This is a genomic window from Streptomyces sp. CRN 30, from assembly GCF_034105845.1.
Map to the genome: position 1 here is coordinate 1 of NZ_JAVRHI010000489.1, position 50,994 is coordinate 50,994.

Sequence of the window (50,994 nt, forward strand, 5' to 3'; positions counted from 1 at the left end):
CACCCTCACCGCCGCGGCGGTGGCCCTGCCCACCCCGGGCGACTCCATGACCAACAGCGGGGCGCACGGCTTCTCCGAGATCCTGTACGCCTACACCTCCGCCGCCAACAACAACGGCTCGGCCTTCGCCGGACTCGACGCGGACACCCAGTGGTTCAACACCACGCTCGGCATCGCGATGCTGCTGGGCCGGTTCCTGCCGATGGTGTTCGTGCTGGCGCTCGCGGGCTCGCTCGCGCAGCAGAGACCCGTACCGGTCACCGCGGGCACCCTGCGCACCGAGAAGCCGCTGTTCACCGGCCTGCTGGTGGGCGCCGTCCTGATCATCACCGGCCTCACCTACTTCCCGGCCCTCGCGCTGGGGCCGCTCGCCGAGGGGCTGGCGGCATGACCACCACCGACACGCACACGTACGAGGACCCGATGTCCACAGCCACCCCGGCCCGTACGCCGCACAGCGACGCACCCGCCGGGCACGAGCCCGCCGAGGACCGTGTCGGCGCGGGCCTCTTCGACCCGAAGCAACTGCTCAGGTCACTGCCCGACGCCTTCCGCAAGCTCGACCCGCGGGTGATGGTGAAGTCGCCCGTCATGTTCGTGGTCCTGATCGGCTCCGTCCTGACCACGGCGTTCTCCTTCCAGGACCCCGGCGACCCGTTCGGCTGGACGATCAGCGCCTGGCTCTGGCTGACGGTACTCTTCGCCAACCTGGCGGAGGCGGTGGCCGAGGGCCGTGGCAAGGCGCAGGCCGACACGCTGCGCAGGGCCAGGACCGACACCGTCGCCCGCCGGCTGGTGGGCGAGCGCGAGGAACGGGTCCCCGGTACCGGCTTGCGCATCGGTGACCTGGTGGTCTGCGAGGCCGGCGACATCGTCCCCGGTGACGGTGACGTCGTCGAGGGCGTGGCCTCCGTCGACGAGTCGGCGATCACGGGCGAGTCGGCCCCGGTCATCCGGGAGTCCGGCGGCGACCGCAGTGCGGTCACCGGCGGCACCAAGGTCCTCTCCGACCGCATCGTCATCGAGATCACGACGAGGCCCGGGGAGACCTTCATCGACCGGATGATCGATCTCGTCGAGGGCGCGGCCCGGCAGAAGACGCCCAACGAGATCGCGCTGAACGTCCTGCTCGCCTCGCTGACCATCGTCTTCCTGCTCGCCTGCGCCACGCTGCCGGCGTTCGCCGACCACGCGGGCACCCACCTGACCATGGTCGTCCTGGTGGCGCTGCTGGTCTGCCTGATCCCCACCACCATCGGCGCGCTGCTCTCCGCGATCGGCATCGCCGGCATGGACCGCCTGGTGCAGCGCAACGTGCTGGCCATGTCGGGCCGCGCGGTCGAGGCCGCCGGGGACGTCTCGACGCTGCTGCTGGACAAGACCGGCACGATCACGCTCGGCAACCGGCAGGCGGCGGAGTTCGTGCCGGTACGCGGCACCACCGAGGCCGAGCTCGTCGCTGCCGCCCGGCTCTCCTCGCTGGCCGACGAGACGCCCGAGGGCCGCTCGGTCGTCGTCCTGGCCGAGGAGGGGTACGGGCTGCGCGAGCTCCCACCCGTCTCCGACCACCACCCTTCCGAGGAAGCGCTCCGCCCCTCTCGGCCGGACGAGCTCGTGGGCGCCGAGTGGGTCGGGTTCACCGCACAGACCCGTATGTCGGGTGTGGACGTCGGCGGACGCTCGGTGCGCAAGGGCGCGGCGGGTTCCGTCATCGCCTGGGTCGAGGAGCGGGGCGGCACGGTGGCGGAGGACGCGGCCGCGGCCGCCGACCGCATCTCGGTGGCGGGCGGCACTCCGCTGCTGGTGGCGGTCGACGACGAGCGCGGGGCCCGTGTCCTGGGCGTCGTCCACCTCAAGGACGTGGTCAAGGAGGGCATGCGGGAGCGGTTCGCGGAACTGCGCCGCATGGGCATCAGGACCGTCATGATCACGGGGGACAACCCGCTGACGGCCCGGGCGATCGCCGAGGAGGCGGGCGTCGACGACTTCCTCGCCGAGGCCACCCCCGAGGACAAGATGGCCCTCATCGAGCGGGAGCAGGCGGGCGGCGGACTGGTCGCGATGACCGGCGACGGCACCAACGACGCCCCGGCCCTGGCCCGGGCGGACGTGGGCGTCGCCATGAACACCGGCACCTCGGCCGCCAAGGAGGCCGGGAACATGGTGGACCTGGACTCCGACCCCACCAAGCTCATCGAGATCGTGGAGATCGGCAAACAGCTGCTCATCACGCGCGGCGCGCTGACCACGTTCTCCATCGCCAACGACGTCGCCAAGTACTTCGCGATCATTCCGGCGCTGTTCGCGACGGTGTACCCGGGCCTGGACAAGATCGACATCATGCGGCTGTCCTCACCGGACTCCGCGATCCTCTCCGCGGTGATCTTCAACGCGCTGATCATCATCGCGCTGGTGCCGCTCGCCCTGAAGGGGGTGCGGTACCGCCCGGTGAGCGCGGACCGGATGCTGCGACGCAACCTCACCGTCTACGGCCTGGGCGGCCTGATCGCCCCGTTCCTCGGCATCAAACTCATCGACCTGATCGTCTCGACCGTCCCCGGGATCGGCTGAAGGACATGAACACCTCCCTCACTCACACCTCCCTCACGAACACCGCCCGGCTGCTCGGCGCGGGCCTGCGCGCCCTCCTCGCCCTGACCCTGGTCACCGGCGTCCTCTACCCGCTGGTCGTCACCGGCATCGCGCAGGGCCTGTTCCCCGGCAAGGCGAACGGCTCCGAGACCGAGGCGGACGGCAAGGTCGTCGGCTCGACCCTGATCGGGCAGTCGTACACCCTGCCGCCGCGGGAGGGCCGGCAGACCCCGCAGCCGGACCTGAGGTGGTTCCAGGGCCGCCCGCAGAACGGCCTCGGCACCAACAGCGTCAACACTCGCTACGACCTCATCCTGTCCGGAGCCACCAACCGCTCCGCGGACAACGAAGAGCTCGTCCAGTGGGTGAAGGACGCCAAGGCCGCCGTCATCGAGGACAACTCCGTGACCGGCTACACGGTCGAGCCCTCCCGGGTACCCGCCGACGCGGTCACCTCCTCCGGCTCCGGCCTGGACCCGCACATCTCCCCGCGGTACGCGGACATACAGACCCACCGGGTCGCGGAGAGGAACGGCCTGTCCGTCGCCCAGGTCGACGAGCTCGTCGACGAGCACACCGAGAACCGCACGCTCGGTTTCATCGGCGAGCCCCGGGTCAACGTGCTCGAACTGAACATCGCGCTCAGGAAACTCGTGGCCGGGAGCTGACGGGTGTACTCCGGACGGAGTCCGGCCGGCCGGAGAAGTGCCGTGCCGGCGTCGTGCGGACGGGGCGTGACCTGCGGTGGGCGTCCAACGGCAGCGTCAGGAGACGGCAGCGTGCAGGACGTCGGCGAGCTCGCCGGGCGCGGACAGCATCGGCCAGTGCCCGGTGGACAGGTCGAATCGCCGCCACGGCGGCCGGTTGAGGTGCGCCAGCATCGGCACCCCGGCATCCGGCTGTCCGGGCGGGGACCGCCGGAGCGGCGCGGTCGAGCTGGGCGAGGTGGGTGTCGAGGACGCGGACGGCCCAGGCGGTGTCGTCGCCGGGTTCCTGGCGGACGAGGTGCAGGGCCAGGCCGCCGACCACGGCGTGCAGCCGCTCGGCCTCGACGGGGATGTCGTCGGTGCCCACGGGCAGGGTCCGCACCGCTCGTTCACGCAGGGCGCGGAGGGCCTGGTGGACGGCGCGGTGGGTGGGGCGCAGGGCCGGGTCGGTCATGGCGGCCGTGCCCAGGGTGAGGTGGACCTCCATCTCCAGGCGTCGCTGCTCGTCCAGGGGCAGGAGCTCCAGCAGCATCCTCCTGGTCCACCGGCCGTCGTCCTCGGGGATCGCGGCGATCCGGGCCGCCATGCGCTCCATGACCATCTCGAACGCCTTGCTCCGCACGCTGGCCTGCGTGGGCGGGGTGTACCGCAGTGAGCTGGGCGGCAGCCCGGTCTCGGCGGCGATCCTGCGGACCGACAGGGCCGGGAGGCCGTCGCGGACCAGGACCTGCCAGGCCCGGCGCCCGGGGCCGACCGCGGTGTTCGCCGTCGCCATGGTCGCGAGCATGGCCGGCCTGGCCTACGCCATGGGGTCGCTGCCCGTCGGCACCGCCTACGCGGTCTGGGCCGGCATCGGCGCCGTGCTGACGGTGATGATCGCCGCCGCGCGGGGGCAGGACAGGCTGACGCCCCTGCGCGCGGCGTTGCTGGCCGGCCTGATCGGCTGCGTCATCGGGCTGAAGGCGGTGAGCTGAAAGCCCTGGATCGTTCTCTTCGCCAGTGCCGCGCTGGAGGCCGTGTGGGCCACCGCGCTGGGCGCCGGCGACGGCCTCACCGAGGCCGTCCCGACCGCGGTGTTCCTCGTCGCGCTCGCCCTGAGCATGGTCACCCTCGCCCACGTCGTGAAGCACATCCCCATCAGCGTCGCCTACGCGATCTGGAGCGGCGCCGGCGCCGCGCTCACGGTCACCTGGGCCCTGGCCACCGGCAGCGAGACGGTCGGCGTGCTCAAGCTGCTGTTCCTGGCCGGCATCGTCGCCTGCACAGCGGGCCTGAAACTGCTCAAGCCGCCCGCTGCGGAGTCGGAGGCGTGAGCCCCTGACGCTGCGACCGGCCCGCCATGGCCACCCTCGAGCCCGCGTACTCGCGTTCACCTGACGCGTTCGCTGACGGTCGATGGTGAACGCCTGCGTCGAGGTGGTCGTTCCGGCGGATGTGCGGCGGCGCGGCATCCGTCGGAGTAGTCTGACGGACACGGTACGTGACCATCCCCAGGGAGGTCGCCATCGTTGTGGGGAGGCCGCCGATGGACAAGGGCATGGTGCTGCCTGAGCTGCTGGAGGGCTTGGGGTTGGATCCCGGGGCGGAGGAAGGCCGCCGGTGGGCGGTGCGGTGCGCGCACGCGCTGGGGCTGGAGGGGATAGCGGTACACATGCAGCCGGGGGAGGAGCTGGTGTGGTTCAGTGACGACACCAGTGCGCGGCTGGCGGATGCCCAGTTCACCCTGGGGCAGGGGCCCGGCCTGGACGAGGACGAGGCCGAGGTGCCCCTCCAGGTCGCCGATGTCCGCACGTCCGCGGACCACCGGTGGCAGCAGTTCGCTGCCGAGGCCGAGATCCTGGGCGTGCGGGCGGTGTTCGTATGGCCGCTGCGCTCCGGGGCGGCCCGGCTGGGAACGCTGACCGGCTACCGGAGCACACCGGGGACGCTGACCACGCAGCAGGCGCAGGACGGACTGGCCATGGCCGACGTCCTGGCCGGGCGGCTGCTGTCCTGGCACCCGGGCAGCACGGCGCCCGGCGACGGCCCGGGGACGGCGGGCGTGCTGGAGCTGCACCGGGCCGAGGTGCACCAGGCCACCGGCGTGCTCAGCTACCAACTCGGGGTGCCGATGGACGAGGCACTGGCGCACTTGCGCGCCCGGGCGTTCGCCGCCGGCCAGCCCCTGACCGACGTCGCCCGCGCGCTGTTGAGCCAGCTGCCGTCGACGTGACCATGCTGCCCCGGCCGGACCCCGACGGCGGCGCGCAGCGGCACAAGAACCATCGGGACGAGGAGAACAGGACATGCGCAGGGAAGAACAGATCGCCCGGACGTTCGTGGAGCTCGCCGACACCCTGGTCGACGACTTCGACGTCATCGACTTCCTGCACCAGTTGACCAGGCGCTGCTGTGAGATCTTCTCCGTCGCCGACGCCGCGGTCCTGCTCGCCTACCCCGGCGACCGCCTGCACAGCCCCGCCCCGTGCAACCCCGGCCCCGTACTGGCCGAGGTGCTGCACACGGCACTGAGCGAAGGCCCCGCCATGAACGCCTACCGCACCGGCAATACGGCCGTCTCCATCAGTCTGGCCGACCCCGGCCCCGACCCCGACACCGGCGCGGACCGGGACGGCTTCACCGCACGAGCGCACCGGGCCGGTTACACCCACGCCTGCGCCGTACCCCTGCGCCTGCGCGGACAGACCCTCGGCAGCCTGCTGTTGCTCACCACCACCGCCCACCCCCTGCCCGCCCACGACCTCACCATGGCCCGCGCGTTCGCCGACGCCGCCACCATCGGCCTCCTGCACGCCCGCACCCTGCAGCACACCGAGACCGTCAACGCACATCTCCATACCGCCCTGCACAGCCGCATCACCATCGAACAGGCCAAGGGACTGCTCGCCGCCCGCCGCCGCATCCCCCTCGACGCCGCCTTCAACGTCATGCGGCGCCACGCCCGCCACCACCGCCTCCTCCTCACCCACGTCGCCCACCACGTCATCACCACCGGCGACCTCCCCCCGGCCACCCCCAGCGGCCCGCGCTCCTCCGCCGAGCCCCGGCCTCGCACCCCGACGGAAGACACCCCCACCGACTGAACCCGCCCCGCCACCCACCGCGGCCGGTCACCGCGCCGGGCCGGCGGTGATGCTCCCCGATGGCACCGGAGCGGTCACCCGTCGTAGAGTCGCCGCCGTCCGCCACTCGAAGGAGACTTCCGCAATGTCCGTTCCCCAGTCCGTGGACCGCGCGCTGACCTTGCTGGACGCGGTGGCCGACGCTAAGGGACCGCTCAACGCGAAGGCGCTCGCCCGGCTCGCGGACTGTTCGCTGTCCACCGTGTACCACCTGCTGGGACCGCTGACCGCACGCGGCTACCTGACCCGCGGTCCCGAGGGGTACGTCCCGGGCCCCCGTGTTCCCGCCCTGCACCGGTCCTTCCGGCGGCACCTGGGTGCCGGGGGCGGCGCCGTCGCCGCGCTGCTTGCACAGGTACGGCAGGCCACCGGTGCCGAGGCGTACTTCACCGCGTACAGCGACGGCCGGATCGCCGTGGTCGACACCACGGTGTCCCTCACCGACTCCGACAGTCCCTGGACACCCGGACTGGAGACCCGCGCACACGCGACCGCGCACGGCAAGGTCCTGCTGGCGTCACTGTCCCGGGCCGCCCGCCGTCGCTACTTCGCCGCTCATGGCATGGCACGCCTCACCGAGCGCACCATCACCGACGAGGAGCGTTTTGAAGCGGAGGTGGCCGGCGTCCGGTCCCGGGGGATGGCGGTATCCATCGGCGAGACCGACCCGGCCCACACGTGCCTCGCCGTGCCACTGCCCGGCCGGCCGGACCACGCGCTGTCCGTCTCGCTCCCCGTCGCAGACTTCCGGCGTCACGGCGGTGAGGTCGGCTCTCTCCTCGCGCTCGCCGCGGCCTCGTTTCCGGCCGTGCCGGAATGACCCGGCGCGCCGCTGGCCCGACGGGTGCGCGCGTCCCAGGATGGACCCATGATTTTCATCGCCGTACGGTTCACCGTCCGTCCCGAGCACACCGACGAGTGGTTGTCCCTGGTGGGTCCGTTCACCGAAGCCACGCGTGCCGAGCCGGGCAACCTCTTCTTCGACTGGTCGCGCAGCGTCGACGACCCGCACTCCTACACGCTGCTGGAAGGCTTCGCCGACGACGCGGCGGGCGCGGCGCATGTGCAGTCCGAGCACTTCAAGGCCGGACTGGCCACCATGGCGGGCGCGATCGCCGGGACGCCCGAGATCATCCACGCCAGCCTCCCCGACCAGGACGGCTGGGGCGCGATGGCCGAACTCGCTCCTCGGGACTGACCGGGGCCGCCGGGTGCCCGAGGCGTTGTACGCCTGCAGGACCGGTCCGCCGGCGGTGGGCGAACGGTGGCCGTTCACACGGTGCCGGTGACGCGGAACACCGGCCAGCCGATCTCCGTGCGCCAGTGGGCCGCGACCGGGGTGTCGCGCGGGCCGCGTAGGTAGGTCTCGTGAACCGGCCCGGCCACGGCGAGGGCGTGGTCGGCCACCCACCTGCCGAGCTCGCCGTAGGTCACGTCGATCGTGTCGTGGACACCCGCATGCACGGCGACCGCGAGTTCCGCCCCCGGCAGTTCGGTGCCGCGGACCCGCCCCACGGCCGGTACGGGCGCGGCGACCGGGACGTACACGAGGACGCGCCCCCGCCCCTCGGTGAACAGCGCGTTGTCGTAGAGCCCGCCGACAGGTCCCACCGGTTCACGGACGGCCGCGTCGAGTTCGGCCATCGCGCCCGCGTACCAGACGAGCACGTCCGCGTGGGCGACGGTGGCTTCCACCGCGGCCACGCGCCGTGCGGGCACCTGCCGCAGCTCGACGGCGACGTCGGCCGGCTCGGGGCGCAACAGCCGGTGCAGGGAGGCGACGGCCGCCTGGGTGCGCGCCAGCTGGTCCTCCAGGCGTTGGAGGTGTTCGGTCACGTACGCCGCGCGCGCGGCCGGGTCCGGTGCGAGGAGGATCCGCCGGACGTCCGCGAGCGGCACGTCGAGCTCCCGCAGTTGGGAGATCACCTGCGCGGTGGGGATCTGGGCGGCGTCGTAGTACCGGTAGCTGCTCGACGGGTCCACGTGGGCCGGTTCCAGCAGCCCCGCCTCGTGGTAGCGGCGCAGGGTCCGGACGCTCAGGTGGGTCATCTGCGCGAATTCACCGATCGTCAGCACGCGTTCCACTATGCACCCTCCCGCGGGGGGAGGGTCGAGGAGTTTGACCCTCCTGGCGTGGAGGGCCGCACGCTCATGTGCATGGCCACCACGACATCGCCTTCTCCCGATCTCGCCCTCGACTCCGACCTCAAGGGGCGCCTCGCCCTCGTCACCGGCGCAGGCCGGGGCACCGGCGCCGCGATCGCGGCACGTCTTCGCGCGGCCGGGGCCACCGTGCTCGCCACGGCGCGCACAGCACCCGCGGACACCGCCCACGAACAGTTCTTCGTCGCTGCCGACCTGACGACGCCCGAGGGCGTCGACACCGTCGTCACCGCCGTACGCGAGCGGCTCGGCACCCTCGACATCCTCGTGCACACGCTCGGCGGATCCCAGTCGCCCGCCGGCGGGTTCGCCGCCCTGACCGAGGAGCACTGGCAGGGCGAACTGGCACTCAACCTGCTGGCCGCGGTCCGCCTGGACCGCGCGCTGCTGCCGGGCATGCGCCGGGCCGGCCACGGCGCCGTCATCCACGTCTCGTCCATCCAGCGCCGGCTGCCCCTCTTCGACGCCACACTCGGCTACGCCGCGGCCAAGGCGGCGCTGACCACCTACAGCAAGGGGCTCGCCCGTGAGCTGGCCCCGCACGGAGTGCGCGTCAACGTCGTCTCCCCGGGCGCGATCGAGACCGGAGCGGCTTCGGCCCTCGTCGCCCGTATCGCCGAGTCCCAGGCCCTGGACCACGCGGCAGCCTGGGAGCAGGTCCTGTCGGCCCTCGGCGGAATACCCCTCGGCCGACCCGCGCGCCCCGAGGAGGTGGCCGAGCTCGTCGCCTTCCTCGTCTCCGACCGGGCCGGCGCCATCACCGGTGCCGAGCACACGATCGACGGCGGCACCGTCCCCACCGTCTAGGACCGCACCGTCCAGGACCGCCCACACCGGCGGCGACATCCAAGGTGACAAGGCGACATCCAAGGTGACAAGGAGAGAGATGACTGCGACCCCGACCGGCTTCGACCGCCTGCCGGATACCGTCAGGGCCTACCTCGACGCACACGCCCGAGGCGCCGTACCGGCGGCGGCCGAGTGCTTCACCCCGGCCGCGGTGGTCGTGGACGACGGCAGTACCTGGCGCGGCCGCGCACACATCCGCGACTGGCTCAGCCGCTCCTCGACCACGTACACCTACACCACCACTCCCACCGCCGCCGTCCGGCGCGGTACGGACGACTGGGAGGTGACCCAGCGCATCGAAGGGAACTTCCCCGGCGGCGTCGCCGACCTCGCGTACGGCTTCACCCTCGACGACGCGCGCATCACCACACTCGTCATCAGCCCCGCGTAACCTTCCGGCATGACGTCAGCACTGCCCCGGTTCCCGCCGTATCCGATCCGTGGTGTCCGCGTGCTGCACCGGAAGCAGAACTGCGCGCCGCACTTCGCGCAGATAGAGGTCGACTTCGAGCCCGCAGCCGAGGGCTTCGCCTTCGAGGTGGCCCAAGGGCTGACGGTGGAGTACGAACCCGCCGAGGACCTGCCACGCTTCTTCGCGGCTGTCGCCGCGGGGATCGAGGAGTTGTTGAGCGCACCCGAGCACGAAGCCGTGATCGCCACTCGGGTGGTGCTGCGGCACGCCCGCGCCGATACGTTCGGTTCCCACGAGTCGGCGTTCAGGATCGCGGGCTACCTCGCCGCCCGTCAGGCTATGGAGCGTACGGGCTCAGCGCCTCCGAACGGTGCCTCCTGAGGTGGTGCGGGCTCTTCGGCGAGGCCGACGAGGCCGACGAGCGGTCACCGCACGTGGAACGGCGGCGGCGGAGGGCGGGACCCCGTAGGTTCCCGCCCTCCGCCGCCGTCAGGTGGTCCCGGTGTCAGCCGAGGGTCCACTTCTGGTACGGGGCGCCGGTGCAGGTGCTGATCTGCAACCGGGTGCCGCTCCCCGTGGCGCCGGCCCGGGCCTCGAGGCACTTGTCCGAGACCGGGTTCACCAGGTCGTCCGCCTGGCTGTGCACCCACTGCTGGGCCTGGTTGCCGTTGCAGGTGACGATCTGTACCGGGGTGCCGTCCGCGGTGCCCGCGCCGGCCACGTCCAGGCACTTGTCGAAGGCCCGCACCGTGCCGTCGTCGTGGAAGGTCCACCGCTGGGCCGCGACGCCGGAGCAGTTGTGCAGCTGGACCGGGGTGCCGTCGGAGCTGTCGGCGTTCGCGATGTCCACGCACATGCCGTTCTGGCCGCGGATGACGCCGCTGAAGCCGGAGCCGTCGTCACCGCCGCCGTTGCCGCCCTCGGAGTCCTCGGAGGCCGTGACCCGGACGTAGTCGACGACCATCTGCTGCGGGAAGGAGGTCGAGGCGTCCGGGCTGCCGGGCCAGCTCCCGCCGACGGCCAGGTTGAGGAGCATGAAGAACGGGTGGTCGAAGACCCACTCGTCGCCGTTCACATCCTCCGGGACGAGGGTCTGGTAGTCCTGGCCGTCCACGGACCAGGTGATGCTTCCCGGGGCCCAGTCGACGGCGAAGACGTGGAAGTCGTCCGCGAACGCCCTGCCGTCGGGCAGCCGGTGGGAGCCGGTGACGCCCTCGCCGCCGGAGTAACCAGGGCCGTGGATGGTGCCGTGCACGGTGTCGGGCTCGTGGCCGACGTTCTCCATGATGTCGATCTCGCCGCTGTGCGGCCAGCCGTCGCTGGCGAAGTCGTCGCCGAGCATCCAGAAGGCCGGCCACATGCCCTGGCCGCGCGGAATCCTGATACGGGCCTCGTAGCGGCCGTACGCCTGGGTGAAGGTCTGCGCGGTGTTCAGCCGCGCGGAGGTGTACTCACACGTGCCGTACCAGCACCGCAGGTTCGGGTCGGTGTTCTCACGGGCCGTGATGACGAGGTTGCCGTCGCCGTCGAGGGCGGCGTTCTCGGTGCTGTCCGTGTAGTACTGCAGTTCGTTGTTGCCGCCGCCCGCGCCGCCGGTCTCCAACGTCCACTTCGAGCGGTCCGGCCCGCTGCCCGCGGGGCCGTCGAACTCGTCGGACCAGTCCTGCGCCGCGGCGGCGTTCTCCTCCGCGGCGGTCGCCCGGGAGGTGGGCGGCCCGGTCGTGAGGAAGAGGACTGCCGCAGCGACGGCGGTGCAGACCATGAAGACGAGCCCGCCGAGTGAATATCGGCGCAGGCGGTGAGCGGCCATGAACGAGCACCTTCTCTGTGGGGGGATGCGTGTGCTGTGCCGCGATGTTACGCATGGGACGTGGCGCGACCAACGGACCGGTCCTGCGCACCACTTCGCTGACCTGCGCTTATGCGAGAGGTCTAAGGGAACTGGGTGATCGGTTAAGGCGTGCTTGAGGTGGTGTTAAGGTCGGCCGCCCAAGCCTGCGCCCGTGCGCGTGGACGTCATGGCATCTCGAGGGCACATGACGACCGCACCGATCCGCCGACCGGCTGGAAACCGAGCAGACCGATGACCTCGCTCCGCTGAACGCCACCGGGAGCCGGTCGGTTTCCCCGGGCCGGAACCGCCTCCGGTGCCGGGGGCGCCGTAGCCCACGCGAGCCGCCCGCCGCCTCCCTGTGCCGTGGGTGTCTGTGCCGTCCGGCGGGGCATCCCTGGGGCCAGACGCTGAGTGGGCCATTCCGGGCGTGAGGTCCTCCTCGGGGAGGGACCGGTTCGGGCGGTGCGCCGGGGCGGGCGGGCTCCTACGGTGACCGTGCGCGGGTTCCGCTGCGAGAACGTGGCAGGGAGGGAAGGGCATGAGGGACGCACGCAGTGCAGGGACCGGAAAGCGACGGGTGGTGCCACCGGCGGCGAGGCGCCGAGCGGCCCTGTGGAGCCTGGCGGGCGGCACGGTACTGACCGCGACCGCCACCGCCGTGTTGATCACCGGGACCGTACCCCTGGCGGCCACCGGTGCCGACGGCCGGCCACCGGCCGGCGGCGCGCCGACCTCGACGGTCTCGTCGCCCGCGCCCACTGCGGACGGCAGGACCGGGCCCGGCCCGTGGCGTGATCCCCTGACGTCCGCGGAGATCGAAGGGGCGCAGCGACTGGCGCTCGCGGCGGACGCCGGCCTGCGCACGGCCGGCGAGAACGTCCGCAGGGAGCGGGGCGGGCCGCAGTACCTCGGCACCGATCTGGCCGAGAGCCCACCGTCGGTCGGCGGCGCCTGGGAACGGAAGGTGGTGGTCCGCTTCTACGACTACGGGGACGACGTCCTGATCCACAAGACGGTCGACCTCCTCACGCAGAAGGTCGAGGGTTCCCGGAAGATACGCGGGGTCCAGCCTCCTCCCATCCAGGAGGAGACAGAGGAGGCGGCCGTGCTGCTGCTCGGCGACCGGCTCGGCGACGGCCTGCGGCAGGACTTCGCCAGGGCCACCGGCGTCGCACTCACCCGTGTCGAGCAGTTGCAGGTCCGGGGCGGGACGTACCGGTCGTACCCGTTGCGGGGCGACCAGCGGGGCCCGCTCCGCGCGTGCGGCACCGAGCGCTGCGTCCAGGTGTACAGCCGTGTGCCCGACGGCCCGCGGATCGACACCAGCGCCTACGTGATCAACCTCAGCGACCGCTCCGTGCACCGACTCCGAGCCAAGGGCGGAGGGCTCACCTCATGAAGAAAGTGTTCCGGCCCCTCACCACGGCCGCGTCCCTGGCGTTGCTGCTGCCGTCCGCACTGCCCGCCGCCGTGGCGGCGGACACCACGCGGACAGGTGCGGACGCCCGCGCAACCTTCGCCCGGCCGTGCAGCCCCGAGAACGTCATCGAACGCACGCTCAGGGGCGGCGGTACCTGGCGGATGTGCTGGCACGACACACGCCTGGAGGGGCTCGTACTGGAGGACGTCTCCTTCCAGCCCAGGGGGGAGGCGGAACCCGTCAGGATCCTGCACCGCGCATCCCTGGCGCAGATCCACGTCCCCTATGACAACGGCGCGGCCGAGTACATGGACCTCACCGAGGACCAGTTGGGGGCCCACGTCAATCCGCTCCGGCCCAAGGACTGTCCCGGTGGTGCCCTCAGGCGAGTCCGGAGCGCTCTCGCCAGGGAGGGTGAGACCGTCAGCGGTCTGTGCGTCACCACCCAGGAGCGTGGGTTCGCCTTCCACGGTGACAACGGTGACCTGCCCCGCAGCGAGCACACGGGAAATGAGGCCCAGCAGGGCCAGGACCTGGTCGTGTACACGGTCAACGAGGCCGGGCATTACCACTACATCAACCAGTGGAACTTCTCCGACGACGGCACGATCACACCGAAGCTGGGATCCGCCGGGAACCTCTCCCCGAGCGACTTCAACGCCTCGGACGGCACCGGCTGGCCGCTCGGCGAGGGCAGCAAGGCATACGCCACCAACCACTACCACAACGCCTTCTGGCGGCTGGTCTTCGACCCCGACGGCACACCGACCTCCCGGGTGGAGCAGTTCCGGACCCGGCAGACCGGCAACTCCCCGACGGAACCCAGGACCCCCCTGCACAAGACCACCAGGAACACCATCGACAAGGAGATGGGCGGTCTCACGGACGCGAACGCCCAGCACTGGTGGCGCGTCGTCAGCGGCAAGCACAAGAACGCCGACGGCCATCCGCGCTCCTGGGAGATCGTCCACCACAACCCCACCCGGTACAGCGGGCGGCCCTTCACCGAGAAGGACATCTACTTCACGGAGTACCGGGCGGGCGAACGGTACGCCAGCGACAACCTGCAGTCGCCCGAAGGCAGCCGCCTCGAGCACGTCGGACAGTTCGTCGACGGTGAGGCGCTGACGCGGCCCGTCACCTGGGTGCAGGTGGGATACCACCACATCCCGCGGGACGAGGACCAGGCGCCCATGCCGGTGCACTGGCAGAGCTTCCGCATCATTCCGCGCGACGTGACGGCGATGAACCCGCTCACGCCGGACCACCTGCGCCAGCCCCGCTACAACGGCGACGGCGGTCACGCAGCCCACCACCCGCCCTCCCACAAGGGCGACAAGTGAACCCCTGACCTGGGGCGGCAGGACCGGCCGGCGCCTGCCGCCCCAGCTCGTCCGACGACGCCGCTCCCGCAGGCGGGACCTTCGCACCAGGCCCTAGGAGGCCAGGGCATCGCGCGCGGTGCGGGCGCGGCGGTAATGGCTGACGAGCGAGGTGTCCTCGCCGGCCGAGCCGGCCCAGTCGTCGAATGCGGTACGGAGTGTGGCGGCGACGATCTCGACGAGGAGGCGGGTCTCGAGTGTCCTCGGTACGGCATCCGCGTCGTGGTCGTCGAGTCCGGCCAGGTAGTCGTCGCTCCCCTTCACCTGGGCGCGGAGTTGGTCGTCGTTCAGCACGAGGGCGTGGACGCGTTTCACGCGGGAGACGACGTCCAGGCTCGAGGTGGTGAACGCTGCCAGCGAAGCGGTGATCGACTCTTCGATCTCGAGCAGCGACGCACCGGCGACGAGGTCGGCCCGGAGCCCGGCGCTCAGCACCTGGGTCACCTGACGCGCCGAGTACAGGACGGTGTCGACCTTGGCCGGGAAGTACCGGAAGGCGGTACGGACGGACACGCCCGCGGAGGCGGCGATGTGCTCCATGGTCGTACCGGCGAAACCGTGGGATTCGAAGGCGTCGATGGCGGCGTCCTCGATCTCGCGCTCCGTCAGGGCGCGCCGCCGCGCTCGGAGCCCGACCGGCTTCTGTTCTTGACCCATGTGCGAGTCCATGTTCATCGGACGGAGTTCTTCTCGCCACGAAGGTGGCTCGTTCCATGACGCTCGTCAATGACCCGCGGTGCCCGCGCAACCTCTCGGCGGCATCATTTACTTAACGTTTCCTGAAACCCGCCGCACCTCGCCGAATATCTCGGCACTTGTCCCTCCTGCGTGTCGTCACGGGGGCTTCGCCGCGAACGTCCACGATTCCGGCCGGACTAGGGAGGCGCGGATCGGCCGCCGCCCGGCACCGGACGGCGCGCATCTCCCCCCCTCGAACGCCCACTCCTGGACAACTAGTTGACGTGTCATGTAGAACGATGACGCATCAACTAGTTCGGTTCGCGCGTCCATCCACTGCGAGGAGACTCTCCATGAGCACGTCGCCGAAGGTCGGCCTAGAGGCCCTGCTGACCCCCGAGGAAAGCGTTCTGGTGCTGATCGATCATCAGCCCTACCAGTTCGCCAACCTGCACAGCCACGAGCCGGCGTTGGTCGCCAACAACGTCGTGGGCCTGGCCAAGACGGCCAAGGGGTACGGCGTCCCGACGATCCTGACCACCGTCCTGGAGGACCGCGGCGGTAAGTTGATCCAGCCGCTCCAGGACGTCTTCCCGGACCAGAAGCCGATCGACAGGACGCTCATCAACACCTGGGAGGACCGGGCGGTGGTGGACGCCGTGAAGGCCACCGGGCGCAAGAAGCTGATCATCGCCGGCCTGTGGACGGAGGTCTGCGTGGCCATGCCCGCCCTTCAGGCGGCCGGCGAAGGCTTCGACGTCTACGTCGTCACCGACGCCTCCGGGGGCGTGTCGGCCGAGTCCCACGCCATGGCCGTGCAGCGCCTGATCCAGGCCGGGGTGGTCCCGATCACCTGGCTGGTGCTGTTGGGCGAGTGGCAGCGTGACCATGCCAGGACGGACCGCATCACCCCCGAGGACCAGCTGGAGGCACTGGGGTACGCCGGCGCCACCGGCATAGTGACCGTGTGGGAGCAGCAGCTCCTCAACACCCCGGTCACCGGTCCGATCGGAGCGTAACGGCGGGGCAGCGGGGGAGGGGAGGGGTGGGGCGGCGCCGGTTTCCGGGTGCCGCCCCACTTCCCCGTCGGATGTCGGACGGGTTCACGGAAAGTCCTGCAGTCGCCGGACCGGCGATGCTTCAACCATTTCACTACACTTGATCCCGTGGAAGACTCAGTGAACTGGTTGACGGCGGAAGAACAGCACGCGTGGCGGAACTTCGTCCGGCTGCATGAGCGGCTGATCGGCCGCTTGGCGCATCTGCTGCAGGCGGATTCCCGGTTGGCGGCTCCGGATTTCGCCGTCCTGGTTCACCTGACGGACGTGCCGGAGGGCAGGCGGCGCTATCAGGATCTCGCGCGGGCGCTGGAGTGGGAGAAGAGCCGGATGTCCCACCACATCACGCGCATGATCGGGCGGGGGCTGGTGGTGCGGGAGGACTGTCCTGAGGACGGGCGGGGGGCTTTCGCGGTGATCACGGAGAAGGGCCGTGAGGCCATCGAGGCGGCGGCTCCGCTGCACGTGCGGGCCGTACGTTCCCTCTTCCTGGACCACGTCACCGCAGCGGAACTGAGAACCCTGGCCGAGGTGTCCGTGCGCGTGGTGGAGAAGCTGGACGAGGACGGCTGACCGGCCGACACGGCAGGGGGGAAGCCCTCGCCTTCGTGCTCGTCCTGGTCCTGGTCCTCGTCCTCGCTCGTCCTAGTCCCAGTCGCCCGCCGGGAGCAGCACCATGTTGTGGGCGCCGATGGCGTCCACCAGCTCGTCGAACTTCTCGTCCGGCCAGGGCTCGGGGCGACGGCCCGCGGCGTCGCCGTACTCGAGGAAGAAGTTCTCCGGACCGGCGGGCGTGTAGAAGACCAGCAGCCGGGACGGCTCCGGGCTGGTGTTCTTGAAGGCGTGGCGCGTGCCCTTGGGCACGTAGACGAAGTCTCCGGTGCGGGCAGTGATTCTCTCGCTGCCGTTGAGGAACTCGAACTCTCCGGAGACGACGTAGAAGGCTTCGTCCTCCTTGGTGTGGATGTGCGGGGTGTTGCCGTGGTCGGGCTCGATGAGGCCGTCCATGAAGGCGAGGGTGCCGCCGGTCTGCGCGCCGGTCACCTTGACCGCGAACGTCTCGTGTCCGGTGAGTCGTACGACGCCCCCGTCCGCGCGGACGACGAAGCCGCGGGCCGACGTCCAGACCGGGTCGTCCTTGTCGGGGAGTGGCAGTTGGAGAGCCATGCTGTGATCCCTTCTCGTGCGGTCGTCCGTTCGCGGCGATGGGGGGTCCGACTTCCGCTGCGCGGGTGGCGACCGTCAGCGGTGACGCCCCGAAGGCCGCCCTGTCGGGCTCGGTGGCCCGAACCTGTTATTGATTGTAAGTCATTGAACGACGATCAACCAGAGGTTCCGGTCGCGACCGGCTGAGGTCCCTCGCCTACCCTGGTGGGAGTTCGACCGGTACGTGAGGAAGGGCCAGACGTGTCGCAACCCGCCCCAGGCAAGCCGCCGACCAAACGCCAACTGGCTGCCGAGCAGACACGTCAGAAACTGCTTCGTGCCGCGCTCGAGAGCTTCTCCCGTCGGCCTTACGCCGAAGTCACCGTCGGCGACATCGCCCGGTCGGCCGGGGTCGCCCACGGACTCCTGTCGCATCACTTCAACGGCAAGGAGAACCTCTACGCGGAGGTGGTGCGCGAGATCAGCCGCCGGCTCCGCTCGGCGACGAGCATCACCGCCGACGGGTCGAGCGGCGCACGCCTGCGCGGGCACTTCGCCGCACACCTGCGCTTCCTCGTCGACCACGAGGATGCTGCCTTGAACCTCATCCTGCGCAGGGGCGAAGCTGCGGACCTCGCCTGGGAGACGTTCGAAGTGGTCCGGAACGAGGGGACTCGAAGCATCTGTGCGCTGCTCGACCTCGACGCCGACGCCCCCGAACTGCGATTGCCCATGCGGGGGTTCAGCGCCGCCTGTGACGAAATGGCCCGCCAGTGGCTGACGGACGGCCACACGATGCCGGTCGAGGCACTGGTCGATCACTTCATCGTCTTCCTGGCGAGCGCGGTCCGGGCCGCCCACGACCGTGCGCCGGCGCCCGCCCTGCGCCGGGCCCTCGAGGAGCTCGAACACGGGACCGCCCACCGCCAGGACACGCTGCAGGCTTGACGTGGGCGGCCCGCACCCGAATCGGCGCAGGCCGCTCGCGGGTGGGCTGAGCAGCGGGTGTGGTCGCGGGTGCCCGCCGATCCGTTACCGCGGGATACCTTGGCAGTTGGCCTGGCCGGCGCTCTGACCGCCGTCGCCGGCCACTTCGCCGCCGGTGACGAACCGGGAGTCGTCGCGGGCGAGGAACAGGACGATGCCGGCGATGTCGTCCGGCCGGCCGACCCCCGTCGGAAGCCGTCCTCGGCGACCTGGAAGAGGGAGCCGCCGGCGACCGAGGCGCGCGCCACGGCACACCGTCGGGGCATCCCGCTGCCGCCCGCCGCGTCCTCACCGCACCAGCCGCAGCCGGTCCTCGCACCTGCCCACCCGAACCGTCTGTCCCCGTACCAGTTCCAGGGCGTCGCCCTCCACGCCGTCCCCGAAGGCGACGAGGCGTTCGGATTCGACGGTGAGGCGCAGGCGTCCGGCGGCGGAGAGTTCGCCGGCCACCAGGGACGTGCCGGTGGCCGGTGACGGCCATGCCTCGCGGACGAACCAGAGCAGGCGGTCCTCCGTGGGGCCGGGCAGGGACAGGGCGCTGTTCCGCTCCTGCCACACCGACCGGAGCCAGCCGGTGGCGCCGGTGCCCGTGCCCACCAGCACTCCTGAGGAGGCCTGGGCCTCGACGGCACCCCGGTCGCCGTCGAGGCCCAGGCGGTACCTGGCCGTCTGGTGGCCGACGGCGCCGAGGTAGATCTCGTTGAGCGCGACCAGCCGTTGGGTGTCGTCGGCGACGGCCTCGACCATGGTGAGCTCGTCCGCCCGGGCGGTGGGCGCGCCGCGCAGCAGCGTCGCCGCGTCGGCGGCCCGGTGCCGTACCAGCACGCCGGGGTTGCGTCCCGGCTCGGTGTCGAAGCCGAGCACCGGCTGCCCGGTGAGGTACTTGGCCGTATTGGCCACCAGCCCGTCCTGTCCCACCACGACCACGACGTCCTCCGGGGCGAACAGGAAGCGGTCCAGATCGGTCCGCTCCACCCGGGCCTGCCGCCACGCCAGCGGCACGGCGGCCGCCACCTCGGCCAGCGTCCGGTGCGCGCGGTGGTGGCGCTCGGTGACCTCTTTCAGGTCCTGGCCGCGGGAGGAGAGGAAGAAGGCGGCCTGTCCATGGCTGCCGTGCCGGGCCACCAGTTCCTCGTACTCCGTGGCGCGGTGGACCAGGACGGCCCGCGGGGCGAGACTCATCCTCGGGCCCCGCCGCCCCCGGCGCCCCCACCGCCCTCGCCGCCGAGCCTGGCCAGCAGCCCGGTCAGCACGTCGGGCGAGATGGTCACGCTGTCGATGTGCGGGAGGTTCTCCGCCAGCCGGGTGCCGGTGAGCGCGTGCAGTATCGCCACGTCGACATCGGCGTGGGCGCGCAGCCAGGCCGTCTGGGCCTCGGCCCGTGCCTGGCCGACCTCGCGCGCCGCCTGGGCCTCCGCGCGGGCGAGCGTGACGGAACGGGCGGCCTCGGCCTCGGCGAGCTCGACCGTGCGTTCCGCCTCGGCCCGCGTGCGCACCTTGTCCGCCGCCGCGCCCTCCTCCGCCTCGCGGCGCGCGTTCGCCCCGCGCTGCTCCACCAACTGCTCCTCACGCCGCGCGAGTTCGATCTGGCTGGCCAGCTCGTTCTCGGCGATGGCCCGCTCCCGCTCGACGGCGACGGCCCGCCGCTCGTACGTCGCCCGGTCGGCTTCCTGCTGGATCAGTTCCCGGGCGGGTGTCCGCAGCGCGCGTTCCACCTCCGCTTCGGGGCGCACCGCCATGACCCGTACGGCCACCACCTCGATTCCGGTGGCGGGCAGCCGCGGTTCGGTGCCGAGGCCGGCGGCGATCCGGTCGCGGACCGTGGCGATTCCGTCGGCCGGCACGTCGGACAGCGGCATGCGGGCCAGTACGTCCAGCGCGTGCTGCTGGGCCGTCTCGGTGAGCAGTGTGCCCAGTTGCTCCAGCGGGGCCCCGCGCCAGGTCCCGGTGTCGGGGTCGATGGAGAAGTCCAGGCGAGCGGCGGCGAGCGCCGGGTCGGCGACCCGGTAGGTGACCGTGGCCTGTACCGACACGTTCTGGTGGTCGGCGGTCCGGGCGTGGAAGGCCATGGTCAGTTCCCGGTCCCCGACCGGCACTTCGGAGAGTGCGGCGGTCAGAGGCCGGAACCAGAAGCTGAGTCCTTGCCCGTCGTGTACGAGCTTTCCGCCGCGGTGGTGGCGTATGTGAGCCGTGGGCGTGGAGCGCAGGTGGCGCCAGCCGGGGCGCCGGGTGATGTCGGCCATGGAGATACCCCCTTCTCGTCTGTAGGACGATAAGCGTGATCTCTATTCTCGTCAACGGGACGATAATTGCGACGGCTCAGCTCCGCCCGTCGCGGGTGAGGATCGCCCGCGGTTCCGACAGCGGGATCTTCGGCTCGCGGTCCGCCGTGAACAGGCCGTTGATCTCCTGCTCGGTGTCGGTGAACTGGGTGCAGCAGAAACCCGCGAGTCCCGAGTCCCGATCCGCCGGTTCCCCAGGGAACCGCAGGTCGACGACGGTCGCGGCACACGGTCCACTGCTTCAGCGGCATGCCGGTCACCGGCGCCGTGCGGGTCCCGTACGAAGCCGGACTGGCCACGACGGTGATTGTTCTTGTCAGCCCTGTGTTCGTCGGCCCCAGGTGCGGCAGCACAGGACCAGGCGGTAACCGTCCGGGTCGGTGATCGTGACTCCATGCTCGTCCCAGTACGGGTTGTGCGCGGGGACCACAGTGCCGCCGGTGGCTGACAGCCGGGCGATCAGCGCTTCGTCCACGGGGGCGCCGAGGTGGACCACGAACAGGTCGTCCACGGTGGGAGTCGGATCCAACGGGTGCTCGGGGTCGTGGGTCAGCTCGAAGTGCCAGGAAGCGTGGGGAGGGCCGACCATCAGGAGATCGTGCTCTCCCGGGACGCGGTCGGTGGTCCGCCACAGAACGTCGAGCCCCAGGCCGTCCACGGAGAAGCGTTCCGCGGCGGCCAGGTCCCGCGAGGGTCGGGCCACGCGTATGTGTGTCGAGGAGTCGATCACGCCGAGTCCGTTGAGTCCGGCGAGTCCGGCGAGTCCGGCGAGTCCGTTGAGTTCGCAGAGCGCGCCGAGTCGGTCGAGCCGGTCGAGGCCTCCAGGGCCGCACGCCATACGGGACTGTCGACGTAGTGGTTGTCGAAGCGTTCCGCGGACTCGGCGATCTCCTTCGGGTCGGCCTCGCCGCGCATCACTCGGCCGAGCAGCCGCAGGTAGTCGAACCGGTCCATGCCAGGGGTGAACGAGAACAGGACGTCCGCCTCGGCTCCCGGTGCGGCGGCGAAGGCGTGCGGGGTGTGCGGTGGTACTGCCAGGAAGTCGCCCTCGTTCAGGACGGTGACCTCCTCACCCACCAGCACCTGCAGGGATCCGCTGATCACGAAGAAGAGCTCCGTCGCCCTGGTGTGGAAGTGGGCCGGTGCTCCCACGGCCCCCTCGGAGAAGGTGGACCGGTAACTCGTGCAGCTGCCACCGGTGCTGTCCGAGTCGGCCAGCAGGGTCATCACACTGCTCGGGTCGGCGCAGGTCTCGGCTTCCGCGTGGCGGGTCAGCAGCGCTCGGCGGGGCGTTGTGGTCAGGGCTTCGGTAGGCGTTCTCTCACTCATGGGCATGGCTCCAGGATCACCTCGGAAATGACCCTTCGGTAGGGTCAATCCCGCCCTCATGGCATGGGTCAATTCTGCGGTTGTTCCGCAGCCGGTCCGGCCGGTCGCAGCCGGTCCGGCCGGTGGACGGCGCCCCCAACGGCCTGTCTGCTGTCTGCGGAAGGCGGATCGGTGCAAGCCGTCGCGCGGAGATCGCGCCCGGGCAGTTCGTCGACCTCCTCGTACGTCGAGTGAACGTGGGCGGGCGCCTCCACCGGTCGACTGACGCGCGAACGCGTCGAAACCGTCCAACGCCGGTCCTCCCACCGTTCCCGGAACGAAAGTGCGGTCACGGATTTCCGACCGCCCGACCGACCGGAAGACTTCCCGGACATCTCGAAACGTCGCGGACATCATCGCGCCTGCCGTCGACTTCTCGAGAGGGGCCCCTAATGTCGCCTGATGTCCGCACACGGTGGTCCGTCGCCGATGGGTGTGGCGTGGGTCACTGTTGACCATCCAATCGGCGCGCATTTAGCATCAGCGGCGAAATAAGCCGTCGTAGGGGCGGTAAAAAAGACGCGAACCAGATCGCTCCTCCGCTGTAGTCGGCGCGATTTTACTGAGTTTTGGTAGAAGGTGGCGATATCCAGGAGGTCACGCGATGCGCCTTTGGATCCGTGAGGATATCGGCCTCGTGCTACCGGTGGCCGACCGTGTTGTCCGCCCCCGCTGCGACCTGCCCAGGGCCCTTCGGCGTGCGCATCCATTCAACGTACACATTTCGGACGGCGGGCGGAATGGTGCAAGGCCGGCCGCGTCGGCATGTTCGTGACGCACTTTCGCAAGCCATCGCTGATTCGTACGTGAACGCGGGATCCGATGTCCGTTGCGTTCTTTCGTAGTTCGTCGTTCGTCGTTCGTGAAGGGTAATTTGTGCCTTCCCCCCGCATCGCAGTTCCCCGTCATTCCGGCGAAGAAACGTCCTCCGCGCCCCTGTCATTGGCGCAGGAGCGGCTGTGGGTCATGGCGCGCATGGACGGAGACGCCAGCGCCGCCTACAACGAGCCGATGCCCTTCGACATCCGGGGGCCACTGGACCGGGCCCTGCTCGTCCAGGCGCTGCACCTGCTCGCGGCCCGGCACGAGGCCCTGCGCACCCGGCTGGTGCCCTCCGGCGGCTCGGCGCTCCAGGTCGTCGATCCGCCGGAGACCGGGTTCCCGGTGACCTTCGAGGATCTGACGGGCCTGCCGGACGCGGCCGAGCGACTCGCGCGGTTCGCGCGGACGCGGCGGGAGGTGGAGGGTGCCCCGTTCCGCCTGGGCGAGGAACCCATGGTGCGCGGCTGTCTGGTGGCGCTCGAGCCGGAGCACCATGTGCTGATCCTGACGGCTCATCACATCGTCTTCGACGGTTGGTCCCGCTCCCTGCTGCTGCGTGAACTGGGCCTGCTGTACACCGCGCTCCAGCAGGGGCAGGACCCGTCGCTGCCCGAACTGACCTGGCAGTACAGCGACTACACCCGCTGGCAGTGGGACTGGATGTCGGGGGAGGAGCCCGCCGCGCACGCCGACTACTGGACCTCCGCGCTGGCCGGCGCCCCGGCCGTGCTCTCCCTGCCGACCGACCGTCCCCGCCCGCCAGAGCAGGACTTCCGCGGCGACCGGGTGCCGGTGATCGTGGACGAGGACCTGGCCCAGGCCTTGCGCGGCCTCGCCGCCGACAACGATGTCTCGCTGTACGCGACCGTCCTGACCGGCTGGTCGGTGCTGTTGTCCCTGCTCTCCGGACAGGACGACATCGTGGTCGGCGCCCCCACGTCCAACCGCCGCCGCGGGAACGTCGAGGGCCTGGTCGGCTTCTTCGTCAACACCCTCGCGCTGCGCGCGGACCTGTCCGGCTCCCGCACCGTCAGCGACGTCCTGAAGCAGGTGAACCAGCGGGTCCGCGAGGCGCTCACCCACGTCGACCTGCCCTTCGAGCGGGTCGTGGAACTGGTCAACCCCCCGCGGAGTCCCGCGTACACGGCACTGTTCCAGACCATGTTCGCCTGGGTCCCCTCCATGCGGAAGGAACTCGAACTCCCGGGCACGGAGGTCGAACTGCGGGAGGACGCCGCCCACGTCCCCGCCAAGTTCGACCTGGTCCTGGCCCTGGCCGACGAGGGCCGGCACCTCGCCGGGGAGATCGACTACGCGGTGGCGCTCTTCGACCGGGCGACCGTCGAACGGTACGTACGCCAGTTCCTCCGCGTGCTGCGCCTGATGACCGAACGGCCGGACGCCGAGATATCCGACCTGACGTTGCTGGACGAGGACGAGCAGCGGGAACTCCTCGCCGCCTTCAGCGCGGGGCCCGCAGCGGACGTACCGGGCGCGACGGCGCCGATGGGCCTGCTGGAGCGGTTCGCGGCACAGGTGCGCACCCGGCCGGGGCAGCCCGCGGTGGTGGCCGGTGACGAGCGACTGGACTACGCGACGCTGGACCGCCGGGCCGACCGGCTGGCCGGCGCGCTGATCGCCCGCGGTGCCGGGCCCGACCGCGTGGTGGGCCTGCACGCCGGACGCACGGCCGACCTCGTCGTCGGCGTCCTCGGCATCCTGAAGGCCGGGGCCGCCTACCTGCCCCTCGACCCCGGCCAGCCCTCGGAACGGCTCACCGCCATGGTGAGCGATGCCGCACCCGTGCTCGTACTGACCGACCGGGCGGACACCGCGGGCGACGACCGGCGGCTGTGGGAGAGCCTCGCGAAGGTGGAGGCCGAGGGAGCGCACGACGACGCGCCGGGCGTCGATACGCCGGGCGACGACGCGGACCCCGCGCGGCTCGCCTACGTCATCTACACCTCGGGCTCGACCGGCCGCCCCAAGGGCGTGGCGGTGACGCACGGCAGCGTCGTCAACCTCTTCGACCACTGGCACGACCTCATGGGGGACGCCCCCGGTGAGGCGTCGTCGGCCTGGTCGAACATCGGCTTCGACGCCTCGGTGCACGAACTCCTCATGCCGCTGACCACCGGAGCCGTTCTCCACCTGGTCCCCGACGACCTCCGGGGCGACCCCGGAGCACTGATGGACTGGCTGCGCGAACACCGGGTCACCCAGGCGTTCCTGCCGCCGTCCTACGTCCTGTGGATCGACGAGGACCCGGCCGCGCGACTGGCCGGGCTGAGCCTGCGCCGGCTCCTCACCGGAGTGGAGTCCCTGCCCGAGCGCGCCCTGCACCGCATGCGCGAGCTGCTGCCCGGCCTGCGCATCTGCTTCGGCTACGGCCCGACCGAGGCGACGCTCTACTCCACCGCCTACACCGACCCCCAGCCGTACGACCGACCGTGCCCCATCGGGCGGCCGCTGCGCGGCACCCGCCTGTACCTGCTCGACGACCGCATGCGCCCGGTCCCGGTGGGGGTGCCCGGCGAGGTCCACCTCGGCGGAGCGAGCCTGGCCCGCGGCTACCTGAACCGGCCCGACCTCACCGACGAGCTCTTCGTCCCCGACCCGTTCGTGCCCGGCGAACGCGTCTACCGCACCGGCGACCTGGCGCGCTGGCTGCCGGACGGCAACGCCGAGTACGTCGGCCGCCGCGACGACCAGCTCAAGCTGCGCGGCTTCCGCATCGAACCCGGCGAGGTCGAGGCGGCGCTCCTCGCGGTGCCCGGCGTCCGGGAGGCCGTGGTGCTCGCCGACCGCGACACACCGGGCGGCCCCCACCTGGTCGCGGGCGTGGGGTGCGACGACGGAGCCGCGCGGACGGCGTACGAGTGGCGCGCGGCCCTCAAGGGCCGCCTGCCGGACTACATGATCCCCGTCGTGGTGGCCGAGTTCCCGCGGCTGCCGCTGAACCGCAGCGGCAAGGTGGACCGGACGGAGGTGCTGCGCGCCACGGCGGAGGCCCGCTCCGGACGGGTCAACACGGCCGCGCCCCGCGACCACGTCGAGATGGCGCTGTACCGGATCTGGCGGCGGGTACTGCTGCACCCGGACGTCGGGATCGGCGACGACTTCTTCGAGCTCGGCGGCACGTCGATCTCGGCGATCAAGATGGCGTCCGCCGTTCAGGAGGAACTCGGCGTGACGCTGCCGGTCCGGGACGTCCTGCTGCACCCCACCATCGAGGCGCTCGCCGAGCGGGTGCGCGGCGACGACGCCGAGGCCGCCCGGTCCACGGAGCCCGGCAACCTGGTGGAGTTCCGCGCCGGCGACGGCCGGCGGCGCGTGGTGTGCGTGCATCCCGCCGGCGGCACCGCGTTCTGCTACCTGCCGCTGTCCACGGCACTGCCCGACGACGTCGGCGTGGTGGGACTCCAGGCGCCCGGCATCAACCCCGGCGAGTCCGTCCTGCCCGGTGTCGAGGCGATGGCCCGGGAGTACCTGCGGCTCGTCGCCCCCCGCCCGGACGAGTCACTGGTGCTCTGCGGACTCTCCTACGGCGGCCTGGTCGCGTACGAGATGGGCCGCCGTCTGGTGGCAGCCGGACACGAGAGGGTGAGCGTGGTCCTGCTCGACACCCATGGCGCGCAGGACGCGCGGGACGCGCAGGACATGGGAGACAGCGGGGGCGCGGAGCAGCCTGCCGCGGTCGCGCCGGTCGGCATGGAGGAGTTCCGGGAGAAGCTGGTGCGCTTCAACGGCATGTACCCGGGCATCGACGACGCCCAGGTGGCCCGGTACCTGACCGTCTACAACCACCACCGCGAGACGGCGGGCGCCTACGCCGTCCCCGAGTCCCCGGCCCGGGTCGTGCTGATGCAGGCGACGGCCGTGGAGGACGAGGACGGTGAGAGTTCCGAGGAGGCAGCCGTCCGCCTGCGCGCGTTCTGGCGCCGCAGGGTGCGTGGCGAGTTCGTGGTCGAGCCGGTGGCCTGCGGGCACTGGGACATGCTGGAGAGCGACGAACTGCCACGCGTCGCGGCGGTCCTCGCCGCCGAACTGGACCGGACGGCAGTCGGCTCGCCCGAGGCCGAGACCGAGACCGAGGCCGAACGTACGGTGTTCTCCGGGACGGCGGAGGCACGATGAGACCGCGCGTCGAAACCTCCCCCGCCGACGTGGCCGACATGGCCGACGCCCCGAGTGCCCCGGCCGGGCTCGCCCTCGGAATCCACCACCAGGCCCTGCGCTCACCCCACGCGGACGCGGTCGCCGACGGCGACGTACGGCTGGACTACGCGACGTTGAACGCCGCGGCCGCCGCCGTGGCCGAGGCGCTGGGCCGCCAGGGCGTGGCCCCCGGGCAGGCCGTGGCGGTGGCGCTGCCGCGCTCGTGGCGGCTGGTCTGCGTGATGCTGGGCATCCTGCGGCTGGGCGCCCAGGTGGTGCCGCTGGACACCCAGAGCCCCGCCGAACGCCGCCTCTTCATCCTGGAGGACTCCGGAGCGGCCGCCCTGGTGCACGACGCGCCCGAGGCCTTCACCGGGCTCGCGCCCGACGTGAAGGCGTTCGCCGTGGACGCGCTGCTGCCCGGACTCCCGGATGCCACGGCCAGCGTGCAGGCGCCGCCCGCCGCCGGTGAGGTGTCCTTCCTGTTCTACACGTCCGGAACGACCGGGCGGCCCAAGGGCGTCGAGGTCCGCGATGCCGGAGTCATGCGGCTGGCACGACCCGGCTACCTCCGTGTCGAGCCGGGCCTGCGCTACGCCTGTCTGGCGAATCCGGCGTTCGACGCGCTGAGCTTCGAGGTCTGGGTCCCCCTGCTGACCGGCGGCTGCTGCGTGGTCCTGCGGGACGGGGACGCGCAGACGCCCGAGCGGCTCGCGGCGGCGCTGCGGCGCGAGCGGGTGGACACCGTCTTCATCACGACCGCGCTGTTCAACGCGGTGGTCACGGCCGTGCCGGACTGTTTCGCCGCGGCAGGCGAGGTCCTGGTGGGCGGTGAGCAGCTCGACCCCCGCGTGATGCGCCGCTGGTACCGGGACAACGCAAACAGCACAGACAGCACAGACAGCGCAGACAGCACAAGAAGGGCGGATAGTGCAGACAGTGCAGACAGTGGCACTCGTCTGTTCAACGTCTACGGACCGACGGAGTCCACCACCTTCGCCCTGTGCCATCCGATCCCGCGGGACTTCGACGGTGACGTGGTGCCGATCGGCCGGCCCCTGCCGCAGACCGGTGCCGTCCTGGTCGTGCCGGACCAGGAGCGGGTCGCCGCCCCCGGTGAGGTCGCCGAACTGCTGCTGAGCGGCGCCGGACTCGCGGCCGGGTACCGCAACCTTCCCGAGGAGACCGAGCGGCGCTTCGTACGGCTCGCGTGGCTCGACGGCGGCGCGGAGCGGTACTACCGCACCGGCGACCTCGTACGGGCCGACGACGAGGGCCGGATCGAGTACGTCGGACGGACCGACCGCCAGGTCAAGGTCCGTGGCTTCCGGATAGAGCCCGGTGAGGTGGAACGGCACGTCCTCGCCCACCCGGCCGTCCGGCGGGCCCATGTGTGCACGCGCCGCGCGGGTGAGGAGGGGCCGAACGAACTGCTGGCGTTCGTCGTCCTGCGACAGGAGGTGTCCTACGAGGAGTTCGACGGCCACCTCGCGGCCCGCCTGCCCGCCTACATGCGCCCGCACCACATCCACCTCGTGGACGAGCTGCCGCTCAACGCCAACGGCAAGGTCGACCAGGCCGCACTGCTGCGGCGGGCCGACCGGCCCTGGCGGCCGGCCGCTCCTCACGGACGGGCCGCCGCGACCAAGACCGAGCGCGAGGTCCTGGAACTGGCCGAGGAGGTCCTGGGCGCCACCGGCCTCGGGCTCGGCGACGGGTGGATCGCCGCCGGCGGCGACTCGTTGAAGGCCCTGCGGTTCCGCTTCGCCGTCCGGCAGCGCTGGGGCCGCGACCTGACGCAGGCGGCCGTCCTCCAGGGCGACCTGGCCGCCGTCGCCCAGGCTGTCGCCCAGGCCGTCGCCACGGTCGGCACCGGCGAGGAGAGCGCCTGTCCGGCACCGGTGGTCGCCGGTGCCCACGAGGCGCCCGCCACGAGCGAGCAGCAGCGGCTGTGGCTGCTCCAGCGCCGCGCGCCGGGCTCGCGGGCGTACTCCGTGGGACAGGCGTTCCGCGTGGACGGGCCCGTCGACACCGCCGCCCTCCGACGGGCGCTGCGGACCCTGGTGGCGCGCCACGCGGCACTGCGGACGGGCTTCGCCCTCGGAGCACAGGGACTCCGGCAGACGGTCGGCGCACCGTACGACCCCTGGCACGAGCCGGGCGGCACACAGCGGGCATGGAGCGAGGAGGAAGCGCACACCTACGCCGACACCTTCTTCGCCGAGCCCTTCGACCTCGCCGTCCCCCGGATGCTCCGGGCCTGCTGGCTGCCCCGTGACGGTGGCGGAACGCTTTTGCTGCATCTGCACCACATCGCCGTCGACGGCTGGTCGCTGAGCGTTCTGCTGCGGGATCTGTCCACCGACTACGCCGACACGGACACGGACGCCGACACGGATACGGACACGGACACGGATACGGACACGGATACGGATACGGATACGGATACGGTCCGGACCCCGGCACCCGCTCCGGCTCCCGACCCCCTGGACTTCGCCACCTGGCAGAGCGGCTGGTTCGCGACCGCGGCCTACCAGGCACAGCGCGACGAACTCCTGGCGTACTACCGGGACTTGCAGGAGCCCCAGGAGCCGCTGCCCGATCAGGACGCCGGTCCGGCACCGCGGGCGCGGCTGCTGCACACCTCGCTCGACGTCGTACGCCGGGCCCAGGTGGACCGGCTCTGCGCCGAGCTCGGGCTGACCCGCTTCCAGGTGCTGCTGAGCGTGTTCTCGTGGAGTCTGTACGGCGTGACCGGCCTGGTCCGGCCCCGCGTCGCCACCCCGGTCGCCAACCGCCCGGTACGCGAGTTCGAGGACAGCGTGGGCATGATGGCGAACACCGTGCTGCTGCCGGTGACCGTCACGCCCGGTGCGGACCTGCGCGCGCACCTCGTCCGTACGGGAGCCGGGACGGAGCAGGTGCTGCGACGCCAGGACGTGGCGCTCGCGGACGTGCTGACCGGCTGGGAGGCCGTCGGCGACGGCACCCCGTTCGATCTCCTGTTCGTCCTGGAGAACACCGACTTCGCCGGGCTGCGGCTGCCCGGCTGCGTCCAGCGCCCCTTGTGGTGGGCCGCGCCGGAGGCCAAGTGCCCGATGACGGTCTCCGTGGTCGAGCACTCCGACGGACTCGACCTGCTGTGGGAGTACGCCGAGGACCGCTTCACCGGGGAGGCCGTCGAAGCGATGGCCGAGCTGTTCCGGCGGGGCGTGGACGCGCTCGCGTCCGGTGGCCGCTCCACCGCGCGGGAGCTGGTCGCACCGTACCGGCGGTCCCTGCCGGAGCACGGGCGCGGCCCCGCCCCGGAACCGGGCTTCACCACGGTCGCCGAGGGCTTCGCACGGCAGGTCGCCCGTACCCCCGACGCCCCCGCCGTGCTCACGGCCGACGGGAGCACCCTGAGCTACGCGGCGCTCGACGCCCTCGCCGACGCCCTCGCCACCGAACTGGCCGACCGTCACCCGGTCCCGTCCGACGGCGGCCCCTGCCGGGCGGCCCTGTACCTGAACCCGTCCGCCGAGCACGTGGTGTCCCTGCTGGCGCTGGCGCGGCTGAACGTCACCGCCGTCCCCCTCGACCCCTCCTACCCGGCCGACGTGCTGCGCCGCGTCCTGGAGCGGGTCGACCCGCTGTGCGTCCTGGTCGCGGAAGACGGAGCGCCGGCCCTGGACACGCTGCTCACGGACGGCGCCGTGCGCCACCCCGTCGTCCTGGCGGACCTGGCGCACCCGGCGCACCCGGCGCCGCGGGAGACGGAGGGCGCGAGGAGGTGGGGTACGCACGACGGCGCCCGGCCGCTGTACACCCTGTTCACCTCCGGCTCCACCGGCGTCCCCAAAGGCGTCCAGATCTCCGACCGCACGCTGTGCGACCTCATCCGGTGGCAGTCCGGACCCGGTGGCCTGACCGCTCCGGCGGCCACCCAGCAGTTCTCGATGCTGGCGTTCGACGTCTCCTTCCAGGAGATCTTCGGGACGCTGTGCACCGGCGGCAGCCTCCAGCTCGTCCGCCCCGGGTGGCGCCAGGACGCCCCGGCACTGCTGGAGCGGCTGGAGTCCGCGGGGACCGAGCGGATCTTCATGCCCTACGTGGCCCTGCAACTGCTCGCCGAGTACGGGGTCCGCCTGGGCAGGTTCCCCTCCCGGCTGCGCGAGGTGGTCACCGCGGGCGAGCAGCTGGTGTGCACCGACTCCGTCCGCCGCTGGTTCGCCGGACTGCCCGGCGCCCGCCTGTTCAACCACTACGGGCCGACCGAGACGCACGTGGTCAGCGCCCTGTGCCTGGAGGGCGACCCGGACCGGTGGCCCGAGCGGCCCGCCATCGGACGCCCCGTGGCCGGCGCCGACCTGCGGGTGGTGGACGCCCAGGGCGACCCGGTTCCGCCCCGGTGCACCGGCGAGCTGCTGATCGGCGGCACCATGACCACCCGCTGCTACCTCGACGAGCCCGCCCTGAACGACACGCGCTTCGTCGCGGTGCCCGGCACGGGCCTGTTCTACCGCAGCGGTGACCGTGCGTGGTTCGACGACGAGGGCCTGCTGCACTACGCGGGCCGCGACGACCAGCAGATCAAACTGAGCGGGCACCGGCTGGAACTCGGCTCCGTCGAAGCGGCCCTGCTGCGCCACCCACTCGTGTCCAACGCCGTCGTCGCGCGGGACGGTGACCGGTTGACGGCCTGCCTGGAGGTACGCGGCGGGGTCCCGTCCGCCGACGACCTCACCGCACACCTCTCCGCCCTGCTGCCCTCCTACGTCCGGGTGGACCGCTTCCGGAAGCTGGGGAAGCTGCCGCTCACCCCCAGCGGCAAGCTGGACCGGCGGGCGGCGCTTCGGGCGCCGGGAAAGGAGATACGCCGTTCGGCGGCCGCCCGTACCACCCATACCACCTGTACCACCCATACCACCCGTACCGGCCTCTCAGCCGAGGAGGAGCGGCTCACCGCCGCCTTCGAGGAGGTCACCGGGGCGACGATCGGACCGGACCAGACCTTCTTCGAGGCGGGCGCCTCCAGTCTCGCCCTCATGCGCTTCCACCTGCGCTGCACCACGGCACTCGGTCTGCGCTTCGGCGTCGCGGACCTGTTCGAGCACGTCACCGTCCGCTCCCTGGCCCGCCACCTTGCTGCCGCCGACGGCCTCCCCCGCACCCGGACACCCGCCGCACCGGCCGGAGAGAACGCACCGGCCGGAGAGAACGCATCGGCACGGAAGAACGACGGGATCCCGGAGCCCGGCGAACCGATCGCGGTGGTCGGCATGGCGGTACGGGTGCCCGGCGCCCCCGACCTGGCGGCCTTCTGGGACCTGGTGGTCTCCGGCGGCACCGGTATCCGTCGCGTCGACGCCCCGGAGGGCGTCATCGGCGCGCACAGCACGCTCGACGGGATGCTCGACTTCGACCCGGGCCACTTCGGCATCAGTCCCCAGGAAGCACGCCTGATGGACCCCCAGCAGCGCCACCTGCTGATGGCCTGCGTGCAGGCACTGGCACACGCCGGGGTCGCGGACACCTCGGCCACGCGCGTGGGCCTGGTGGCCGGCGCCGGGGAGAACACCTACTTCCAGTCCCTGCTGCGCGAGGCGGATCCCGCCCGGCTGCCCGACGGTTTCCAGCTCGCCCTGCACCACGACAAGGACTTCCTGACCACCAAGGTGGCCTACCACCTCGGGCTGACCGGCCCCGCCTTCGCCGCCCAGACCGCGTGCTCCAGCTCCCTGGTCGCCGTGCACCTCGCGGCCGGCCTGCTCCGCCAGGGCGACGCCGAGGTGATGCTCGCCGGGGGAGTGCTCGTCGACCCCACACTGACCGGCGGCTACCGCTACCGCCCGCAGCACATCTTCTCCGCGGACGGTGACTGCCGCCCCTTCAGCGACGACGCGACCGGCACGGTCGGCGCGAGCGGCGTCGGTGTCGTGGTCCTCAAACCGCTGCGGCGGGCACGGCGCGACGGCGACACCGTCTACGCGGTAGTCACCGGCTCGGCGGTCAACAACGACGGCGCGATGAAGATGAGTTACACCGCGCCGTCCCTGGCCGGGCAGCGCGAGGTGATCCGCACCGCGCTGGCCCGCGCCGGACGCACGGGCGCCGACCTCGGCTACGTGGAGGCGCACGGAACCGGCACCCGGCTGGGCGACCCGATCGAAGTGGGCGCGCTCCGCCAGGCGTTCGACGTGGACGAATCCGCCCGCTGCGCGCTCGGCTCCGTCAAGAGTCAGCTCGGCCACATGGGCGCGGCCGCCGGTGTGGTGGGCCTCGTGCGCGCCGTCCTCGCCGTGCACCACGGGACCATCCCGCCCACCATCAACTTCCGCGCCTTCAACCCGGAGATCGGCCCCGACCCCACCCCCTTCCACGTCCCGGACCGGGTCACGCCCTGGCCCGGGGGACGCGCACGGGTGGCCGCGGTGAGCAGCTTCGGGATCGGCGGCACCAACGCCCACGTCATCGTGGAACAGGACACCGGTACCGGGAGCGGGAGCGGGAGCGCCGCGACCGGCGCGGTACCGAAGTGCCTGGTGCTGTCCGCCTCCAGCGCCGACGTCCTCGCCGCCGACGCCACCCGGATCGCCGACTACCTCGAGCTGCGGCCCGAGCTGTACGAGTCCGTCCTGCGCCACCTCCAGTCCGGACGCGCGGCCCACCGCCTGCGGACCGCCGCGCCCGCCGAGGACGCCTCTGCCGCCGTGCACTGGCTGCGCGCGGTGGCCGCCGGAGGGGTTCCGCACGGCACCGCGGACCCGGACGCCGCGCCGGTTCCCGCCGTCGGCCGCACGGCCCGCGACCTCGCCGAGGACTGGACCGCCGGAAGACCCGTCGACTGGCGGACGGACCCCGCACCGGCGTCGGCACCCTGGGACTTCCCGCCCCCGTCCTTCGCGCTCGCGGAGTACGACTTCGACCGCACGCCCAAGGCCACGCCCAAGGCCACGGCCGAGGCCCCGTCCGTGGCGGAACCCCAGCGGCTGCCGCGGGCCGACTGGCTGCACCAGCCGCACTGGGTCCGGCTGCGCCGCGCCGTCGTCGCGGGGTCCACCAGGGGCTCCACCGCGGGCACAGGCGCACCGGCCGGACGCGCGCCGGTCGTGGTCGTCGTCGCCTCCGAGAGCACGCCGCAGGCAGCGCTCGCGCCGTTCCGGGCCGTGGCGTCACGCCTGGTGAGCGTGCACCCGTCCGACACCTTCGCCCGCAGGAGCGCCGACGTCTTCGACGCCGACCCGGCCGACCCGGCGTCCCTGCGCCTGCTGCTCGACGCGCTGTCCGAGAAGGCCGGCACCGACGGCACCGACGGCGACGCCCTCACCCTGGCCGACGCGGAGTGGGTGCACGCGCTGCCCCTGGACGTCACGGGACCGGTCGGCCCCGGCACGCTGGAGCACGCACGCCACGCCTGCCTCGACACCACGGCGGCCCTGGCCCAGGCCCTGTCCGGGCGGACCGGCTCCCCGCGCGTGTGGTGGCTGTCGTACGGCGCACGACCCGTGACCGGCCCGGTGGACCGGCCCGAACTGGCGCTCCTCGCCGGGCCGGTCGAGGTCGCCCCCCAGGAGGCCGCCCTGGACGGCCACTGGCTGGACCTCCCCGACGGCGACCTCACCCGCTGGGCCGCACACGTGGCCGCGGTCGTCTCCGAAGCGCGACGGACGGAACATCCCGATGGCCGGGCCCTGCCCCGGCAGCTCGCGCTGCGGCAGGGCCACTGGTGGCGACCGGGCACCACGCCCGTGCCGGCGCCGTCCGGCACGGAGCCCCTCGTACCGTTCGCGGTCGGTGAGGAAACGGTCCACCTGATACTGGGCGGCACCGGCGGTATCGGCCGTGCCGTCGCCGCCTGGCTGCTGGAGCACACGCGCGGCCGGGTCCTGCTGCTGTCGAGGAACCCCCGGCTGCCCGCGGAACTGACCCGCTGGGCCGACCGCGTCGGCCTCGTACCGGCGGACCTGGCGGCCATGCCCGTGCACGAGGTGGCGGCGGCCGTCGCCGGACACACACCGCGGCTGGACGGTGTGGTCCACGCGGCCGGCCTCGGATTCGGGGGACTGCTCGTACGACGCGACGCCACGGCGATGCGCGAGGCCGCCGCGGCCCGGGAAAGGGGTGCCCTCGTCGTGGAGCACCTGATCGAGACGTTCCACCCGGAGGTCGCGGTCTACTGCTCCTCGATGTCCGCCCTGCTCGGCGGCGTCGGCCAGAGCGACTACGCGGCCGGCGCGAGCCTCCTCGACGGCTTCGCCCACCACCGCGCCGCGGAGACGGGGACGACCGCCCGGATCGGTATCGACTGGGACGTCTGGCGCGAGACCGGGATGGCGACCGCGGTCCTGGACGCGGACCGCCGCCACCAGGCGCACCTGGAGGTCGGACTGACGGTCGAGGAGGGCAAGGCGGTCTTCGCCCACGCCCTGGCCCTGCAACTGCCGCAGCTCCTCGTCTCCACCACCGACATCGCCGCCTCCCGCGCCTTCTACGCCCCCTCGGCCGGCGACCGGACGGAACCGCCCGCCGCACGGTCCGGACCGGCGCACCCCGGGGCCGACGACGCGACGGGTTCCCCGGCCCCGGACAGCGCCACGGCACGAGCCGACGCCCTGGCCCGCGTCATCCAGGAGCTGCTGGGCGTGGAGGAACTGGACCCGGACGGCTCCCTGTACGACCTGGGCGCCGACTCGCTGACCCTGATCAGCCTGATCGACCGCGTCGAGGACGACTACGGCGTCGCGTTCGACCTGTCCTCCTTCAGCCACCGGGTCAGCCTCACCGAGGTCCTCAAACACATCGAGGCGGCCCTCGCCCCCTCCGAGCCCACCACCGACTCCACCGCCGGGCCGGCCGGGACCACCGCGTCCCGGGTCGTCCTCGACACCTGGCAGCAGGGAACCGGCCCGGACGTCGTGTGCCTGGTGCACCCCGTGGGCGGAGACATCCAGGCATACCGGTCCCTGGTGGCGGCGCTCGGTCCCGTACCGACCGTGTGCCTCATCGCCGATCCGGCACTCCGCGACGCCACGGTGCCCGCGTGGTCCCTCGCCGAACGCGCCCGCCACTACGACGCGGAACTCCGCCACCACTTCGGCGGCTCCGGCCACCGGCTCCATCTGGCCGGGTGGTCCTACGGCGCCCGGGTGGTCATGGAGATGGCCGCCCTGGCCGAGTCGGCCGAGCGGCCGGTGGCGGCGCTCCACCTGCTGGACCCACCACCGCCCCGGGCGGACGCCCTGGTCGCCGCCTACGACGAGACCCACCTCGAGCGGGTGTTCGCCGCCGAGCTCGGCACCGGGGTGACGCCCGCATCGGCGGAGCACGCGCAGGCGTACGCCGAGAGGCTGGCCCGCTGCTGCCGGGCGAACCTGCGCAGCCTGGGCGAGCACCGCGTACGACCGCTCGCCTCCACCCCCACGTTCCTGTGGCTGGCCGAACAGCCCACGACGGGTGTCCCCGCCCCCGGTGACCCGCGGGAGACGGACCGGCAGTGGAGTGCCTGTCTGCCCCCCTCCGCCGTACGGCGGTCCCTGCCCACCGACCACTACGGCGTCGTCGCGCCACCCCATGTGCACACGGTGGCCGAGACCGTCGGGGCACTGCTCGACCAGAACTCGTAACCCCCACGCCCCACGCTCCCTGGAGGATGACATGGAGTCATACGAACGCGACGCACTGGAAGCGATCACCACGCGGCCTCTGCATCCCTACCGCACACTCACGGTCGAACGGATCACCCCCGTACTGGGCGCGGAGGTCTCGGGCGTCGACCTGTCGCGGGAGATCCCGGCGGACCAACTGGACGAGATACGCACCGCGTTCCGCGATCACCACGTCCTCGTCCTCCGTGACCAGACGATCACCGTCGAGGACCACAAGCGTTTCGCGTCGGCCTTCGGCGAGCTGCGTCCGGTCAACCCGCCGCCGCCCGAGGGCGACCCCTACGTCCTGGAGATCCGCACGACGTCGGCCGCGGCGAACGTGGCGGGCAACGGCTGGCACGCCGACGGCACCGCCGACGCCGAACCGTCGCTGGGGTCGATGCTGTACATCACCGAGATCCCCGAGCCGGGCTGCGGCGGCGACACCCTCTTCGCCAACATGCACCTCGCCCACGACATGCTCTCGCCGGCCATGCGCGCCCTGCTGGACCCGCTCACCGCCGTCCACGACGGCGCCAAGGCCCTGGCGGGCTACACCCCGCCCGCGGACTACGTCATCCCCAGGAGCGAACACCCGCTCGTCGCCCGGCATCCCGAGACCGGCCGCAAGCTGCTCTACGTCAACCAGGCCTACACCAGCCGCGTCCCGCAGCTCTCCGCCCAGGAGAGCCAGGCCCTGCTGGACCTGCTCTTCGACACCATCGCCTGCAGGCCGATCCTGCACTGTCGTGTGCGCTGGACCCCGAACACCCTCGTCCTCTGGGACAACCGCTGCGTCCAGCACCACGCGACGTACGACTACTACCCCTACGCCCGTTACGGCCGGCGCGTCGCCATCAACGGCGGCCCCGTCAAGGGCTGACGGCGCGACCGGAGGCCACGTCGGCCAGGACGGGGAGCACGTCGAGCACTCCCGGGCTCCCTGTCCCGGCCGGCCGGCTCCCTACGGACGACATGGTCCGCCCGCCGGACTCAGCGGACGGTGTCGAGCAGCAGGCTCGCGGCCACCGCCGCCCCGTCGGTGCGGATCTCGTCGGCCAGCGCCTTCGCCCGGGCCCGGGTGTCCGGGGCCAGGGCCGTCCTGATCGCGGCGCTCAGGGAGTCGGCGGTCGCGGTCGGGCCGTCGAGTGCCACACCGATCTCCAGGTCCGCCACCCGGCCGGCCCAGTACGGGTTGTCCGACAGCTGGGTGGCCGCCACGACCTGCGGCGCGCCCGCGCGGGCGGCCGTCACCGTCGTGCCCGCGCCGCCGTGGTGCACCACGGCGGTCACCCTGCCGAACAGACGCTGCTGGTTGACCTCGCCGACGGCGAAGCAGTCGTCCCGGCCGTCGACCAGGTCCAGATCCGCCCAGCCCCGGGAGAGGAGTGCGCGATGCCCCTGCGCGAGGATCGCCTCGATGGCCCCGCGGGCGACGTCCCGCGGCGGGCGTATGCTGCCGAAGCCCACGTAGACCGGTGGCGCGCCCGCGTCGAGGAACGTCACCAGGCCGGCCGGGAGCGGGCGTTCGTCCGGCAGGCTCCACGTACCCGTCTGCACCACGTCCAGGCCCGGGGTCTCCCGCCACGGCCCGAGGGCCGGGTCCGCCGCCAGCCACGGCCGGTCGGTGAGGACGTGGTCGCGTACGTCGTCCACCGGCGGCAGGCCGAGCGCTGCGCGCCGGCCGTTGAGTGTCTCGCCGAACTGCGCGTTCACGTTGCGGGCGTCGAGCTCCCACAGCGTCCGGTTGTCGTTCGTCCCGGGATCCGGCTCCGCCCAGCCCGGTCGCGGTGGCGGCGCGTGGTGCGGCGACGGCAGGTGGACCGCCGCGTAGCTCGCGTACACGTAGCGGATGCCCGCGGCCTCGGCGACGGACCGCGCGGCGATCTGCGCCAGGCCGGCCGCCACCAGCACGTCACATCCGTCGGCCGCCGCGGGGAGGACATCGAACTGCGTCTCGACCAGCTCGGTCCGGTACCGGGCGAGGTCCGCCGCCGAAGGCAGGACCGCCCCGCGCATCAACGTCCGCACCGCCGGCCCGACCGGTACGTGCCGCACGCCGAGACCCGCCAGCCGCTCCGCGAACTCCTCGTCCGGCGGGGTGCACATGCGCACCTCCACGCCCAGCGCCCGCAACCGCACCGCGAGTGCCACCAGCGGTTCGACATCGCCCCGCGTTCCGTACGTGGACAGGAGCACCCGCATCGTTCGTCCTCTTCCGTCCGGTCTTCCCACACGTCTCGGCCCGTGCCCGTCCAGCCTTCGAGCGGTCCTCGTCGACGGCGACGCGTCGGCCGTAGCGGGTGCGCGGCAGCAGTGTATGTCGCGCGATACCGAACGCGGTGGCGATCACTGAACAAACACCGTCCCGATCCTCGACACCACCTGGGAGCCACTCCATGCAGAGATCGTCCGCGCCCGGACCTGACGTTTCGGTCATACTGCCCTGCGCCGGAACAGGAGCGCGCTTCGGGGCCCCCTACTCGAAGGAGTTGCACTGCCTGACGCCCGGGGTCACCGTGCTGGACCGCAGCCTGGACACGGTGGTGGAACTGGCCGAGAGCGGACTCAACGTGCGCATGGTCGTCGTCATCGGCACCCACAAGCTGGACACGGTGAGCTACCTCGCGCGCTACGCCGGGACCTTCCAACTGCTCTTCGTCTACCAGGACGCGTCGTGCGAACCAGGTCTCGACGGCGCCATCCGGTCCGCCCTGCCGATGACGCAGGGGCCGGTCGCCCTCGTCCTGCCCGACATCGTCGTCAACGGCGCGGGCAGCGCCGGCAGCCTCCTGGCCGCACTGGAGAGCCTCGGGGTGGCGGGGTGGAGCGTGGTGGCCGCCGAAGAGCGGGATCCCGGCACGCTGCGGCAGATGGGCGCGCTGGCCCTGGCCGAGGAGGGCGGTGTGGTGACGGTCGGGGCGGCCACCGACAAGCCGGCGGATCCCTCGTCCTTCAACGCGTTCTGGGGCATGGTGGCGGTCACCGAGGAGGAGGCACACCGGTTGCCCGACGTGGTGAGCGAAGGAGCGGACAGCCCCCTGGTCGGCGCGGTCGCCCTCATGGTGGAGGAGATCGTCAACTACAACACCGCCGCGGGCTGACGCACCTGGTCACCCCTCCGCCTCACCCGGACAGGTCGCGACGTCGTCCGTCGGTGTCAGGAGACGTGAGGTCGCTGGAGTCCTTGGAGGAGGAGGGCGATCAGGCGCCGGGGGTCGTAGCGGGGGTCGTCGTCGCGTCCGATGCAGAGGTTGCCGACGCCGCGCATCAGCTCGTAGGGCTGCGTGCCGGGCTTGATGTCGCCGGCGTCGACCGCGGCGTCGAGCAGTTGGGCGCAGACGGGCTGCAGACGGTCGAGGAAGTAGGTGTGCAGCGCGGCGAAGCGGTCGCTGTCGGAGTGCAGGGCGTCGGCGAGACCGTGCTTGGTGACGAGGAAGTCGACGAAGAGGTCGATCCACTGGCGCAGTGCGTCGAGCGGGGAGTCGGAACTGGCCAGCAGGCGCGGGCCGGCCTCGGCGCAGGCCTCGATCTGGTGGCGGTAGACGGCGGTGACGAGATCCGCGCGGGTGGGGAAGTGGCGGTAGATCGTGGCCATCCCGACGCCCGCCCGGGCCGCGATCTGACGGATCGGCGCGTCGACGCCGGAGGTGACGAACACTTCGGCGGCGGCGGTGAGCACCGTCTGCCGGTTGCGCTGTGCGTCGGCTCGCTTGCCTCGGGACGGCGACCGCCCCGCAGTGCTGTCGGTGGCCATCACGCACTCCTCTTCCGCCGGTTGACAAAACGGAGCAGTGCTCCAGATACTAGATGGAGCGATGCTCCGCTTCAGGTTAGTCGAAGCGGGATATCCCTGACCAGCCTGTCCGCCGTCGGTCGCAGGAGACCGGCGGGCAGCAGGCGCCACCGAAGGGGAACCCACTCGTGAGTACATCCACCGCCACCGGCGTCGACGCCTCGGGCGCGCCCGTCCCGGTCCTGTCCTTCAGCCCCGTACTCCTCCCCGTGCCCGGACGTCCCGTGGACCTCCAGGTACGCGTCTCCGCACCCGCGACCGGAACCGGCCTCGCCGTCATCCTCCTCTCCCACGGTCAAGGCCCCTCGAACAACCTCTCCTCACTCAACGGCTACGCGCCGCTCGCCGACCTCTGGGCCGCCCACGGATTCGTGGTCGTCCAGCCCACCCACCTCAGCTCCAGGACGCTGAGCCACCTGGTCGCCGACGCCCCCGGGGCCCCCTTCTTCTGGCGCTCGCGCGCCGAGGACATGTCGCACGTCCTCGACCGACTCGACAAGATCGAGAAGGCCGTGCCGCTGCTCTCCGGGCGGATGGACCACACCAAGGTCGCCGTCGCCGGGCACTCGTTCGGCGGCTTCACCTCCAGCCTCCTGCTCGGTGCCCGGGTCACCGACCCCGACGAGGGGGGAGAGGTGAGCCTCCTCGAACCCCGCATCAAGGCGGGCGTGCTGCTCGCAGCGCCCGGCAGGGGTGACGTCCTGAACGGACCGATGGCCGACGCGCTGCCGATCCTGCGGACCGTCGACTTCTCCACGATGACCACACCCGCGCTGGTCGTCGCCGGCGACAGGGACGACTCCCGGCACTTCACGGACAGGGGACCGGACTGGCACGCCGACCCCTACACCCTCGCCCCCGCGCCCAAGACCCTGCTCACCCTCTTCGGCGCGGAGCACGGACTCGGCGGGATCGCCGGGTACGACGCCGCCGAGACCACCGACGAGAGCCCCGGGCGAGTCACCGCCCTGGCCCGGCTCACCGCGGCCTACCTCCGCACCCAGCTCGGTTCCGGCGCCCCCACGTGGCAGACGGCGCGCGAGGAACTGGCGGCCGCCCCCGATGCGCCAGGACGGGTCGAGTCCAAGTAAGCCCTCCGACGCGGCCACGACGCCCGCACGGCACAGGCTCTCAGGGCCTGCGGGCCGAGGTCGCCGTACGCAGCAGCCACTCGGCCGGACCGTACCGGAAACGTGCCGTCAGCCATGCGCTGACGGCGAGTTGACCCGCGTACAGGGCGAGGCACCCGGCGAGCACGGCCGCCGCCCCGTGGTGGCCGTACCGGGCCAGGCCGTGGCCCGTGAAGACGAGGGCGAGGACGAGGGACTGGCCGAGGTAGTTGGTCAGGGCCGTGCGTCCGGCCGGGGCCAGGGCCCGGCCCACCCGGCGGCCGGGTCCCGTGCGCAGCAGGAGCAGCAGCCCGCACACGTACGCGGCGGACAGCGCCGGGGCGGTGAGGGTGCCGACGGCGGACCCCACGTGGTACCAGCGGGCGTCCAGCGGGCCGTTGCGGCAGACGGCCATGACGACGCCGCCGGCCAGGCCCACGGGCAGGCAGCGGGTGACGATCCTGATCAGTGTCGCCCGGTGCCGCCCGGTGTCGGCGAGCAGCCCGCGCCGCCCGGCGACGAGCCCGGCCACGAAGGCGGCGAGCATGCCGGCGCCGTAGACGACGCTCCACGTCAACGAGGCCCGCAGCTCCCGCAGATGGGCCCCGATGACCGTGCCCGAGTCACCCCGGTAGGCGGTGGTCCACGGTTCCAGCGCGGCTTCGGCCTCCCGTCCGCCGGGCGGCTCGGCGACGGCGAGGGTGAGCGCGCCGTAGGCCAGCAGGCAGACGACGGTGAGGGTGACGAGCCCGGCGGCGGCCTGCAGCAGCCTGCGCGGAGCGAAGTCCTGCACCGCGAACAGGGCGAGGCCCAGCACCGCGTACGACATCAGCACGTCACCGGGGAACAGCAGCACCCCGTGGGCGAGGCCGAGCGCGAACAGGCAGGCCAGGCGGCGCAGGTACCGGGACACGAAGGGGTGCCCGGCGCGTTCGGCGGACTCCCGCTGGAGGACGAAGCTGTAGCCGAACAGGAACGAGAACAGCAGGTGGAACTTCCCGGCGACCAGAGCGGTGATCAGCCACTCCACACCCTCGTCGACCGGGGCGGAGACCGGTTCACCACCGTCCGCCCCGACATGCGGTCCGGCGATCAGCAGGGCGTTGACCAGCAGGATGCCGAACAGCGCGAACCCGCGCAGCACGTCGACCTCGTGCACCCGGGCCGCCCGCGACGCGTCCGCGCCGTCGGGGTCGTCGGGCCGTACGCGCGCTCGGGGCAGGGCACGCCCGGGTGACGGCGACGAGCTGCTCACAGGGGGCCTCCGGAACCACGGGAACCACGGCGCGGACCGCCGACGAACTCACCACCTCACCACGTGCCCCTCCCGGCAGCAACTCACCCCGACCGGGGAGAACGGGCGCAGGGCCGGGGCACTGTCCCCCGGCCCTGCGCCCGTGAGCCGTACGGTGTCAGACCGCCGCCGCGCGGCTGGCTCCGATGCGGACCGCCAGGTCGTAGGCGTTCTGCACCGAGCCCGTGTTGGCCTTGGCCTGGCCGACGATCTCGAAGGCGGTGCCGTGGGCCGGGGTGCAGATCGGCACGGGGAGGCCGCCGGCCATGGTGACGCCGCCGTCGAAGCCGATCAGCTTCATCGCGATCTGGCCCTGGTCGTGGTACATGGTCAGGATGCCGTCGAAGTCGCCGGCGCGGGCCCGCAGGAAGATGGTGTCCGAGGGGAACGGGCCCTTGAAGTCCAGCCCCTCGGCCGTCAGGTCGCCGATGGCGGGGGCGATGACGTCCAGCTCGTGGCGGCCGAACTTGCCGTTCTCGCCGGCGTGCGGGTTGAGGGCGCAGACACCGATGCGGGGCGCCTCGACGCCGGCCTCGCGCAGCACCTGGTGCAGCAGCTCGCCGGCCTTGACCACGTTCTCGCGGGTGATGCCCGCGTCCACCTCCGCGATGGAGACGTGGGAGGTGACGCGGGCGGTCCACAGGCCGGGCAGGATGTTCAGCTCGGAGGTGAAGGCGTCGACGCCCAGCACCTTCTCGAACCAGCGCAGTTCGTCGTTCTCCGTCATCCCGGCCAGGTGCAGCGAGGTCTTGTTGAGCGGCGCGAACAGGATGGCGTCCACCTCGCCCCGGCCCGCCATGTCCAGCGCGGTACGGAGGTTGGCCAGGGCCCAGCGGCCGCCGGCCTCGGTGGCGGTGCGCCGCTCGAACTCCCCGGCGGGGCGGTGGGCGCTGTTGTCGTGCAGCAGCGGGACGCCCGGGGTGTACTCGGTGGCGTAGGCGACGGTCAGGCCCGCGTCATCGCCGGCGCCCTTCAGCTCGGCCTCGTCGGAGATCAGCACGATGTCCGCGGCGGCGGTGTTCTCGGGTTCGGACAGCAGCCTGGCGATCAGCTCGGGGCCGATGCCGGCGGGGTCGCCGAGGGTGACCGCGACGCGGGGACGGCGGGAGGTGGTGGTGCTCATGACTGCCTTTCGTGGGCGGGGGAGGGGGCGGTGGAGGAGGGGTGCCGTGACGATCCGTCAGACGCGGGGGACGGCGGGGTGTTCTCGCCGGGCGGGGTGTCATCCGGAGCGGTGCCGTCGTCAGCGGTGCCGTCGTCGGCCGAGGAGGCGCCGGGTGCGGGGGTGCCGGCGTCCGGGGAGCCCGGGGCGGTGCCGTCCGAACCGGGGCCGCCCGTGCCGGGGCCTCCCATGCCCGGCGCCCCGCCGCGGTCGCGGCGCAGCGCCTTGACGGCCACCGGTCCCACGACCAGGACGGCGGCCAGCGCCAGGATGACGAGCGCGGCCGGGCTGGCGAAGACGGTCGGCAGGACCGCGCCCTCGCCGAGCGCGGACGTCTGCACCAGCGCCTTCTCGAACAGCGGGCCGATGACCAGGCCGAGGACCAGCGGCGCGACGGGGAGGTTCAGCCGCTTCATGGCGTAGCCGACGAGGCCGAAGACGATCACGATCCACACGCTCAGCATGCTGTTCTTGACCGAGTAGGCCCCGACCAGGCTGGTCACGATGATCAGCGGGTACATGATCGCGTACCGCACGCGCAGCAGCTGCGCGAGGACCGGCGCGAGGGGCAGGTTCAGCGCCAGCAGGATGAAGTTGCCGATGAAGAACGAGGCGAGCAGGCCCCACACCAGCGTCGGCTGGTTCTCGAACAGCAGCGGGCCGGGCTGGATGCCGTAGATGAGGAAGGCGCCGAGCAGTACGGCGGTGGTGGCGCCGCCGGGGACGCCGAGCACCAGGGTGGGCACGAAGTTGGCGTTGGAGGCGGAGTTGGTGGCCGCGTCCGGGGCGACCACGCCCTCGATCGCGCCGGTGCCCAGCTTGTGCCGGTTCTTCGAGAACCGCTTCTCCGCGCCGTACGCCATGAAGGACGCCAGCGTCGTACCGGCGCCGGGCAGGCAGCCGAGGAGGAAGCCGACGACGGTGCCGCGGGCGGTCGCCGGAGCGGCCCGCCTCAGGTCCTCCTTCTTCAGCAGCAGGTCGCGGAAGCGGGCCCGGATGGGCTCGGCCATGCCGGTGTGCAGCTGGTTCAGCAGCTCGCCGATGGCGAAGAGGCCGATCATCACCTCGACGTAGGGGACGCCGCCGAACAGGTCGATCTGGCCGAAGGTGTAGCGCGGGGTACCGCTGCCGACGTCGACGCCGATGCAGGCGATGAGGATGCCGACCAGGCCCAGCGCCATGCCCAGCAGCAGGTTCCTGCCGGAGAAGACCACGATGGTGCACAGGCCGAGGATCATCACGGCGAGCATCTCGGGCGGCCCGAAGTCCAGCGCGAGCCGGGCGAAGAACGGGGCGACGGCGGCCAGCGCGAACAGCGAGGCCATCGCGGAGACGAAGGCGCCGAGCGCGGAGATGGCCAGCGCGGGGCCGGCCCGTCCTTGCCGTGCCATGCGGTACCCGTCGAGGGTGGAGACGACGGACGAGGCCTCGCCGGGGGTGGCGATGAGGATCGCGGTGATCGTGGCCCCGAACTGGGAGCCGTGGTAGATGCCCGCCAGCATGATCAGCGCGGTGAGCGGGTCGAAGGTCAGGGTGACCGGGATGAGGATGGCCACGCCGGTCGCCGAGCCGAGGCCCGGCAGGATGCCGATGACGGTGCCGAGCAGCACGCCGACGAAGCACCACAGCAGGTTCTCGGCGCTGAGGGCGGCACCGAAACCGGTGACGATGTTGTCGATCACAGGGCGCTCCAGACGGCGGGGTCGAACAGACCGAGCGGCAGCGGCACCCGCAGCACCACGATGAACAGCGCGTACGAGACGACGAGCACGCCGGCGGCGGTGGCCAGGGAGACCAGCGGGCGCAGCCGCTCGACGACGGCCGTCAGGAAGAGGGTCATCAGGGTCAGCGTGGGCAGCATGCCCAGGACCGGGATGAGCAGGCCGGTCACGGCCATCACGGCGGTGACGACGACCAGCTTGCGGCGGATGGCACGCCGCTCCTCGGGGGTGTGCTCCGCCTCCTCGGTGACGTGGCCGTCGCCTTCCAGGACGGAACCGGTCCGGGTCTCCTGCCAGATCAGCGCGGCCCCGATCAGGGCCAGCAGCAGCCCGGCGGCCCGGGGCAGGGCGCCGGCGCCGATGGTGCCGTCCTCCGGGTTGGTCCAGGGGTAGGCGAAGGAGCCGAGGAAGAACAGGGCGCCGGTGGCGGCCAGTACGGCGTGGGCGGTGAGCACGGGCCGTCTGCGGCGGAGGGCGGACGCGTCCGGCGCGGCGGTGACGGGGCTGGCGTCGGCGGGCCGGGTCACGCGAACACCTCCTGCATCTCGCGGTCGTAGCTCTCCAGGAAGCGCTCGAACTCCTCGCCGCTGACGTCGGCGGGGATGAGCATGTCGTTCTTGATGTAGTCCGTGTAGGTGTCGCTCTTCATCGCCTTGTGGATCGCCTCGATCCAGTAGTCGCGCTGCACGTCGGCGATGCCGCTCGGAGCGAGGACCCCGCGCCAGATGGTGACTTCGGCGTCGAGGCCCTGCTCGGCCGCGGTGGGCACGTCCTTCATCACGGGGTCGTCGTAGCGCTCCTCGGTGAGCGTGCACAGCGCCTTGAAGTCACCGCTCTCCAGGTACGGCTTGGCGGACGCGGCGCTCGCCGGGGCGACGTCGATCTGCCCGCCGAGCAGGCCGGTGAGGACCTCGCCGGTGGAGCCGTAGGGCACCACGGAGAACTGGCCGCCGTTCTTCTCGAACTCGGCGACGACCAGGGAGTCCGCGCCGGTCTTGCCGCTGGACCCGGTCTTGACCTTCTTCTGCTTCGCATCCTCGACGAGGTCGGCGCAGGTGTCGTACGGGGAGTCCTTGCCGGCGACGACGATGCGGGAGTCCTCGGCGAACATCACCAGCGGGGTGAAGTCGCGGTAGCTGAACGGCACGTCGTAGACGGCGGGCAGGGTGTTGAGGGCGGTCTCGGCGACGAGCAGGGCGTTGCCGTTGCCCTCTTCGGCGAGGAAGGTGGCCCAGCCGACGGCGCCGGAACCGCCCTCCTTGTTCTCGACGTTGACGTCGAACCCGGCCTCGAGTTCGTTGAGGCCCTGGGCGACGACCCGGGCCGAGCGGTCGCTGCCGCCGCCGGGGGCGAATGCGACCACGGCCGAGACCGACCCGCGCGGGGTCCAGTCGTCGGGTACCGGAGCGCTCGCGTCGAGCAGCGAGCAACCCGATGTCAAGGTCAGCGTGATGGCGCTGGTGACGGCCAGCGCCAGGCGCAGCGGTGACTTCATCGTCGACCTTCTTGCGTCAGGAGGGGGAGGATCGTGCTCCGAGCCGCCGTCCCGTGCGACATCAGAGATCCTATTGGATATGCGAGACGACGCTAAGGCTCGCCGCGAGGCTTGGCAAGAGGTTGCGGGGAGGGAAAAGATCCGGACACGGAGGCTCAGGGGGCCGGACGCGGAGGCTCAGGGGACCGGCCCCGGCGGCTCAGGGGTCGGGACCCGGCGGCTCAAGGCTCCGGACACGGCGACGGCCGCGGAACATCGTCGATGTTCCGCGGCCGTCGCCGTGAACCGTCCTCCGGCCCGTCGCCGAGGTCGCTCAGCCGTCCGCCGAGACCCGGCGCGCCACCGCCCCCAGGTGCGCCCGCATGGCCGCCACGGGGCGCTCGGGGTCGCCGGACTCGAAAGCGGCGAGGATGGCGGCGTGTTCGTCCACCGCCTGGTCGATGTCCATGGCGCCGTGGTCGGCGGTCTGCCGCAACCGGTGGACGTGGGCGCTGAGCTGGTCGGCGGCCCGGTTCAGGAAGCGATTTCCGGCCGCCCGCATGATGGTGAGGTGGAACTCCCAGTCGGCCGCGAAGTACTCGCGCAGGTCGGCGAAGTCGGTGGGCCGGCCGCCCGTGCCGCGCAACTTGCGGACCCGGTGCGCGCACAGCACGTGCTGGGCGTGGGCCGCGCGCAACTCCGGCACCAGGTCCTCGGCCTGGGAGACCGCGCGCTCGACGGCTGCGATCTCCAGGATGCCGCGCATGTCGAACAGCTCCGCGAGCTGCTCGGGGGAGAGCGGCGGTGCCACCCGGTAGCCCTTGAGCGCCACCCGCGAAACCAGGCCGGTGTGTTCGAGCTGCACCAGCGCCTCGCGGACGGGGGTGGGGGAGACCTCCAGCTCGCGGGCGAGGGAGTCGATGCCCAGTGAACTGCCCGGCGGTGTCGAGCCGTCCAGCAGTTTCTCCAGGATGGCGTCGTACACGCCGTCGCGCAGGACCCGTCGGGGCACCACCGGCTTGCGTGCGGGCTTCCGTGCGACGGCGGCGCCGCTGTCTTCTCTGCTCATCTCGGTCGCGATCCTAGCGCGGCGGCCCCGCTGCGGGACCTCCCCGTGACCGCTCCGGGGGTGTTCCCCATCGAAAAGATCCTATAGGGTCCATGATTCAGAGCCGTCCGGCCGCCCCACCGGAGCCGTGAGCCCGGAGCTCGGAGCCCGGAGCCGAACCCCACGGAGACGACGATGTCCCACACCGCGCAGGACTGGCCCATCGGCGCCGCCCTCCTGCAGTTCCCGAACACCACCCCCGACGGCGGCCCGGTGCAGGACGCCACCGCCCACCAGTGGGGCCAGGTGCTGCACGAGGTCGCCGCCGAGGGCTTCGACCACGTCGACCTCACCGACAGCTGGCTGCGCCCCGGCGACCTGCCGCCCGAGCGGCTGCGCGAACTCGCCCGCACGCTCAAGAGGTTCGAGCTCGGCGTCTCCGCGATCTCCGTCACCCGGCGCAGCGTCATCGACCCCGACCCGGACACCGCCGCGGCCAACACCGCGTACCTGCTGCGCAGCATCGACGCAGCGGCGGAGCTGGGCACCACCGTGGTGTGCGCCGGGCTCCACCGGCCGCTCACCGTCGCCCAGCGCGAGGCCCTGTGGTTCTGGCACGAGCCGGGCGCCGGCGACCCCGAGGGCGACGAGCGCGCCTGGGCGCTGGCCGTGGAGCGGCTGCGCGCCGCGGGGACACGCGCCGCCGGCCTCGGCCTGCGGCTGTCCCTGGAGATGTACGAGGACACCTACCTCGGCACCCCCGAGAGCTCCGTCCGCCTCGTGCGCGACATCGGCCTGGACAACGTCGGCATCAACCCCGACATCGGCAACCTCGTCCGGCTGCACCGTCCCGTGCCGCACTGGGAGGAGCTGCTCACCCCGGTCCTGCCGTACGTCAACTACTGGCACATCAAGAACTACTACCGGGACCACGACCCGGCCACCGGCGCCTGGTTCAGCGTGCCCGCGCCCGTGGAGTCCGGCGTCATCGACTACCGGCGCGCCCTCGGCCTCGCGCTGGACGCGGGCTTCGACGGCCCCATCTGCACCGAGCACTACGGCGGCGACGGCCTCGGCGTCTCCGCCCGCAACCGCGACTACCTGCGCCGCATCCTGGCCACCAAGCTGTCCGCGCCCACCACGGACGGCACGGACGCCACGGACGCCACGGCGGAGGAGCGGCCGTGACCCTCCTCCACAACGATCCTCAAGCCTTCGCCGACGAGGCGTTGGCCGGTTTCACCGCCGCCCACGCCGACCAGGTGCGCCCCGTGCACGGCGGCGTCGTCCGCGCCTCCGCCACCCCACCGGGCCAGGTGGCCGTCGTCCTCGGCGGCGGCACCGGCCACTACCCGGCCTTCGCCGGCTGGGTCGGCCCCGGCTTCGCGCACGGCGCCGCCTGCGGCAACATCTTCGCCTCGCCCTCCGCCTCGCAGATCTGCTCGGTGGCGCGGGCCGCCGACAACGGTGGCGGCGTCGTCTTCGGGTTCGGCAACTACGCGGGCGACGTCCTGCACTTCGGGCAGGCCGCCGAACAGCTGCGTGCCGAGGGCATCGACGCCCGGGTCCTCGCCGTCACCGACGACATCGCCTCCGGCCCCGCCGACCGGCCCGAGCTGCGCCGCGGCATCGCCGGCGACCTGCCCGTACTGAAGATCCTGTGCGCGGCGGCCGAATCGGGCCGCCCTCTGGACGAGGTGCTGCGCACCGGAGAGAAGGCCAACGCCGCCACCCGCACCCTCGGCGTCGCCTTCGACGGCTGCACGCTGCCCGGCGCCGACAAGCCGCTGTTCACCGTCCCGGCCGGCCGGATGGGCGTCGGCCTGGGCATCCACGGCGAGCCCGGTATCGGCGAGGGCGCGCTGCCGACCGCCGACGAGGTGGCCGAACTGCTGGTGGGCGACCTGCTGGCGGAGCGGAAGGCCGCCTCCGCCGCGGCCGGGGGCAGCGACCGGGTCGCCGTCCTGCTCAACGGCCTGGGCGCCACCAAGTACGAGGAGCTCTACGTCGTCCACCGCGCGGTCGCCGCACGGCTGGCCGCCGAGGGGCTCACCGTCGTCGCCCCCGAGGTCGGCGAGCACGTCACCAGCCTCGGCATGGCCGGGCTCTCGCTCACCCTCACCTTCCTCGACGCCGAGCTGGAGGAACTGTGGACGGCCCCGGCCGCCACGCCCGCCTTCCGGCGTGGCAACGTGACTCCCCGCCCCGACCGCACCGACGACCTGACCACCACCCACCGCACACCGGACGCCGAGCCCGGTGACGTCGCCTCGCAGGCGCTCGGCCGCCGGATCGCCGCGGGCCTGCGCACCGTACGGGACACCGTCGTCGCCCATGAGCGACGACTCGGCGACATCGACGCGGTCGCGGGCGACGGCGACCACGGCATCGGCATGCGGCGCGGCGCCGAAGCCGCCTGCGAGGCCGCCGAGGAGGCCGCGGCCTCCGGCGCCGGGGCGCGTACGGTCCTCGCCCGCGCCGGTGCCGCCTGGTCGGAGCGGGCCGGCGGCACCTCCGGCGCCCTGTGGGGCGCGGCGCTCACCGCGGGCGGCTCCGTGCTGGGTGACCGGGGCGGCGCCGACGCGTCCCGTATCGCCGCAGCCGTACGGGCCGGCGTGGACGCCGTACGGCGTCTCGGCGGGGCGGAACCCGGTGACAAGACCCTGGTGGACGCGGCCCTGCCGTTCGCGGACCGGCTCACGGCCGGTGCGGGAACCGGCGACGGACCCGCCACTTCGGCGACCGCCGGGCTGGCCGCCGCCTGGGCGGACGCCGCCCGCGCCG

General features: G+C 72.3%; 42 protein-coding genes. 24 read left to right on the top strand and 18 right to left on the bottom strand.

Annotation, left to right across the window (positions count from 1 at the left end; genetic code table 11):
* The 3 genes from UW392_RS55015 to UW392_RS55025 all read left to right on the top strand — a co-directional run.
* Window positions 1-391, top strand: a 391-nt coding sequence (locus UW392_RS55015) for a potassium-transporting ATPase subunit KdpA (protein ID WP_320783012.1), incomplete at its 5' end; no start/stop codon positions are given.
* Window positions 392-423: 32 nt separating this feature from the next.
* On the top strand, window positions 424-2,571 hold the full coding sequence (gene kdpB, locus UW392_RS55020) for a potassium-transporting ATPase subunit KdpB (RefSeq protein WP_320783052.1): 2,148 nt from the start codon (window positions 424-426) through the stop codon (window positions 2,569-2,571).
* A gap of 5 nt (window positions 2,572-2,576) precedes the next feature.
* The gene (locus UW392_RS55025; RefSeq protein WP_320783013.1) at window positions 2,577-3,260 is read left to right on the top strand and encodes a potassium-transporting ATPase subunit C; all 684 of its coding nucleotides are present in this window, start codon (window positions 2,577-2,579) and stop codon (window positions 3,258-3,260) included.
* Here the strand turns inward: UW392_RS55025 and UW392_RS55030 are convergent.
* Window positions 3,235-4,074, bottom strand: coding sequence for a TetR family transcriptional regulator C-terminal domain-containing protein (locus tag UW392_RS55030; protein WP_320783014.1), 840 nt, complete (start codon window positions 4,072-4,074; stop codon window positions 3,235-3,237). The genes UW392_RS55025 and UW392_RS55030 overlap by 26 nt on opposite strands.
* 10 nt (window positions 4,075-4,084) lie before the next feature.
* Between UW392_RS55030 and UW392_RS55035 the strand changes: the two genes are divergently transcribed.
* The 6 genes from UW392_RS55035 (at window position 4,085) to UW392_RS55060 (ending at window position 7,619) form a co-directional block, all read left to right on the top strand.
* Window positions 4,085-4,273 (top strand): DMT family transporter, encoded by a 189-nt coding sequence (locus UW392_RS55035; protein ID WP_320783015.1) that lies wholly within the window; start codon window positions 4,085-4,087, stop codon window positions 4,271-4,273.
* A gap of 9 nt (window positions 4,274-4,282) precedes the next feature.
* Complete coding sequence (locus UW392_RS55040; protein WP_320783053.1) at window positions 4,283-4,612, top strand: DMT family transporter; 330 nt, start codon at window positions 4,283-4,285, stop codon at window positions 4,610-4,612.
* 167 nt (window positions 4,613-4,779) lie between these two features.
* Window positions 4,780-5,511, top strand: coding sequence for an ANTAR domain-containing protein (locus UW392_RS55045; RefSeq protein WP_320783016.1), 732 nt, complete (start codon window positions 4,780-4,782; stop codon window positions 5,509-5,511).
* A gap of 73 nt (window positions 5,512-5,584) precedes the next feature.
* The gene (locus tag UW392_RS55050) at window positions 5,585-6,382 is read left to right on the top strand and encodes a GAF and ANTAR domain-containing protein (protein WP_320783017.1); all 798 of its coding nucleotides are present in this window, start codon (window positions 5,585-5,587) and stop codon (window positions 6,380-6,382) included.
* Window positions 6,383-6,506: 124 nt separating this feature from the next.
* On the top strand, window positions 6,507-7,241 hold the full coding sequence (locus tag UW392_RS55055; RefSeq protein ID WP_320783018.1) for an IclR family transcriptional regulator: 735 nt from the start codon (window positions 6,507-6,509) through the stop codon (window positions 7,239-7,241).
* Window positions 7,242-7,289: 48 nt separating this feature from the next.
* Window positions 7,290-7,619 carry a putative quinol monooxygenase gene (locus UW392_RS55060; protein WP_320783019.1) on the top strand — a complete coding sequence of 110 codons (330 nt, stop codon included), beginning with the start codon at window positions 7,290-7,292 and terminating at the stop codon, window positions 7,617-7,619.
* 74 nt (window positions 7,620-7,693) lie between these two features.
* Here UW392_RS55060 and UW392_RS55065 read toward each other — a convergent pair whose 3' ends face one another.
* The gene (locus UW392_RS55065; RefSeq protein ID WP_320783020.1) at window positions 7,694-8,497 is read right to left on the bottom strand and encodes a MerR family transcriptional regulator; all 804 of its coding nucleotides are present in this window, start codon (window positions 8,495-8,497) and stop codon (window positions 7,694-7,696) included.
* Window positions 8,498-8,578: 81 nt separating this feature from the next.
* Between UW392_RS55065 and UW392_RS55070 the strand changes: the two genes are divergently transcribed.
* From UW392_RS55070 to UW392_RS55080, 3 genes are all read left to right on the top strand, one after another.
* On the top strand, window positions 8,579-9,391 hold the full coding sequence (locus tag UW392_RS55070) for an SDR family oxidoreductase (RefSeq protein WP_320783021.1): 813 nt from the start codon (window positions 8,579-8,581) through the stop codon (window positions 9,389-9,391).
* A 79-nt stretch (window positions 9,392-9,470) separates the two neighbouring features.
* Window positions 9,471-9,824, top strand: coding sequence for a nuclear transport factor 2 family protein (locus UW392_RS55075; RefSeq protein ID WP_320783022.1), 354 nt, complete (start codon window positions 9,471-9,473; stop codon window positions 9,822-9,824).
* A gap of 9 nt (window positions 9,825-9,833) precedes the next feature.
* Window positions 9,834-10,226, top strand: a complete 393-nt coding sequence (locus tag UW392_RS55080) for a hypothetical protein (protein WP_320783023.1) — start codon at window positions 9,834-9,836, stop codon at window positions 10,224-10,226.
* 124 nt (window positions 10,227-10,350) lie between these two features.
* On the opposite strand, the gene UW392_RS55085 is transcribed toward UW392_RS55080, so the two are convergent.
* The gene (locus tag UW392_RS55085) at window positions 10,351-11,655 is read right to left on the bottom strand and encodes a ricin-type beta-trefoil lectin domain protein (protein ID WP_320783024.1); all 1,305 of its coding nucleotides are present in this window, start codon (window positions 11,653-11,655) and stop codon (window positions 10,351-10,353) included.
* A 562-nt stretch (window positions 11,656-12,217) separates the two neighbouring features.
* Here UW392_RS55085 and UW392_RS55090 point away from each other — a divergent pair.
* Both UW392_RS55090 and UW392_RS55095 read left to right on the top strand, forming a co-directional pair.
* Window positions 12,218-13,078 carry a Tat pathway signal sequence domain protein gene (locus UW392_RS55090; RefSeq protein ID WP_320783025.1) on the top strand — a complete coding sequence of 287 codons (861 nt, stop codon included), beginning with the start codon at window positions 12,218-12,220 and terminating at the stop codon, window positions 13,076-13,078.
* The gene (locus UW392_RS55095; protein WP_320783026.1) at window positions 13,075-14,442 is read left to right on the top strand and encodes a copper amine oxidase; all 1,368 of its coding nucleotides are present in this window, start codon (window positions 13,075-13,077) and stop codon (window positions 14,440-14,442) included. The genes UW392_RS55090 and UW392_RS55095 overlap by 4 nt, the downstream gene beginning before the upstream one ends.
* A gap of 93 nt (window positions 14,443-14,535) precedes the next feature.
* Here UW392_RS55095 and UW392_RS55100 read toward each other — a convergent pair whose 3' ends face one another.
* Entirely contained in the window at window positions 14,536-15,138 is a 603-nt protein-coding gene (locus tag UW392_RS55100) for a TetR/AcrR family transcriptional regulator (protein ID WP_320783027.1), read from the bottom strand.
* Window positions 15,139-15,512: 374 nt separating this feature from the next.
* Between UW392_RS55100 and UW392_RS55105 the strand changes: the two genes are divergently transcribed.
* Window positions 15,513-16,178, top strand: a complete 666-nt coding sequence (locus UW392_RS55105) for a hydrolase (protein ID WP_320783028.1) — start codon at window positions 15,513-15,515, stop codon at window positions 16,176-16,178.
* 147 nt (window positions 16,179-16,325) lie between these two features.
* On the top strand, window positions 16,326-16,790 hold the full coding sequence (locus tag UW392_RS55110; protein ID WP_320783029.1) for a MarR family winged helix-turn-helix transcriptional regulator: 465 nt from the start codon (window positions 16,326-16,328) through the stop codon (window positions 16,788-16,790).
* A gap of 72 nt (window positions 16,791-16,862) precedes the next feature.
* On the opposite strand, the gene UW392_RS55115 is transcribed toward UW392_RS55110, so the two are convergent.
* Window positions 16,863-17,384, bottom strand: coding sequence for a cupin domain-containing protein (locus tag UW392_RS55115; protein ID WP_320783030.1), 522 nt, complete (start codon window positions 17,382-17,384; stop codon window positions 16,863-16,865).
* A 240-nt stretch (window positions 17,385-17,624) separates the two neighbouring features.
* On the opposite strand from UW392_RS55115, the gene UW392_RS55120 reads away from it, so the two are divergent.
* On the top strand, window positions 17,625-18,311 hold the full coding sequence (locus tag UW392_RS55120; RefSeq protein WP_320783031.1) for a helix-turn-helix domain-containing protein: 687 nt from the start codon (window positions 17,625-17,627) through the stop codon (window positions 18,309-18,311).
* A gap of 84 nt (window positions 18,312-18,395) precedes the next feature.
* On the opposite strand, the gene UW392_RS55125 is transcribed toward UW392_RS55120, so the two are convergent.
* The 5 genes from UW392_RS55125 to UW392_RS55145 all read right to left on the bottom strand — a co-directional run bounded on the left by UW392_RS55125 (window position 18,396) and on the right by UW392_RS55145 (window position 21,961).
* Window positions 18,396-18,605: an SDR family oxidoreductase gene (locus UW392_RS55125; protein WP_320783032.1), complete on the bottom strand. Its 210-nt coding sequence runs from the start codon at window positions 18,603-18,605 to the stop codon at window positions 18,396-18,398.
* 33 nt (window positions 18,606-18,638) lie between these two features.
* Complete coding sequence (locus UW392_RS55130) at window positions 18,639-19,532, bottom strand: hypothetical protein (RefSeq protein WP_320783033.1); 894 nt, start codon at window positions 19,530-19,532, stop codon at window positions 18,639-18,641.
* Window positions 19,529-20,593, bottom strand: a complete 1,065-nt coding sequence (locus UW392_RS55135; RefSeq protein WP_320783034.1) for an SPFH domain-containing protein — start codon at window positions 20,591-20,593, stop codon at window positions 19,529-19,531. Before UW392_RS55135 ends, UW392_RS55130 begins: the two co-directional genes overlap by 4 nt.
* Before the next feature lie 355 nt (window positions 20,594-20,948).
* Window positions 20,949-21,335: a VOC family protein gene (locus UW392_RS55140; RefSeq protein WP_320783035.1), complete on the bottom strand. Its 387-nt coding sequence runs from the start codon at window positions 21,333-21,335 to the stop codon at window positions 20,949-20,951.
* A gap of 23 nt (window positions 21,336-21,358) precedes the next feature.
* Window positions 21,359-21,961 carry a cupin domain-containing protein gene (locus tag UW392_RS55145; RefSeq protein WP_320783036.1) on the bottom strand — a complete coding sequence of 201 codons (603 nt, stop codon included), beginning with the start codon at window positions 21,959-21,961 and terminating at the stop codon, window positions 21,359-21,361.
* 915 nt (window positions 21,962-22,876) lie between these two features.
* Here UW392_RS55145 and UW392_RS55150 point away from each other — a divergent pair.
* From UW392_RS55150 to UW392_RS55160, 3 genes are read left to right on the top strand one after another with little or no spacing between them, the layout of a single operon-like run.
* Window positions 22,877-26,959 carry an amino acid adenylation domain-containing protein gene (locus UW392_RS55150; RefSeq protein ID WP_320783037.1) on the top strand — a complete coding sequence of 1,361 codons (4,083 nt, stop codon included), beginning with the start codon at window positions 22,877-22,879 and terminating at the stop codon, window positions 26,957-26,959.
* Window positions 26,956-36,585, top strand: coding sequence for an AMP-binding protein (locus UW392_RS55155; protein WP_320783038.1), 9,630 nt, complete (start codon window positions 26,956-26,958; stop codon window positions 36,583-36,585). Before UW392_RS55150 ends, UW392_RS55155 begins: the two co-directional genes overlap by 4 nt.
* A gap of 31 nt (window positions 36,586-36,616) precedes the next feature.
* Window positions 36,617-37,489 carry a TauD/TfdA dioxygenase family protein gene (locus tag UW392_RS55160; RefSeq protein ID WP_320783039.1) on the top strand — a complete coding sequence of 291 codons (873 nt, stop codon included), beginning with the start codon at window positions 36,617-36,619 and terminating at the stop codon, window positions 37,487-37,489.
* 110 nt (window positions 37,490-37,599) lie between these two features.
* Here UW392_RS55160 and UW392_RS55165 read toward each other — a convergent pair whose 3' ends face one another.
* The gene (locus UW392_RS55165) at window positions 37,600-38,811 is read right to left on the bottom strand and encodes a glycosyltransferase (RefSeq protein WP_320783040.1); all 1,212 of its coding nucleotides are present in this window, start codon (window positions 38,809-38,811) and stop codon (window positions 37,600-37,602) included.
* A 287-nt stretch (window positions 38,812-39,098) separates the two neighbouring features.
* Between UW392_RS55165 and UW392_RS55170 the strand changes: the two genes are divergently transcribed.
* Window positions 39,099-39,710, top strand: a complete 612-nt coding sequence (locus UW392_RS55170) for a hypothetical protein (protein WP_320783041.1) — start codon at window positions 39,099-39,101, stop codon at window positions 39,708-39,710.
* Between the two features lie 56 nt (window positions 39,711-39,766).
* Here the strand turns inward: UW392_RS55170 and UW392_RS55175 are convergent, their stop codons facing one another.
* Window positions 39,767-40,363 (bottom strand): TetR/AcrR family transcriptional regulator, encoded by a 597-nt coding sequence (locus tag UW392_RS55175; protein ID WP_320783042.1) that lies wholly within the window; start codon window positions 40,361-40,363, stop codon window positions 39,767-39,769.
* 167 nt (window positions 40,364-40,530) lie between these two features.
* Between UW392_RS55175 and UW392_RS55180 the strand changes: the two genes are divergently transcribed.
* On the top strand, window positions 40,531-41,493 hold the full coding sequence (locus UW392_RS55180) for an alpha/beta fold hydrolase (RefSeq protein ID WP_320783043.1): 963 nt from the start codon (window positions 40,531-40,533) through the stop codon (window positions 41,491-41,493).
* 40 nt (window positions 41,494-41,533) lie between these two features.
* Here UW392_RS55180 and UW392_RS55185 read toward each other — a convergent pair whose 3' ends face one another.
* The 6 genes from UW392_RS55185 to UW392_RS55210 all read right to left on the bottom strand — a co-directional run bounded on the left by UW392_RS55185 (window position 41,534) and on the right by UW392_RS55210 (window position 48,231).
* Window positions 41,534-42,766, bottom strand: coding sequence for a DUF418 domain-containing protein (locus tag UW392_RS55185; RefSeq protein WP_320783044.1), 1,233 nt, complete (start codon window positions 42,764-42,766; stop codon window positions 41,534-41,536).
* Window positions 42,767-42,923: 157 nt separating this feature from the next.
* Window positions 42,924-43,928, bottom strand: coding sequence for a 4-hydroxythreonine-4-phosphate dehydrogenase PdxA (locus tag UW392_RS55190; RefSeq protein ID WP_320783045.1), 1,005 nt, complete (start codon window positions 43,926-43,928; stop codon window positions 42,924-42,926).
* Window positions 43,925-45,649, bottom strand: coding sequence for a tripartite tricarboxylate transporter permease (locus tag UW392_RS55195; protein WP_320783046.1), 1,725 nt, complete (start codon window positions 45,647-45,649; stop codon window positions 43,925-43,927). Before UW392_RS55195 ends, UW392_RS55190 begins: the two co-directional genes overlap by 4 nt.
* Window positions 45,646-46,215 (bottom strand): tripartite tricarboxylate transporter TctB family protein, encoded by a 570-nt coding sequence (locus tag UW392_RS55200; RefSeq protein WP_320783047.1) that lies wholly within the window; start codon window positions 46,213-46,215, stop codon window positions 45,646-45,648. Before UW392_RS55200 ends, UW392_RS55195 begins: the two co-directional genes overlap by 4 nt.
* A complete protein-coding gene (locus UW392_RS55205) occupies window positions 46,212-47,183 on the bottom strand; it encodes a tripartite tricarboxylate transporter substrate binding protein (RefSeq protein WP_320783048.1) in 972 nt (323 codons plus the stop codon). Before UW392_RS55205 ends, UW392_RS55200 begins: the two co-directional genes overlap by 4 nt.
* Before the next feature lie 313 nt (window positions 47,184-47,496).
* Entirely contained in the window at window positions 47,497-48,231 is a 735-nt protein-coding gene (locus tag UW392_RS55210) for a GntR family transcriptional regulator (protein ID WP_320783049.1), read from the bottom strand.
* A gap of 174 nt (window positions 48,232-48,405) precedes the next feature.
* Between UW392_RS55210 and UW392_RS55215 the strand changes: the two genes are divergently transcribed.
* Both UW392_RS55215 and UW392_RS55220 read left to right on the top strand, forming a co-directional pair.
* Complete coding sequence (locus UW392_RS55215) at window positions 48,406-49,398, top strand: sugar phosphate isomerase/epimerase family protein (protein WP_320783050.1); 993 nt, start codon at window positions 48,406-48,408, stop codon at window positions 49,396-49,398.
* The coding region (locus UW392_RS55220; RefSeq protein WP_320783051.1) for a dihydroxyacetone kinase family protein at window positions 49,395-50,994 on the top strand (1,600 nt) is incomplete at its 3' end. The genes UW392_RS55215 and UW392_RS55220, both read left to right, overlap by 4 nt.

Excerpts from the sequence above, each read along its gene's own strand:
- kdpB (WP_320783052.1), top strand. The coding sequence starts at position 424 with ATGTCCACAGCCACCCCGGCCCGTACGCCGCACAGCGACGCACCCGCC.
- UW392_RS55025 (WP_320783013.1), top strand. The coding sequence starts at position 2,577 with ATGAACACCTCCCTCACTCACACCTCCCTCACGAACACCGCCCGGCTG.
- UW392_RS55030 (WP_320783014.1), bottom strand. The coding sequence starts at position 4,074 with ATGGCGACGGCGAACACCGCGGTCGGCCCCGGGCGCCGGGCCTGGCAG.
- UW392_RS55035 (WP_320783015.1), top strand. The coding sequence starts at position 4,085 with ATGGCCGGCCTGGCCTACGCCATGGGGTCGCTGCCCGTCGGCACCGCC.
- UW392_RS55050 (WP_320783017.1), top strand. The coding sequence starts at position 5,585 with ATGCGCAGGGAAGAACAGATCGCCCGGACGTTCGTGGAGCTCGCCGAC.
- UW392_RS55055 (WP_320783018.1), top strand. The coding sequence starts at position 6,507 with ATGTCCGTTCCCCAGTCCGTGGACCGCGCGCTGACCTTGCTGGACGCG.
- UW392_RS55060 (WP_320783019.1), top strand. The coding sequence starts at position 7,290 with ATGATTTTCATCGCCGTACGGTTCACCGTCCGTCCCGAGCACACCGAC.
- UW392_RS55070 (WP_320783021.1), top strand. The coding sequence starts at position 8,579 with ATGGCCACCACGACATCGCCTTCTCCCGATCTCGCCCTCGACTCCGAC.
- UW392_RS55075 (WP_320783022.1), top strand. The coding sequence starts at position 9,471 with ATGACTGCGACCCCGACCGGCTTCGACCGCCTGCCGGATACCGTCAGG.
- UW392_RS55080 (WP_320783023.1), top strand. The coding sequence starts at position 9,834 with ATGACGTCAGCACTGCCCCGGTTCCCGCCGTATCCGATCCGTGGTGTC.
- UW392_RS55085 (WP_320783024.1), bottom strand. The coding sequence starts at position 11,655 with ATGGCCGCTCACCGCCTGCGCCGATATTCACTCGGCGGGCTCGTCTTC.
- UW392_RS55090 (WP_320783025.1), top strand. The coding sequence starts at position 12,218 with ATGAGGGACGCACGCAGTGCAGGGACCGGAAAGCGACGGGTGGTGCCA.
- UW392_RS55095 (WP_320783026.1), top strand. The coding sequence starts at position 13,075 with ATGAAGAAAGTGTTCCGGCCCCTCACCACGGCCGCGTCCCTGGCGTTG.
- UW392_RS55100 (WP_320783027.1), bottom strand. The coding sequence starts at position 15,138 with ATGGGTCAAGAACAGAAGCCGGTCGGGCTCCGAGCGCGGCGGCGCGCC.
- UW392_RS55105 (WP_320783028.1), top strand. The coding sequence starts at position 15,513 with ATGAGCACGTCGCCGAAGGTCGGCCTAGAGGCCCTGCTGACCCCCGAG.
- UW392_RS55115 (WP_320783030.1), bottom strand. The coding sequence starts at position 17,384 with ATGGCTCTCCAACTGCCACTCCCCGACAAGGACGACCCGGTCTGGACG.
- UW392_RS55130 (WP_320783033.1), bottom strand. The coding sequence starts at position 19,532 with ATGAGTCTCGCCCCGCGGGCCGTCCTGGTCCACCGCGCCACGGAGTAC.
- UW392_RS55135 (WP_320783034.1), bottom strand. The coding sequence starts at position 20,593 with ATGGCCGACATCACCCGGCGCCCCGGCTGGCGCCACCTGCGCTCCACG.
- UW392_RS55145 (WP_320783036.1), bottom strand. The coding sequence starts at position 21,961 with ATGAGTGAGAGAACGCCTACCGAAGCCCTGACCACAACGCCCCGCCGA.
- UW392_RS55155 (WP_320783038.1), top strand. The coding sequence starts at position 26,956 with ATGAGACCGCGCGTCGAAACCTCCCCCGCCGACGTGGCCGACATGGCC.
- UW392_RS55160 (WP_320783039.1), top strand. The coding sequence starts at position 36,617 with ATGGAGTCATACGAACGCGACGCACTGGAAGCGATCACCACGCGGCCT.
- UW392_RS55165 (WP_320783040.1), bottom strand. The coding sequence starts at position 38,811 with ATGCGGGTGCTCCTGTCCACGTACGGAACGCGGGGCGATGTCGAACCG.
- UW392_RS55175 (WP_320783042.1), bottom strand. The coding sequence starts at position 40,363 with ATGGCCACCGACAGCACTGCGGGGCGGTCGCCGTCCCGAGGCAAGCGA.
- UW392_RS55190 (WP_320783045.1), bottom strand. The coding sequence starts at position 43,928 with ATGAGCACCACCACCTCCCGCCGTCCCCGCGTCGCGGTCACCCTCGGC.
- UW392_RS55205 (WP_320783048.1), bottom strand. The coding sequence starts at position 47,183 with ATGAAGTCACCGCTGCGCCTGGCGCTGGCCGTCACCAGCGCCATCACG.
- UW392_RS55210 (WP_320783049.1), bottom strand. The coding sequence starts at position 48,231 with ATGAGCAGAGAAGACAGCGGCGCCGCCGTCGCACGGAAGCCCGCACGC.
- UW392_RS55215 (WP_320783050.1), top strand. The coding sequence starts at position 48,406 with ATGTCCCACACCGCGCAGGACTGGCCCATCGGCGCCGCCCTCCTGCAG.